The organism is Pseudoalteromonas sp. Angola-30 (assembly GCF_028599215.1).
Taxonomy (GTDB): Bacteria; Pseudomonadota; Gammaproteobacteria; order Enterobacterales; family Alteromonadaceae; genus Pseudoalteromonas; species Pseudoalteromonas atlantica.
Map to the genome: position 1 here is coordinate 172388 of NZ_JAQREI010000003.1, position 57671 is coordinate 230058.

Here is a 57671-nt window from a genome sequence, read left to right on the forward strand (position 1 = left end):
GCGCACGCGGTGCAACAGGCAATGCAGTTGCTAGACGAGGGTGCAACTATCATTGATATTGGCGGGGAGTCTACACGCCCAGGCGCGCCAGATGTTGATTTAGACGATGAACTTAATCGTGTGATACCTGCAATAAAAGCAATTAGAGCTAAAAGTGACTGCGTTATATCGGTAGATACCAGTAAAGCGCAGGTCATGGAGCAGGCGATTTTAGCAGGTGCTGATATAGTTAACGACGTACGTGCATTACAAGAGCCCCACGCCCTTAGCACACTCGCTAAGTATCCCGATGTAGCAATTTGTTTGATGCATATGCAAGGGCAGCCACGGACAATGCAAAGTGAACCCACTTATACTGACTTGCTAGCGCAAATTAACCTCTTTTTTGAGCAGCGCATAAGCGCATGCGAAACAGCGGGTATTAAGGTGGAGCAACTTATCCTCGACCCAGGTTTTGGCTTTGGCAAAACCCTAGAGCATAATTTTGAAATACTTGCTAAATTTAATGCATTTAATAAATTTGAACTACCGCTTTTAGCAGGTCTTTCACGCAAGTCGATGATAGGTAATTTGCTAAACAGAAAAACAGATGAGCGATTAGCGGGCAGCTTAGCCGGTGCGCTAATTGCCGCGCAAAATGGCGCAAAAATTATTCGTGTACACGATGTAAAAGAAACAGCAGATGTGCTTGGTGTACTCCAAGCTTGCGAAAAAGGAGCTTTATAATGAGCGAAAGAAAATATTTTGGTACCGATGGGGTACGTGGTTTAGTGGGCACAGCTCCAATTAACCCTGAGTTTGCAATGAAATTAGGCTGGGCCGCAGGTCGAGTTTTGTCTCTAAGTGGAACAAAAAAAGTAATTATAGGTAAAGATACCCGTATTTCAGGTTACATGCTAGAAACCGCGCTTGAAGCTGGTTTAATTGCCGCAGGGATAGATGTCGTACTGCTTGGGCCAATGCCAACGCCCGCTGTTGCATATTTAGCGCAAACGTTTAGAGCCGAAGCAGGTATTGTAATTAGTGCATCACATAACCCATATTACGATAACGGGATTAAGTTTTTTAATGGCCAAGGCTTAAAATTGGATGACGACGTTGAGCTACAAATTGAAGCGATGCTTGATGAACCAATGACCTGTGTTGCCTCAGATAAACTTGGTAAAGCCTCGCGCTTAGTAAGTGCTGATGGGCGCTATATTGAATTTTGTAAAAGCCAATTTCCACAAGGCTTATCACTTGAAGGTTTAAAAGTTGTACTAGATTGTGCCAATGGCGCAACCTACCATATTGCTCCGTCGGTAATGCGTGAGCTAGGCGCTGAAGTGATTACTCATGCATGTGAGCCTAATGGGGTGAATATAAACCATGAATGTGGTGCTACACACGTTGATACGTTAAAGCGCAAAGTGCTAGAGCACAAAGCTGATGTGGGTATTGCTTACGATGGTGATGGTGATCGCGTAATGATGGTTGATCACAACGGTCGCGTATTTGACGGTGATGACTTAGTTTACATTATTGCCTGTCAAGCGGCTGAAGATCATATGCTAGGTGGTGGTGTTGTTGGCACGGTTATGTCGAACATGGGGCTTGAAAATGCATTAAAAGCAAAAGGAATTGAATTTGCGCGCAGTAAAGTTGGCGACCGTTATGTAATGGAAATGCTGCAGCAAAAAGGGTGGAGAATTGGCGGTGAAAGCTCAGGCCATGTATTAAACCTTGATTTAATCACCACGGGCGATGGTATCATTTCAAGCCTTCAGGTATTGGCTGCAATGGTGGCTCAAAATCGTACATTACAAGATTTAGGGGCTGGTTTTACAAAGTACCCAATGAAAATGATTAATGTACGTTACACACCTGGCACAGACCCTACACAAGCACCAGAAGTACAAGATGCGGTTGTGCAAGTAGAGCAAGCTTTAGGCGAAAAAGGCCGTGTTTTACTTCGTAAATCAGGCACTGAACCGGTAGTACGTGTTATGGTTGAAGCCGAACAAGAAAAAATAGTCATAGACAGTGCGCAAAAAATTGCAGCAGTTGTCGAATCTATGAGCAAATAAACTGATTGAGAACAATAACCTCTTGTAACTTAGGGCGAGAAAAGTTAATATCTCGCCCGCTTTCTAATCTGGAGTGGAAAATGGCAATACGTAAGGCAATGGTCGCAGGCAACTGGAAAATGAATGGCTCTTTAGGGCTTGTCACTCAACTGTCTGATGCCATTAACAGTGTTAAATCAAATGAGATAGACATTGTTTTATTTCCTCCATTTCCATTAGTATCAGCAGTGGTTGACAGTGGTGTTACCACGGGTACCCAAACGCTCAGTGAAAATACCCCAGGCGCCTTTACCGGTGAAGTGGATGCTCAGCTTATTAAAGATTTAGGTGCTAAGTATGTACTCGTAGGTCATTCAGAGCGACGCAGTATTTACAAAGAAAGCAATGCAACCGTAGCCGCAAAATTTGCCCGTGCACAGCAAGTGGGACTAACACCTATCTTGTGTATTGGTGAAAGCGAGAGCGAACAAGAAAACGGTCAAACCGAACACGTGGTTGCTGCACAAATTGATGCAGTAATTGGGAAATTAGGTGTAGCAGCACTGAAAGATTCTGTGATAGCATACGAGCCCGTTTGGGCCATAGGCACAGGTAAGACTGCATCGCCAGAACAGGCACAAGCTGTTCATAAATTTATCCGTGACAAAATTGCTTCATTAGATAGCGATTTAGCACAAGGGCTTACCATCTTATATGGTGGTAGCGTTAACGAAAAAAATAGCGAATTATTATTTGCACAACCAGATATAGACGGCGGCCTTATTGGCGGTGCTAGTCTAAAAGCAGATTCGTTCACTGCAATCTGTAACAGTGCAAAAGGGACCGTATAAGATGTACGAAATTTTATTAGTAGTTTATTTAGTTGTTGCTTTAGCTTTAGTTGGTATGGTTTTAATCCAGCAAGGTAAAGGCGCAGACATGGGTTCTTCATTTGGCGCCGGTGCTTCGGGCACAGTTTTTGGCTCATCAGGTGCAGGTAACTTCATGACCAAAACAACAACAAGCTTAGCAACAGTGTTTTTTGTTTTAAGTATTGTGTTAGGTAACTTAACTGCCGGTCAAATTAAAAAGACCGATGAGTGGGAAAACCTTGGAGCAGCACCTGCAGTCGAAACTGTAGCGCCAGCAGAAGAAGACGTACCTGTTACTCAACAGCAGAGCTCTGACGTACCAAACTAATTTAGCGTAAAGCTAACGTTAAACGACTTATACTCCTCAAGTAAGTCAATAAGTTTAACACCAAAGCGAAAGCTTAAAAATGCGGATGTGGTGGAATTGGTAGACACGCTACCTTGAGGGGGTAGTGCTTTCGGGCGTGGGGGTTCAAGTCCCCCCATCCGCACCAAATTATAAAACCAGTAGCAGCAATGTTACTGGTTTTTTTATGGGAAATTTTCAATTTGCTCACTTATTAATCGTTCAATCCTTTTTGCGTTTATTAGTTGTTTAAAACTCGCTGTATTTGTAAAAAAAACTAGAAATATTACAAATTTAGTTAACACTTATAGGTAATAAGCCGATAATAGATATAGACAACAAAATAAGGTATACACAATGGCTTCAGGCTTCTCTTTTCAAAACCTCAGCATAAGTAAAAAAATACATGCGATTACCAGCATTGCGGTTGTAGCATTTTTAGCAATCGTTTTGATTAATTACTTTGCAATGAATGACAATAGAATCGCACTTGATGAAATGGAAAAGTCTTCATATCAGGTTGTTAAGTTAACATCAGCAAATGTAAGTCTTTTAGAAAAGCTCGATGAGCTTTATACGCAAGCAGTTACATTTGGAGAGCAGGAGTTAGTAGAGAAAGCAGCTGATACATACAATGCACTAAGCAACAACATAAATGCGGTTGAGCAAATAAACGCTTCGTATATTCATAGTGACACGAAAGTTCAGTTAGCAAATTACGAAAAAATATCAGCGAGTATTGCCAATGGCATGGTAAATGGAACAGCTGACTTTAGTAAAATTCAGCAACAAGCACAAAGAAAAACAGCACTGTATAATGATGTGCTTGAAAAGTTTAAAACCGCTCAAGCAAAAGCAGACGATCGCTTTTTTGAGTTAGTTGCAAGTACTAAAGAGCGTTCTGATCATGCACTAACACTTATGTTGGTGGTATCTATTGTTTCGTTAATTTTACTGCTATTTATGGCTATTTGGATTGCTAAACGTATTGCTGCCTCTGCAAGTGATGCCGCTAATAACCTGAGTCTACTCGCAAACGGTAAAGGGTCGCTGAGCACTAATCTGAGCGTAAATTCAGAGGATGAAATTGGTCAAGTATCAATTAACTTCAACTCTTTCATCGCTTTGCTGAAAAAAACAGTACTTGAAGTAATCGCGGTATGTGAGCCACTAATGGAGAACTCAACTCGCTTAGTGCAAGGTATGGAGCAGGCTGAACGCGCAACCACAAAGCAAACAACAGAGGCTGAGGTGGTTAAACAGTCTATGGAAGAGATGAAGCAAAGCGTGGGTGATATTTCTCAATCGGCGGCAAGTGCATCAAATGCAGCGCAAACAGCAGAAAAAGAGGTAGAACAAAGCAGAACTCAAGTTCAAATGTCAGTCACCGCCTCGCGTACGTTAAGTGATGAAATAAATCAAGCCGCCTCAACTATCAATAAGTTAGCTGATGATACAAAAAATGTGTCTCAAATTCTTAATGTGATTACATCTATTGCTGAACAAACTAATTTATTAGCACTAAATGCTGCTATAGAAGCGGCTCGTGCAGGTGAGCATGGTAGAGGCTTTGCCGTGGTTGCGGATGAAGTAAGAGAGCTTGCATCACGTACAGCACATTCAACGAATGAAATTCGTGAGTTACTTAGCACCTTGACTGAGGCTGCAAATGAGTCTGTGACGGCGATGACATCAGCGCGAGATATGGCCACAGATAACGCAACAGCAGCAGAGAAAACTGGCGTTTCGATAGAAAAAATTGCAGAGCAAATGCTAGAAATAAATGGTATGAACTCACAAATCGCCGCTGCAACAGAAGAGCAAACATCGGTTGCTGCGATGGTTGTAGAAAATGTGACGAATATGCATGAATCGTTTGAAGACACCATGGACTCACTCGCGGCGGTGAGGGATGTAGCGAAAAACCTACACTACCTTTCAGATAACCTTTTAGATGCCACTGCGAAGTTTAAAATTGAGTAATATTAACTTGCAATAATACTTAGGCATTTTAGAGGCTAAGCCAAGTGATAGCTGCATTCAAAAAAACGTTATTTAGAGCAACTAAATAACGTTTTTTTGCCTAGCTATCTACACACTTTGTCTGCCTCTCAATTGCTTATTTATTTAAGGGTATTACTATAAAGCCGTAATATTTAGATATAAAAAAACCACCTAATCGGTGGTTTTTTTATATCTAGCTATCGCGCTTAAAACGTAGCAACTACCTTAACTTTATCTGTTGCCTTACTGCTGTCTATGTAACCAATTGAGTCGCCATTACTAGCAACAAAATCAATAACAGCTTGGTCAGAATCAAATTTCTCTGGTGGTGTACCTTTACCGGTAAAAACAAGTTTTGACCAATAGGCATTTAATTGGCTACTTGATTTACCAACTACTTTAGAATTGAATTCATCAGCAACAGCTGTACCATTTTGAGTGGCTGGGTTCACTTTATTACCGTTAGCAAATGATTTTGCTTTTCCTAGGTAAATCTTTTTAATAGTATCGGCATCAAGTGCACTTGCATTGCCAGGGTTTACTATTACCGCAACTTCAGCATAGGCGCTAAACGCACATACCGACAGTACACTGGCTAGGATTAATTTTTTCATATTTCGCTCCAATTAGAATACTAAGTCAACGCCGACAGCTACTACATCAGTTTCAATGTTTGTTATGTCGTTATCTAAGCGACTAAAGTCGATTTTAAATGCGGCTGACGGGTGGAAGTCATAACGGGCGCCGATGGTGTAAACATTACTTTTTGCTTTAGAGCCTTCTAATGCTGAATTTATACCTGCATTTAATTGCGGCACAGCTGTAAGTGAATCATAACGGTTGTTATCGTGTTTATCATCGTTGTTTTCATAGGTAACGTGAACAAGCCACTCATCCATACGATAGCCTAAAGAGGTATAGTATTGAGTTTGCTCAGCTAAAGCGCTGTTATCGACTTCAAACTGAGTATACTCTGCATCAAATAAAATATTGTTGTAGTCAATTGAAAAGCCAAGTGCGAAAAATGCCCCATCGTCTTCATTTACAGCAATGCTATCAGCTTGATCAGTGAAACCCGAGCTGCGAAGAGCTGCCTCTAAGCCATTAAGGGCGATACCAGCATCTGTATCATTTTCAATGTCAATGGTGGTCTCTGCCACAAAATAGGCAACACGTGCGCTAAACCAATCGTAACTAAGTGACCAATTAAGACCAGCGATATCATTAAGCTCAGTTTCACCATTGACCGACACTACTGCGATATTATCTTCAAAGCTACCATATATGACTTGAAGACTTGAGTCCCAATCACCGATTTGTGATGTATATAGTAAGCTCAATCCTTCGTAAGTAGAAAATGGTAAATTGTAAACCGATTGAGGAGGGCGAACCCAGCGGTAAGTGTAACCTACATCTAGAAAGTCAGAGTATTTGTAAAATGGCGCACGCATTTTACCAGCGCTGAGTTGTAACTCATCACTAAACTCATAAGTTAAATACGCCCATTCAAAATCTGCATCAAAGTCATTCTCGCCGCGAGCCACAATTTGCGCTGTTGCGCTGAGCTTTTCCTGAAGATCGGCAGATAGTTGTAATGCAAATACACTCTCATTTTTAAATGAGATATCGTCATCATATCCGTATAAAGTTTGATCACTGTCTAGACTTTTGCCACCCACTATAGATGCAAAGCCATTTATACGAACTTCAGCACTCGTGTAACTAGATGCAAGTGCGGCACATATTGCTACTGCTACAGATAGCTTTTTCATATGTATTTCCTATTTGTTATTTAGATGTTGATTTCATGGGGATTATAGAAGTGATTTTAATTTTTATCTAATAATTTTAGCTAGTTACTAAAAAAGAAGTCAGCATTTAGTTTATATTAAAGTTTACAATTGTTAATTTTTGAGTTTTTTGTAATCAAAGTTGTTGATTTAATTAAAGTTAAAAATTATTTAAATTTATTAAAGTTGTTTATCTAATAATTTATAAAATAGTAATTGCTGTTTAATTGGTTGTTTATATCTTATTTATCTTATGTTTTGCTTGTTTATAAACATTAAACATAGCGTTAAAGCGGACTTTAAGAGAGTGATAATAATAAAGAGGCTACCTTTATCGATTACGAGTCACTTAAATGTTTATACCAAACGGTATGCTTAGCTACAGTGTATTTAGTCTTACCCTTTGTTTTGTAATCAAATAACAACTTTCTAAACCTGAATTTTAGCTTAACATTACCACTGTATTAGCAAGGTAGTTCAAAGGAAGTGACAGTGATGAAGAGGCTAGCATGGTTAGTATTATGTTGCTTTGCATCCTATGCATATAGTAACGATGAAGTAAGTATTACATTGGTGGGGCATATTTCTCCGGTGTGTGAATTTACCTCACAAAATAATAACCTAGAGTTTTCTTCTGATGGCGTTGTTAATACAACATTAGAGATAAACTGTAATTCGCCAATGCGAATATCAATGCAGTCACTTAATGGCGGTTTGAGTCATGAGCAAAGCAGTAGAATAAGTTCATATAATATTAACTGGAAGTTGGAAGGTGCCAACAATAATGTGTCTGTATCGGCACAGGCAACCAAATCGACATATAGTTTTAATATTAATGATATTTTATTTGATAGCATTGCTGAGATTCAGTTAACTCTAGATGAACCCTTGATATATGCAGGAAGCTACCAGGATGTGATCCGCATAGAAATGACACCATCAGTAGTATCGGGTGGCGTGCTTTAAACGCACATTTATTAAACATAACAAACTATATGTCACATGGATAAGGAATATAACAATGAATAAACTAATCGTAATTTCAGCAATCGCAGCACTATCTTCAGGTTCAGCACTAGCAGAAAACTTAAATGTAGGTGGTGCCGTTGAGTCTGTATGTGAAGTAAGCAATATTGCAACAACACACTACTTTCCAGCTCTTGCGTTGGGGAATACAAAAACAGTTAATTTTGACTTGAAATGTAATGATGTGGATGGTGCAACACTTACTTTAACTACTTCTGAGGGACACCTTCAAAACGCTGATCACGAAGACAGAGGTGTAGGATACACTGCTCATTTAACAGCAGGTCCTTATGACTTTACTTTGTCAGCTGAAGATGGAACGAATGATCAGAGTGCTTTTCAAAGCAATGGTGGAAGTAACACATTAGCAACGACAGGCGTAACAGGAATGATTGACCTAGAAGTTACTCAGACTCCTGTATATGCAGGTACGTATGCAGATACTTTAATGCTAACTGTAACAGCAAACTAAAGTTAAATAGAAAAGGCAGTGACTATGCACTGCCTTTATTCAGGAGGGAATTCTATGCATATTTTACTTATCTTTATATTTTGTTTGCTTTCATTTTCAGTCAATGCCTTTCAAGTGAGACCTATGGTAGCCGATCTCAGCTCTCAAGGTGGTCAGTCGCAGCAAACACTTCGAATAATAAACCCATCGGATAAACCCTTAACTATTGATGTTTCTGCTTTTAATATGAGTATAAGTGATAATGGCGTTGAGTCTTTAGAGGTAAACGAAGAAGACTTCTTAATTATTCCTATGACAACGATTATCCCACCGGGAAATAGTCAATCGGTAATCGTTCGATATATTGGGGAGCCCATTATTAACCACTCTAAGTCTTATCGAATCACCGTAGAACAAGTGTCAGTTAACTTGAACGAAAATGCCCAATCTGGTGTTGGTATGTCACTTAGTTTTAGAACGCTATTTAACGTTGTTCCCGATAATGCTAAAGCTAACCTAATAATTAAAGAAAAAAAACAATTAGCAGAAAATCAATGGGGTGTGTCGTTAGAAAACCAAGGGAACAAATATGTACGCCTTTCAAAAGGTCAGTGGAATATTAAATCTAAGGGTAAAGTATTAACTTTAGAAGGAATGGATCTGAGTAGAGCCCTATCAGGTAAAATTTTACTTCCAAATTCAAAAAGCAATATTTCAATTTCAATACCAAAAGAGTTTCAAGCTGCTGATAGTGAGTTAGAGGTTATATTCTAATGTTTTGTGTTCAGTGGCTCTCCCGATCTTTAATGATACTAATATGTAGTATTTCTATATCGGCAGAGGCTCTGGAAGTAACACCTATGGTGATTACATTATCTCCGGAGAAGCCTTCAAAAATACCTTCCAGTCTAATTTTCAATCAACTGCCTAGAGAGATTGCATTTGACATTGAAATATATGAAATCGATTTTTCTACACCGAGTCCTTCTTTAATTAAGCTGGAAGATTCTCCATTATGGGTATTTCCTCCCTCACTATTTTTACAAGAAGGGCAAGGTCAGAGGATTCAATTTAGATGGATTGGACAGAGGCTCCCACAGCAGGATAAGAGTTATCAGGTCAGTTTAATAGAGCAGCCGTTAGCTTCTAATATCGGAAGTGGTACCTCGCAACTAAAAATATTAATGAATGTAAATTTAGTTGTTCACGTAGACAGGGATATATATTTACCTAACTTAAAAATACTGACTTCTAGAATAGAAAGTGGGGAGGTTTTAGCCCAAGTCAAAAATGAAGGAGAGGGGGCTGCGCGGCTCAGTGACTATAAAATTAAAGTAACTACAAATAAATCCGTTGTAACTACTTTTGAAAAACAAGCTTTATTGGAGAAGGGGTACGATGTTTTTTTTGCGCCTTATGCCACACAGACCATAAAAGTTAAGCTACCTGAACATATTGAAAGCCGTGAGGTAGAGTATTTAAGTTTAGATCTGGTGCAATGAAAACTTTAGCAGTGTTCCTCTTTGCTGTATTTTTTTTACCACTTAGCGTGTTAGCAAAAATAAACCCTTCTAGTAGGACAATTGAACTTAATGTGTCAGTTCAATTAAATAAAAGCCCTATAGGTCAAGTCTCCCTTAAAGTTGATAAAAATGATGCCCTTTTTTTAAAGTGGGACGAATTAGAGCCACACCTTCGCGAAATTTTACTTGAAGAAAAAGAGAGGGAGCTATTTAAGGTATTAAAAGGCAATACTTTAGCGGTAACTTCATTAAGGGAGCTAGGTTTTAGTGTTGTGTTTGATATGAGTGATTTTAGTTTGGACGTTGTTGTTCCCGTAGAATTAACCCGCCCGCAAAAATTAAGTGCGCAAATGCAAAGGAAAAGGTTGAAAGCTATTGAACCAGCCAATGCGAGTGGGTTTGTTAACGCATATGCAAGCTACGTTCACCAAGATGATAAGGAGCAACAGCAAGTTCAAGAGCAATACGCATTACGATCCGAAATTGTAGCGAGTTGGCAAGGCTGGGTGGTAGAAAATGAATTCGAATATAATAAAATATCGCAGCCAGCCTCATCAAGTTTTAAGCGGCGAGGAACTCGGCTTATTCATGATTTACCAAATTTAGGTATGCGTCTTTCTCTTGGAGACAATTTTAGCTCTGGTGGCTACTTCCAGAACTCTTCTCGTTTGTTAGGCTTTTCAATAGCACATGATTTTTCTCTATTATCAGACAGGCCCATAAGGCCAACTGCTTCACGTAGCTTTACTCTTCAAAGCCCTTCAAGTGTAGAGGTATATGTCGATGAACGAATTATTCAGCGCCTTAATTTGGTTGCGGGTATTTATTCTTTAGATGACATACCTTTGAGCGAAGGCAGCAATAATATCTCTCTAAAAATTACTGATATAGCTGGCGTTGTGCGCTATGTAAACTTTGATGTTGCAACTGGCTTAGATCTATTTGCACAAGGGCAGCTTGAATATGAAATTCACTTAGGCGTTCCTGCTGAGGCTGGCGATAAACTCGAGTATGAACCAGATTCTCCCTTCCTCAGTGCCTATCTGGATTATGGCCTGACCCCAAGTTGGACTGCAGGGGTTACAGCGCAGGGAGATAAATACGCTCAGCAAATTGGCTTTAAACAAATCTATGCAGCTCAAATAGGCCAACTGGCATTTGAGGGCGCATTTAGCTTCGCGGAACGCCAAGGATACGCTTACCGTACTGTTTATAGTAGCTATAATATGAGCAACTTAGGAAGTGAGCTAACGCTCGGTTATGAATACAGTTCAAAAGACTTTACAGCTTTAGGTTATCGGTCTCAAGATACGTTTAATAACCGCTATAGAGAACACTATGCACAGGCGAGTTATAGTTATTATGTTAACGATAGAACATTAGCCTCTTTTTTTACAAATATTTCCCGAGATCATCAAAGTGTTCAATTTGATAAATCGCTGGGAGTCAATTTCTCAGGCGACTTGGTAAATAGTCAGTGGAGATATACTGCAGGGGCGCAATGGGATGAGTTAAAAGGTGAGCGAGAGTGGGGTATAAATTTATCATTTACCTATAAATTTAATAACCAGCATAGAGTTAAACTATCCCACCAGTCTAGACGTGATAAAACGAGACTAGAATTTACCCAAGACAGTAATCAGCGTTTTGTCGGTGCTTTGAACTTTCGAGCTGGTTTAGAGAGCAACGAATTAAATAAAACTATCTTTGATTTAAACATGCAATATAACGCAAACCGTTTTGCTGCTAACCTTGAACATGCAAGTTTTTATAAAGATTTAAATGCTCGTTCTGCTTATCATCAAAGTCGTGTAAGCCTCTCATCTAGCATAGCTTTTGCAGATGATGCATGGGCATTTGGAAAGCCAATATACGATAGCTTTGCTTTGGTTAACGCCCACAAAAGTTTAGAAAATAAAGTGATTACATTAGGCCGAGTTGAAAATGACTATAGAGCTGATAATAGAGATTTCAAAACTATATTACTTAATGATTTGAGCTCTTATGACAATATCAACATTCCTGTTGATATTGATGATCTAGCCCCTGGCTATGATATGGGCTCTGGCATGCTTAGCTTTTACCCTAAATACAAAACTGGACATAAGGCAATAATTGGGACTGCAGCAAATATTTCTGTTATTGCAACTCTTCGAAGTAAGGACGAGAGCCCCTTAGCCTTAATGGTTGGAAAGGCTATTTGTCAAGATAAAGCATCGGCCAAAGAGTATACATTCTTCACAAATAAGCGGGGCCGCTTTGCAATAACGGGCCTTGCTCCTTGTCAGTATAAAGTGACCTTACAAAATAAAGATAGTACTACATTTTTAATAGAGGTTCGTGATGCAGAGCAACTTCAACGAAAAGGGGTTATTTATGTTCATTAAAATTGTGTATTTAGCAATAAGTATATTTTTACTAACTATGGCATATAGAGTTAATGCTCAGTGTGATGCAAGTATTGGGGAAATTGAATATTTGTTTGATGACCTGTCATTTTATCACGTGAAATCACAAGTCGATGCTGAGAAGACAATTCGAGTAGACACAATAAATACGTCGGATTGTACTTTGTATTTTAGTCTTTCTTCGCAAAACCAAGGATACCTTAAAAGTAACTCTCAATTTATTGACTATCAAATTCGTCTAGAAAATCAGTTGTTAAGTAGGAGCATCAATCAGGTTAAGCTTAACAATAGCAAAGTAGATATCAGGCTAGTGATCCCCGCAGGGACGCCAGTAAAAGCAGGGTATTACACTGATAGGCTTGAGTTGAGACTCTATGATGAAAATAAGCAAACCGTAGATGAAATAGAAATCGAGATTGAAACTAATATTCAACCCCGAACTAGTTTATCTTTATTAGGTTATAACACTTTTTCTAATACTGTTTATTTGGGAGAATTGAAGCCAGCAGAAAAATACACCATGTTACCTAGCTTACAAATAGTGACTAATACGGATGTTCAACTTAATGTAACCTCAGAGAATAAAAGTCGTTTATTACACTCTATTTTTAGTAATAAATATGGTATTAGCTATACATTGCAGTTAGGCTCAGAAGAAATTAACTTAGTAAAAGCTTCAAGTCTAAACTTTTCGTATTCTGGCCAGACTGAGTTTTACATTCCGCTTAGCATTCAATTGGAGGACTTCACACGTCAAGCCGCTGGAGAGTATTCAGATGTTATTCGTTTTCAAATAAGCCCACTTAATTATTAACTTTACTTAAGTTTTTTTGGCACCAAAGCAATGCTTGTTGTTTGTTTTTTACAGATATTTTTTGATAAATTTTATGTAAATGCACTCTGACAGTGGCTTCACTTATAAATAAGCTATCTGCAATAGCACTGGAGTGTAGACCGGAGAAAAGCAAGTTTAATACTTTAATTTCTTTACAAGTAAGGTTACTTGATTGCAGGGTGGTTTGCTGTTCAGTGGCTAACATTTGTCTCATCCAGCTGTCAGTGACATCACGGGGAAACCAGAGCTTACCTTGTTCAATAGCTTCAAGGCCTTGTTGAAAAAGGGAGTCATCTGAACTTTCGTAAAAAAGTCCCTTTAAATTAGGCCATTCTTTTAAAGCTAATACGTCACTATTTTTTGGAACATCAAAAATAACTAAGCTTTTATAACCGTTATCTTGCATAAACTTATTGATAAGTTCATAAGTTGTGATTACATTAAGTGCTTGGTAATTAACTAATAAAATGTTGTAGTTAGCTGCTACACAGAAAAGTGAAGTATAGTCTGGACTATTAAAGCACTTTATATAGCGTATTGGAGTATTTTTAATATCCATAATTTCTGTCCGTAGATGCAATAGTAATACTATATTGCTATTTTTGGTTAATATCAATCATAGTGCATAGTTCGATAAGCTATACGAAGCTTTAATTAATGTGCTTTATGGAATAATGGTTCTCTTATATGTAAACATAAAAGGTGCACAAAATTAGAGTGTGTATAACGTGATTACTTTTTAGCAAAAGGCCCATTTTTTTGTGTAGGTTATCCAACAATAATCAAAAGTTATAATTAATTTGTACCTGTATGTTTATTAAATGAAAATTTTTATACATTTCTTCACAAATATGTAATATAATGCCCCTCCAGAGGAAAGATGCTATTAGGCGTCTTTTTTTATGCCCAAAACTTATTGCCCAAGCCAATAAGTTCGCATAACTAAATTATACGGTATCCTTTGGAGAATATTTTGAAACTACGCAAACTCTCACAGTTAAGCCTCGCAATTGTCGCTGCATTAACTACCTCAGTAAATGCTGAAGAAGCTAAAACAACAGCAAAACAAGACGCGTTTGAAAAAATCGAAGTTACAGCTCGTAAACGTACAGAGAGCTTGTTTGAATCTCCAACCGCTATCACATCAATTGGTGCTAACCTAATTGATAAAGCCAATATGAGTAACCTAGAAGATATTGGTAAATACGTTCCAAACTTAAATATCACTCGCTACGGTGTAGGTAATGCGGCGCATGCCTCTGTGTTTATTCGTGGTATTGGTCTACAAGATCACATAATTACAACCGATCCGGGTGTAGGTGTTTATTTAGATGGTGTTTACTTAGGCCGTCAAATGGGGTCAAACTTATCCTTACCAAATGTAGAGCGTGTTGAAGTTCTACGTGGACCACAAGGTACATTATATGGTCGTAATACCTTAGGTGGCGCAGTAAATGTAATTACTAAGCAACCAGGTGATGAAGGGATTGTTTCAACTACAGCTAAAATTGGTAGCCGCGGACGTATTGCTGGCGATGTATACTTTAATAACTCGCTAACAGATGAAGTAAGTATGTCTGCAAGTGCATCATACAAAACGCGCGATGGTGTGGGTGAAGCTGTCAATTTAGCTAATCCAGAAAAAGAAATTGGTGAAGAAGAAGAGTTTAGCGGTCGCGTAGCCCTTAAATGGCATGCCAATAGCGATTTAGCGTTTACTTTTTCACTTGACGGTGTTGATAACGAGTCGGGTCAATCGCCTTACACTATTGAGTTAACTGAGCCGCTTGATGCAAATGATGTATTTAATGGTGACTTTCCTTTATTAACACAGGATATGATCCCATCTGACCCTGATGATTTAGGCACTACCGTTGCTGGTATTGAATCTACGTCTTACTCAGGGTGGGGTACGTCATTTACTGCTGATTGGGCAATTGATGATACGTACACGGCTAAATTTATTTCAAGTTACCGTACTTCTGAATACGAAGGTGGACTTGATGATGATGCCTCACCTCTTAATTTATCTGAGTTCCCAGAAGAGGGTGGTGCAGACCAATACTCGTTTGAAATTCAACTAAATGCGACTTACGACAATATGGACTTTGTATCAGGCCTTTACTTCTTTAATGAAGATGGCTTTACACGTTCAGGTCCATTTGTCTTTAGCCCATTCAATACACCTAATGGCTTATTAAACGATGGTGTTACACCTTCATTTGGTGGCTATGGCGATTTTGAAATTAACCAAGAAACAAACTCATACGCTGTATATTTTAATACAAGTTACGATTTAACAGATGATTTAAGTATTGGTGGTGGCCTTCGTTACTCAAAAGATGAGAAAGATGCTGATGCGATTTTCCCAACATTTGCTGAACGTAAATACGTAAGTGCAGAGTTTGACGCTGTAACATGGGATGTAAACGCATCATATCAAATCAGCAATAACATGAATGTATATGGTCAAATCCAAAAAGGTTACCAAACCGGTGGTTTCCCTCCACGTCCATTTGGTGGCCCCGATCAGTTTGTATCGTTTGATGAAACTAAAGCAATTAACTACGAAATGGGCTTAAAAGGCCAAGTACATGAAAATGTATCTATGATGTTGGCTGTATTTGTAACAGATTACACTGACCTTGCTTTACCATTTTCTGACCCTACTGCAGGCGGTGGTTTTGTAACGATTGTTGAAAATGCAGGTGAATCTAAAGCGCAAGGTATTGAGCTTGAAACTACCGTTGCCATTACAGATGATTTCACAATTCGCAGCTCTGTAGGTTACTTAGATTCTGAGATTACAGAAGTAGATGCAGGCGTACAAGGTATTGGTAAAGGTGATTCACCGGCATTAACACCACGTTGGACTGTAATGATTGCCCCTTCTTACTTTATGGATTTAGACAGCGGTGCAACCGTTGCATTTAACGCTAACTACTCTTACAGAAGCGAAATGCAAGGCCAGTCGGTTTACAATGAAAGCGAAACTATTGATTCGCGTGAATTAGTTGGTTTTAATATTTCTTACACTAACCCTTATGGGGATATGGAAGTAACCTTATACGGTGAAAACGTATTAAACGAGGTTTACGATGTAGGTCGTTTACAGCAGTCAGGTTTTGTTGGTGTAATGCGCAGTAATGACCGTAGCGAGTTTGGTTTAAAATTCAAAAAAGACTTTGAGCTTTAATAACCCGCAATGAGTTAATTAAAAGGTAAGCTTAGGCTTACCTTTTTTTTTCACCTGTAAAAAGCAAAACTTAGATCAACAGCGAATCTTTTTGTAACAAGCGCTATACAATCGTGTAGTGCAATTGCTATTGATATATTTAGTGTGGTGCGAAGGCTAATCGCTAAGTATTAAAAAGCGCCACAGGCATCAACTAGTCTTATTTTTAGGCAATAAAAAAGCCCTCAGAGAGGGCTTTTAAACAATCAACATAGGTTTAAATAAAAACCTCTGCCATTCTTATTTGTTAGATTCATTGTATTCACGCGTTAGTCTTGCGTGCTCACTTAAATCTGTCAGGCCAAGCTTTTCGTAGCTTTTTTCCATCATCTCAAGCGCAGGCTCTAAATAGCTGCTTTGCGAGTAATGCTCAACAACGTACTTACCACGATTAGCGGCCGCTAGGTAAGCTTCACGTTCGTAGTAGTAATTAGCCACTTTTAGCTCGTAACGCGCCATGCGGTTTAAAAGCCACACTAAGCGACGTTTAGCCTCTGGTGCGTAATCACTCTTTGGAAAGCGTTTTACAAGCGTTGATAAATCGGTAAATGCAACACGTGTACGGTTTGCATCGCGGTCAGCTCTGTCTATGCCAAAATACTCTTGGAAGGCATTTTTATCTGCTTTAATGTTAACCAAGCCACGCATGTAGTACATGTAATCTAAATCTTTGTGGTTTGGGTTTAAACGAATAAAGCGGTCAATGGTCGCTAATGCTTGCTCTGTATTACCTGATTGGTAATGGGCATACACTAAATCCATTTGTACTTGCTTTGAGAAAGGGCCAAATGGGTAGCGTGAATCAATAGCGGTTAACAGCTCAATTGCACGGGCGTATAAACCTGAGTCGAGCGTTTGTTTTGCATCTTCATACAAAGCGTGTGCAGATTTGTTAGGAACGCGTTGGATATCTTCTTGGTCAGGCGCAGAAGAACAGGCCCCTAAAGTAAGTACAGAAGCTGAAAAAACAATGGCGAATGCACGTTTCCCTATTTTATTTATCATTTTATTTGTTACCTTCGATGTCTTCGGCTAGGCCACGGCGGTAAAACCGAGTAAACTATGCGTATTATATTATGCTTTTATTAAAAGCGATTCTAACCCAGTCAGGCACAGCTTGCACTGGTAAATTGGGTAAAGTTACTAATGTCAGAACAAATTTCACTTCAAGCCGAGGTTCCTACCGAGTTAGGTGGTAAACGTCTAGACCAAGTATTAGCGCAATTGTTCCCTGATTATTCACGTTCACGTATAAAAACATGGATATTGGATGATAAAATCACCGTTGACGGTGAAATCTATAACACACCACGAGAAAAACTACTCGGTGGTGAAGTTGTAAATGTTGAAACCAGCATTGAAGCACCACGCGAATACGAAGCACAAGATATCAAATTAAACATTGTTTATGAAGATGATGATATTTTGGTTATCAACAAACCTATGGGCCTAGTCGTTCACCCAGGTGCAGGTAACCCAGATGGCACAGTGCTAAATGCATTGCTGCATCATTTTCCGGATATTATTAACGTACCGCGTGCAGGTATTGTGCACCGTCTAGATAAAGACACCACAGGCTTAATGGTGGTGGCTAAAACTATTCAGGCGCAAACACATTTAGTTAAAGCACTGCAAAAACGCGAAAACTTTACGCGTGAATACGAAGCTTTATGTAATGGTACTATGACCGCAGGTGGCATGGTTGAAAAGCCGATTGGCCGTCATCCAACGCAGCGTACACACATGGCAGTTCACGAAATGGGTAAGCCTGCTATTACACATTACCGTGTTGCTGAAAAATTCCGTGCTCATACACGTTTACGCCTTCGCCTAGAAACCGGCCGTACACACCAAATTCGTGTTCATATGGCGTATATAAACCACCCGTTAATTGGTGATAGAGCCTACGGCGGGCGTCCTCGTCCACCTAAAGGTGCTACGCCGGAGCTGTTTGAAATGTTACGTACATTTAATCGCCAAGCCTTACACGCAGTAAAATTGAGTATTGCGCACCCTATTACGGGCGAGATGATGACCTGGCAAGCGCCTATTCCAGATGACATGGTGGCAATGACTCAGGTGCTTAGAGAAGATACCAAAGCTAACCCTAACATAGAGTATTAATGGCTTTTTTGTCAGCCCCTTGGCCTAATTTAACCTTGGTAGGTACGCTCAGTACCACCCGAGAAGGCGGCGTGTCAAAGCCACCTTTTAATAGCTTAAATTTAGGCCTACATGTTGATGATGATCCAGAGCACGTGCTAAAAAACCGTGCTTTGGTTGAGCAATCCCTGCCAAACCCGCCACTGTGGCTTAATCAAGTGCATAGCGCCGATGTGCTCTGTGTTGATGCAGATTTTAATTTTCAAACATTACACAGTGCTGATGCGTTGTATACTAAAGTTAAAAATCAGCCTCTTGCTATTATGAGTGCAGATTGCCTGCCTATTCTGTTTGCAAGTCATGATGGCCATGAAGTTGCAGCAGTGCATGGTGGTTGGCGCGGCCTTGAAAAAGGGATCATAAAAAATACCCTTGCCTGTTTTAGCTCGCCTAGTAAGCAAATATATGCGTGGCTTGGGCCTGCTATTGGTGCTGAGCAATTTGAAGTTGGCGCCGAGGTTGCTACGCAATTTATTGCAAAATCTCCGTTGTTTAAAGAGGCGTTTAAATTACAAAGCAATAATAAATACTTGTGCGATATTTACCTAATCGCTCGCATTGAGCTTGAGCAATTAGGTGTTATTAATATTAGCGGAGGCGATTATTGTACTGTTTCTCAGCCATCATTGTTTTTCTCTTATCGGCGAGAAGGTAAAACAGGGCGTATGGCAAGTTTGATCTGGCGCAAATAAAACACTATTTCCCCACAATATTCTTCTTAACACCTTGAACAATTCTATTAACATACCCATTTATTAAGCAATTAGTTTATTAAATAGGTAAACCCTCATGCGTTTAGATAGATTCACAAGTAAATTTCAATCTGCGCTTTCAGATGCTCAGTCGCTAGCATTAGGGCGCGATCATCAATTTATTGAACCCGTACATTTAATGTATGCGCTTTTACAGCAAAATGGCTCTAGCGTGCGCGCCTTGCTTGCACAAGCCGGCGTGAGTGCGGATGAGCTTAACACCAAGCTTTCTCAAGAAATAGAAAAGCTGTTTAAAGTCGAAGGAGTCGGGGGCGACGTACAGCTTTCTAATAATATGGCTTCGCTTATTAACTTATGTGATAAGTACGCGCAAAAGCGTAAAGATAAGTATATTTCGAGCGAATTATTTGTATTAGCTGCCTGTGACGACAAAGGCCCTTTAGGTGATATTTTTAGAGCGCTTAATATCACTGCAACTAAAATAGAAAGTGCCATAAAAGCAATTCGCGGTGGTCAAAAGGTCGATGACCCTAACGCCGAAGAAACCCGACAAGCACTTGAAAAATACACCATTGATTTAACCGAGCGCGCAGAGCAAGGTAAGCTCGACCCCGTTATTGGGCGAGATGACGAAATCCGTCGCACGATTCAAGTTTTGCAGCGCCGTACTAAAAATAACCCCGTGCTTATTGGTGAGCCAGGGGTAGGTAAAACGGCCATTGCTGAGGGGTTAGCACAGCGCATTATAAATGGCGAAGTGCCAGAGGGCCTAAAAAGTAAGCGTGTTTTATCGCTAGATTTAGGCGCGCTGGTGGCGGGTGCTAAATACCGCGGTGAATTTGAAGAGCGTTTAAAATCAGTGCTCAACGAGCTCGCTAAAGAAGAAGGCCAAGTGATTTTATTTATTGATGAAATTCACACTATGGTGGGCGCAGGTAAAACCGACGGCGCTATGGATGCTGGCAATATGTTAAAGCCAGCGCTTGCTAGAGGGGAGCTACACTGTGTGGGCGCCACTACGCTAGATGAATACCGCCAATACATAGAAAAAGATGCCGCACTTGAGCGTCGTTTTCAAAAAGTATTGGTTGAAGAGCCCTCAGTTGAAGACACCATTGCCATTTTACGCGGCTTAAAAGAGCGCTACGAGTTACATCACTCGGTGGATATTACCGACCCGGCAATTGTCGCTGCTGCGCATTTATCGCACCGTTATATTAGTGACCGACAATTACCAGATAAAGCCATTGATTTAATTGACGAGGCTGGCTCTTCAATTCGTTTACAAATAGATTCTAAGCCTGAGTCTTTAGATAAGCTTGAGCGCCGTATTATTCAATTAAAACTTGAAGATAACGCTTTAGCTAAAGAAAAAGACGATGCAAGCCAAAAGCGGCGCAGCGAAATGCAGCAGCTCATTACCGACTTAGAAGCGCAATATCGAGAGCTTGATGAAGTATGGAATGCAGAAAAAGCTTCGTTACAAGGCACGCAAGTAATTAAAGCTGAGCTTGAACAAGCGCGCCTTGATCTAGAGGTTGCCCGCCGAGCAAGCGATTTACAGCGTATGTCGGAGCTGCAATACGGAAGAATTCCAGAGCTTGAGCGAAAACTTGATTTAGCCTCGCAAGCTGAAATGCAAGAAATGAGCTTACTAAAAAACCAAGTAGGCGAAGACGAAATTGCAGAAATACTCTCTCGTTGGACCGGGATCCCAGTATCGCGAATGCTGCAAGGTGAGCGAGAAAAACTGTTAAAAATGGAAGAGCAACTTCACAGTAAAGTGATAGGGCAGGACGAAGCAGTTGTTGCGGTCGCGAATGCGATACGCCGCTCTCGTGCGGGGCTTGCCGATCCTAATCGACCAATAGGGTCATTTTTATTTTTAGGACCCACTGGGGTGGGTAAAACAGAGCTTACTAAAGCGCTTGCAGGTTTTATGTTTGATACAGAAGATGCCATGGTGCGTATCGACATGTCAGAGTTTATGGAAAAACACGCTGTAGCACGTTTAGTGGGCGCGCCTCCCGGTTATGTTGGTTACGAAGAAGGCGGTTATTTAACCGAAGCCGTTCGTCGTAAGCCTTATTCTGTAATTTTGCTTGATGAAATAGAAAAAGCGCATCCCGATGTATTTAATATTTTATTGCAGGTACTCGATGATGGCCGCCTTACTGATGGACAAGGGCGCACGGTTGATTTTAAAAATACGGTTATTATTATGACCTCAAATTTAGGCTCAGATATTATTCAAGAGCAAGCGGGTACAAACGACTACGCAACGCTTAAGAGCAAAGTTATGAATGTGCTCGTTAACGAATTTAGGCCAGAATTTATAAACCGTATTGATGAAACCGTCGTATTTCATCCACTTGCCAATGAGCATATTAAAGAAATTGCCGATATTCAGCTTGTTAAATTGCGTGAGCGTTTAACAGAAATGGGCTACCTATTAGAGATCAGTGATGCGGCGCTTGAAAAAATTGCCTCTAGCGGGTTCGATCCTGTTTACGGTGCTCGGCCATTAAAACGAGCTATTCAGCAAACAATTGAAAACCCACTGGCTCAGCAGCTATTAGGGGGAGAGTACAATCCTGGCGATATTGTCGTGATAGATGCAAATGAGCAGGGCCTGATTTTTTCAAAACGCTAATACAGACGCACAATAAGCCGCCAAGCAGGCGGCTTATTGCCTTGCTTTATACTTTAAATGTATAAAGTAGGTTGTTTACTTTTTGAGAGCCGGCAACTAATTCTGCGGCATCTTTAGCAACGTCAAAACTTAAAGCTAAGTTTTCGTTACTCACCTCTTTTATATTATCTACATTATTAGCAATATCATGGCTCACCATCTGCTGCTCCTCTGCAGCCGTCGATATACTGTTTGTAAGTAATGCTATTTCACTAATTTGATTGAATATACTATCGAGCTCTTGGTGTGTTTGATCGGTTGTTTGTACGCAGCCCTCAGCTTGTAGTTTTGTACTTTGCATTACCTTTGACCAATTAACCAATGTATCCTGTATATCTTTAATCGAGCTGTGAATTTGCCCCGTAGCACTTTGCGTACGAGAAGAAAGAGCACGCACTTCATCAGCAACTACGGCAAAACCACGGCCATGCTCGGCTGCTCTTGCGGCTTCTATTGCTGCATTAAGCGCTAGTAAATTGGTTTGCTCAGCAATACCTTCTATCTCATTCATTACTTGGCCTATTTTATCTGCTTCCTGCGCGAGGTTATTAGCCGTATTGGCAGCATGATCTACGTGAGTTGCCAGCTCAGATACCATTTTTTTGTTATCAGCAATATGTTGTTTTATATCCGCGCAGCTGTGCTGAGTAGAATTAACTTTGTCGGCGGTAGTTGTTGTACTATTCGAAATCTCACCAATAGTGGCGCTCATTTGCGCCATAGCAGTGGCGATTTGTGTAAGCTGTGTGCTTTGTGCCTCAATGCCTTTTTCGGTGAGCGTCGATTTATCATCTAGGTTTTCAGCAATGTTATTAAAGGCATAGGTGGCATCTTTTACGCGCCCCAATACAGTTCTGAGCTTAGCAAGTAACATTTGCTCTTTATAGTCACTCACACTTAGCGGTGAGTTATCGCAAAAAACATAGCGCGAGATAGAGTCAGAATGCTGTTTATAGGTGTTTAATTTAGCAGGGGTTGCCACAAGCTCTTGATAATTTAAGGCCAAAATAAGCACGCAAATTAATACGTTGATAACCGCTGCCATGGTTGAAAAGGCAAACCCACTCATTATTAGCCAGCTAAATACAACGGCTAACGTAAGCATTTGGCGCAAGTGTGTGCGTTCTTTAAAATTAAAAGCGGCTTTACCGCTATTTAATTTTTCGTATAGTTTATGGGCTGTTAAAACATGTTTTTTATCTGGTTTTGTACGTACAGATTGATAGCCAACTAACTGATCAGCTTCAAAAATAGGGGTTACAAATGCATCAACCCAGTAATAGCGCCCATCTTTACATCTATTTTTTACTATGGCGCGCCATGAGTGGCCGCTTTTTAGCGTACTCCACATTTCTTTAAATGCTGCTTTGGGCATATCTGGGTGGCGCACAATATTATGATTTTTACCAACGAGCTCTTGGGCACTAAACCCTGCTACATCGCAAAATGCCTTATTTGCATACGTAATGACTCCTCGTAAATCGGTTGTGGATACCAATTGCTGAGCATCACTAAAGTGAACCTCTTCATTTATTAAGCTTTGATTATGACGCATGTTAGTTTTAACAATCCTTTTTAATTAACTTGTCATTGTATTGGGTAAACTAAAGGAGGTGAAGTAAAGGCGCTGCGCTAAATAAAATTGTCATCAAAATTGCGACTTTTTATGATCTATATCAAATACTGCGTTTAAAATGTTAAAGCTTATGAAGAGTAATCTATTAATTCAGGGTCTTTATGTTTGGGGCGTGAGGGTTTTTGGTGGCTGAGTTTACAGCAGTGTGTTTGGTTTTTAGGCAAGGGGTATGAGCAGGACGCGAAAGCTTTGTTCGGTTTTTACTTATTCTTACATGGATGTAAGTCATAAGAATAACGCAGGGCAGTTATCGTGCCAATTAGGTTACAAATATTGCGCTGCGATTGAATCGCCCTTAGTTTGGACAAATTTCAATTCACAAAGGCCAATACGCCCTAGCAAAGCGATTGTATATTAGCGTGAGCAGTGGCAAGATTAGCTTGCTGGTTGATGCTTGTTGTATCAAGCGCATGCTCAACAGGGTAAATAGCTAAAAATTTTGAAAAATTATATTGTTCTTAACAATTTAATCTTGAGTATGGGCAATTAGCCCCCATAACCCTAAGATTAAGCCACGTGGCCGAGGAAGCATTTTTTGACTATACATGATTTATCTAGCGCGCTAAACGCGTTATCAGCAACACCGCATCAGCACGCAATTAAAGGGATCAAACGTGGTATTGAGCGAGAGTCGTTGCGTATTAAAGGTAATGGCGCCATTTCCATTTTAGGACATCCTAAAGGCGTAGGTAGTGCATTAACAAACGGACATATTACTACCGACTTTTCAGAGTCATTACTTGAATTTATTACCCCTGTTAGTGAATCAGCGACAGAAACCTTAGCGCAATTAAAAGACCTACAAAAGTTTACACTTGAGCACATGGGTGATGAGCTTTTATGGCCTATCAGTATGCCATGCTTTATTGAAGATCAAGATGACATCGTACTGGCTCAATTTGGTAGCTCAAATACTGCGCGTATGAAAACCCTATACCGTGAAGGATTAAAAAACCGTTACGGTAGTATGATGCAAGCGATTGCGGGTGTTCATTTTAATATTTCTTTTCCAGAAACACTTTGGCAATCTTTACACACCTTAAAGCAAAGTGAGCAAAGCCTAGAAGCATTTATATCGGATGGTTATTTAGCGCTTATTCGTAATTTTAAACGCGAGCTTTGGTTAATTAGTTATTTGTTTGGTGCATCACCTGCATTATGTAATTCTTTTTTACAAGGGCGCAAAACTGACCTACCGTTTAAAAAACTAGGTAAAGGTACACTTTATTTAGAAGTAGGAACCGCGCTACGCTTGGGTGATTTAGGTTACACCAACAGTGCGCAATCTTCATTACGCGTAATGTATAACTCGCTTGATGAGTACGTTGCGGGGCTTAAAAAAGCAATCAACACGCCTTCTGACTTATACGGCGATATTGATGACTACACCACAGCAACACCTAAGCAGCTTAATAAAAATATTCTGCAAATCGAAAACGAATTTTATTCGCCGATCCGTCCTAAACGTAATGCTAAAAGTGGTGAAAAACCAACGGATGCATTATTAAGAGCAGGCATTGAATATGTTGAAATTAGAGCGCTGGATGTAAACCCGTTTAGTGAAACGGGCATTGATATAGAGCAAATCCATTTTTTAGATGTGTTTTTAACGTATTGTTTGTTAAAAGACTCTCCAGAAATGCAGTGGAAAGAGCAAGCCCGCAGCACTGAGAATTTAGACACAGTGGTTAATCAGGGGCGTCAGTTAGGTGTTATGCTTAACGACAACAACCAACAGCGTACGTTACAAAGTTGGGGGAGAGAAATTTTTGACCAACTAAGTGAAGTCGCTGAGCATATGGATAAGGCGTATGGAGTGACCTATTACAGCGAAACCATCGCACAAATGGCTACTTGGGTTGATAACCCAGCGCTGACTTTTTCAGGGCGTTATGTGCGCGAGCTAGAAAGTGCGGGTATAGATAACGGTTTATTTGCTATTCAATTGGCTAATAAATATAAGCAAAGCCATGCGCAAGCCAACTACAATGTGTTTTCTAAAGAATGGCTAGAGCAACAAGTTGTTCTCTCGGATAAAGCGCGAGAAGAAATAGAGCGCGCCGACACGCTAAGCTTTACTGATTTTTTAGATGAATATTTTAATGCCAAAGCACCCGCTTAAGTTTTTTTAAGCAAAAAAAACGCAGCCCAAGGTGGCTGCGTAAATATTCTTCAGGGATGAAACAATGCTATACTGCTGCATTCATATACTCAGACCCACGCTTTTTTAAAAAGTTCAGTGAGATCTTATAAAAATGAAAAAAAATGCAATTATTTTATCTTTTGCCCTCTCTTTAGCTGGGTGTGCCACTGCGCCGCCAAAGCAACCTAATGATCTTTGTAAAATTTTTGAAGAAAAGTCAGACTGGTACTTTGATGCAAAAGATGCACAAGAAAAATGGGGCTCACCTAAACATGTTCTTATGAGCATGATGTACCAAGAAAGCTCGTTTCGTCATGATGCCGCACCACCCATGGAGTATTTTTTATGGATAATTCCAACTGGGCGTGCCAGTGATGCTTACGGGTACTCACAAGCAAAAACTCCAACTTGGTCTGACTATATTCGTGAAACGGGTAACAGTGGGGCTGATAGAGATGATTTTGACGATGCAATCGACTTTATGGCATGGTTTGTTTATAAAACACATAAAGTAAATGGTATCTCTAAATGGGATGCTTATGCCCAATACTTAAATTATCACGAAGGGTGGGGCGGTTATAAACGCGGTACCTATAAAAAGAAAAAGTGGCTAATGAGTGTGGCTAATAAAGTAAAACACCGCGCAAGTCGTTATGGTGCGCAGCTTAAACGTTGTGAAGAGGAGCTTGATAAAGGCTGGTTTGAGCGACTGCTTTTTGGCTAACTACATACCTTAAAAGCAAAAAAAGGAGCCATGGCTCCTTTTTTTAATGCATTATTTACACTTACAACTTACGTTGATTTGGCTTAATTTTTACCTGTTTGATCATATTCTCTTTTACCTCTAACACCTCAACAGGGTAGCCGGCTATTTTAAGGCTTAAATTAGCATCTGGAATATCTTCTAGGTATTCCACAATTAAACCGCTGAGTGTTTTAGGGCCATCAAGAGGAAACTCCCAGCCCATCTCTTTGTTTAAGTCGCGCACGTTAGCGCCGCCATCAACAAGGTAAGAGCCATCGCTTTGTGTGGTCACTTCTTCACTTGGCGTACGTGTTTGCGTGGTAGTAAAATCGCCAACCACTTCTTCAAGAATATCCTCAAGGGTTACGAGACCTTGTATGTCGCCATATTCATCAACCACTATACCAATACGCTCTTTTGATTGCTGGAACTTTAATAGCTGGGTATTTAGGGACGTCCCCTCAGGAATAAAGTAAATCTCACGTACAGCACGCAATAATGACGGTTTATCAAATTGCTCTTTGGTTAAAAGACGAAGAGCGTCACGCGAATGGATAAAACCTACCGCGTCATCAATATTGTCGCGATAAAGTAATACACGGGTGTGCTGAGCATGAGTTAATTGGCGGCTAATGAGCTTCCAATCGTCGTTAATATCAATCGCCACTATTTCGTTACGAGGGATCATAATATCTTCAACGGTCACTTGCTCTAAGTCTAAAATAGAGGTCAGCATGCTTTGGTGACGAGCTGGCAGTAATGCGCCTGACTCATTCACCACTGTTTTAAGCTCTTCTTTACTCATGCTGTGCTCATCTATTTGTGCTGAGCTGATACCAAATAGACGTAAAATACCGTTGGTCATCCAGTTAACAACAACCACAAATGGGAATAGTATTTTGAGTAACCCTTTTAGAATAATAGAGCTTGGAAAGGCTACTTTTTCAGGGTACAACGCAGCAAGCGTTTTTGGGGTTACTTCTGCAAATATTAGTACCACTAGCGTTAACACACCGGTTGCAATACCAATACCTAAATCACCGTATAAACGAATACCAATAATAGTAGCTACCTGGGCGGCAGCGATATTTACAAGGTTGTTACCAATTAATATTAGGCCTATGAGTCTATCAGGACGGCTAAGTAATTTACTGACTCGTTTAGCTGCGCGATGTTCCTCTTTTGCAAGGTGGCGCAAGCGTATACGATTAATTGACATGATCCCGGTTTCTGAACCCGAGAAATAAGCAGAAAAAAGCACCAATAAACCTAAAATGATAAACAAGGTACTTGTCGATATGTCGTCCAACGATGGATCCTTTTTTTATAAACCAATGCGTATTAAGCTAGAGTGAGCTGACAGAGTCAAGTTAAAACTTATTTAACACCACTTCTTGTATAAAACGGCTGCCAAAATAAGCAAGTGTGAGGATAAATGCAGCGACCATGATGGTAATAACCACAGGTTTTCCACGCCAGCCTTTTTTCATATGCCCAAGCGCCACAGTGACAAAAATAACCCATGCGACAAGCGATAAAATGGTTTTATGGATAAATTCTTTTGCAAACATCCCATCTAAAAACACAAACCCTGTTAATAAGGCAAAGGTAAGTAACACCGTACCTAAGTTTAATAGTTGATAGAGCTGACGTTCTACCACCATTAATGGTGGCAAATGACTATGCACAATTGCTAAATCTTTACGTTTTAAACGTTTATCAATAAAGTAAAACTGCACGCCGTATAAAGTGGCAATAATTAACACGCAATATGCTAACAGTGATAGCGATATATGTGTGATAAGGCCTATTTCAATATTAAAGCTTTGTAATAAAATATGGTGCGGTATAAACAAACTTGCAATGGTGAGTAGGGCTGCAAAGCCATAGACAACCGGTAACAGCAATGTAGCAGGGAACTTTAACGACACCGCAGTCACCGACACCACAATAACCCAGCAGGTCAGCAGTGCAACATTAACAATGCTTAAATCTTGCCCGTCGGAGCGAAACACCGAATTAACCAACAGCAGCATGTGCGCTAGTATAGCCACGGTACTTAAAATAACCGTTACCTTTTGGCTAGGACCTTGTTGATGAAACAGGCGTGTTAACACGTGAGACGTTGCTAACACATAAAACAAACTGGCAATAATAGTTAAACTAATAATCAGCATTGTGCTTGGGCCACTTATAATTAGAGTCAAATAATTCTTGTTGTTATAAGCACATTGTATTTTATAGCAAAGCAATTGCATAGACCTAAAAAAAGAAACTCAATAAGCTGTGCTTCAATACTGTATTGTGCGCCATCATTTACGGTATACTGTTTTTAATTGAAATTTAATACTATTGCTCCCATCTAATAAGTAAAATGCAAATAAGCGTGAGCTTATTGGGTCAATATAAACGTCTTATCGGAACCGTTACATGTTTGAGAACCTCCAAGAACGATTAGGTAAAACCTTAAAAAATATTAGTGGCCGCGGCCGTTTAACAGAAGACAACATTAAAGATACGTTACGTGAAGTACGTATGGCGTTTTTAGAAGCTGACGTTGCGTTGCCTGTTGTTCGCGAGTTTGTAAAGCAAGTTAAAGAACGTGCCGTAGGTGTTGAAGTAACTAAAAGCTTAAGCCCTGGCCAAGTATTTATAAAAATAGTGCGCGAAGAGCTTGAAAAAGCGATGGGTGAAGCCAACGAAGAGCTTAGCCTAAATGCACAGCCGCCAGCCGTTGTTATGATGGCTGGTTTACAAGGTGCGGGTAAAACAACCAGTGTTGGTAAGCTTGCTAAGTTTTTAAAAGAGCGTAAGAAAAAGTCAGTGCTAGTTGTTAGTGCCGATGTATACCGTCCGGCGGCTATTAAACAGCTTGAAACACTTGCCAGCGAAGTTGACGTGGATTTTTTCCCAAGTGATATTTCGCAAAAACCAGTAGATATCGCCACCGCTGCTATTTCTCATGCTAAAAAGAAATTTATAGACGTTGTTTTAGTCGATACCGCCGGCCGTTTGCACGTAGATAACGAAATGATGGGCGAAATTAAAGACCTTCATAAAGCAATCAACCCAATCGAAACATTATTTGTGGTTGATGCAATGACGGGTCAAGATGCGGCGAATACCGCTAAAGCATTTGATGAAGCGCTACCTCTAACCGGTGTTATTTTAACTAAAACAGATGGTGATGCACGCGGTGGTGCTGCTTTATCTATTCGTCATATTACCGGCAAGCCAATTAAATTTATGGGTGTGGGTGAACGTACGGATGCACTAGAGCCGTTCCATCCAGATCGTATCGCATCGCGTATTTTAGGCATGGGGGATGTACTTTCATTAATCGAAGAAGTCGAAATGAAAGTCGATAAGGAAAAAGCAGCTAAGGTCGCCGAAAAAGTATTTAAAGGCAACGGCTTTACCCTTGATGATTTTGCAGAGCAATTAAAGCAAATGAAAAATATGGGTGGCATGATGTCGATGCTAGATAAGCTGCCTGGTATGCAAAACTTACCCGATGCTGTAAAAGGCCAAATGGGCGACAAAACCTTCATTCAAATGGAAGCAATCATCAGCTCTATGACCAAACAAGAGCGTGCGCGCCCTGAGATTATTAAAGGCTCTCGTAAAAAGCGTATAGCCGCAGGCTCTGGTACACAGGTACAAGAGATAAATAAACTGTTAAAACAGTTTACGCAAATGCAAAAAATGATGAAAAAAATGAAAGGTAAAGGCGGCATGCAAAAAATGATGCGCGGCATGAAAGGCATGTTACCACCTGGAATGATGGGTGGCGGTGGCCCTAAATTTTAATATAGCGCTTAAATAGCCGCTATATAATGTATAACAAAAGGGCTAATTGGCCCTTTTTTGTTGAATAAATTATGCGCGTGGTGCATGATAATCTATTAATTGTGGCTCAGATCACAGTTTAACCTACTAAAGTGGCTTTTTGCTTCACTTCTTACTTGCATTGTTGCTAAAAACTCGTACAATTCCCCAGCTCCCCATACTGGGGAGTAAATCTTATTAATGAAAACAGTCAATCTATTTAGAGGACGGTATGGTAACTATTCGTTTGCAACGTGGTGGCGCTAAAAAACGCCCTTTCTATCAAATTGTGGTTGCGGATAGCCGTTTCTCGCGTGACGGTCGCTTCATCGAGAAAATTGGTTTCTTTAACCCAATTGCTTCAGGTCAAGAAGAAAAACTTCGTTTAGATTTACCTCGTGTTGATCACTGGGTAGGTCAGGGCGCAGGTCTTTCTGATCGTGTAGCTAAGTTAGTTAAAGACGCTCGTAAAGCGGCTTAATAGGCGTAAGTGTAACCATGAGTCAAGAGAACACCTCATCAATTATTGTCGTAGGAAAGCTCGGTGCCCCATATGGTATAAAGGGCTGGCTTAAGGTACATTCATTTACTGATGATCCCCAAGGGATCTTCGATTTCAGCCCGTGGTTGATAGGGCAACAAGGTAAATGGCAGACCTTAGAAGTGGTCGACTGGCGTCGCCACAACAAAGGCTTTATCGCTAAAATTGCGCAAGTAAACGACAGAGACGAAGCAATGGCTTATACCCATGCAGAAATATCTGTTGATTCAGCGCAATTACCAGAACTGCCGCAAGGCGAGTTTTATTGGCGAGATCTCATTGGCATGTCGGTTGTAACTGATAAAGGTTACAATTTAGGCACTGTTGATGACCTGATGGAGACAGGATCGAATGACGTACTGGTTGTTAAGGCAAACAGTAAAGATGCATTTGGTCAAGCTGAGCGTTTGATTCCTTTTTTAACTGATTCAGTAATTAAAGAAGTTAAATACGAAGCGAGAGAAATTACCGTAGACTGGGATCCTGGGTTTTAATGACTCAAACTAGTTCATTATGGGTAGGGGTGATAAGCCTTTTTCCAGACATGTTTGATGCTATTACACACCAAGGTGTCACTGGTCGCGCAGTGAAAAATGGCTTAATTGACTTTAACTGCTGGAATCCACGTGACTATGCTTTAGATAAGCACAGAACCGTAGATGACCGTCCTTACGGGGGCGGCCCAGGTATGTTAATGATGGTTGAACCATTAAAACAAGCCATTCTTGACGCTAAAAAAGCGGCAGGTGATGGCGCAAAAGTAATTTATATGTCCCCGCAAGGGCGCAAATTAGATCAGCAAGGGGCTAGCGAACTCGCAAACTCTGAAAAGCTGATTTTGATTGCCGGTCGCTATGAAGGTATAGACGAGAGAATAATAGAGTCATACGTTGACGAAGAATGGTCAATTGGTGATTTTATTTTGAGTGGTGGCGAATTACCTGCCATGACATTAATTGATGCAGTAGCGCGATTAGTGCCAGGCGTGTTAGGTCATAACCAGTCAGCAGAGCAAGACTCATTTTCGGATGGCTTGCTAGATTGTCCTCACTATACACGGCCAGAAACATTGGACGACAAACAGGTGCCTGCTGTACTACTCAGTGGAAACCACCAAGAGATTGCAAAATGGCGGCTTAAGCAGTCATTAGGCAGAACTTGGCTACGACGTCCTGACTTGTTGCATAACCTAGCTCTGACTGAGGAGCAAGCGGTATTACTCGCACAATTTCAGCAAGAGTACCAAAAAGCTTGTGGCTAGAAGACAGTTACACCTAGGAAAGTGAGAAACATAATGGCAAAAGTAAACCAAAATATTATTAAAGCGCTTGAAGAAGAGCAGCTTAAAACAGACGTACCAGCATTCGGCGCTGGTGATACAGTAGTTGTACAGGTACGTGTAAAAGAAGGTAACAAAGAGCGTCTACAGGCCTTTGAAGGTGTTGTAATCGCTAAGCGTAATCGTGGTCTTCACTCAGCATTCACAGTTCGTAAAATTTCGAGCGGTGAAGGTGTTGAGCGTGTATTCCAAACGCACAGCCCTCTTATTGATAGCGTAACAGTTAAGCGTCGCGGTGCGGTTCGTCGTGCTAAGCTTTACTACCTACGTGAGCGTTCTGGTAAATCTGCACGTATTAGAGAAAAACTTAACTAATACGCGCTGTTTATCAACGCAAAGAAAACGGGTTGCAGCCTCACGGTTGCAACCCGTTTTGGTTTTTAAGCATTAAATAACATACTACCTCTTCACAAAAGCATCCCTCTGTATTAAGTAATCTTCACTCTCGTTGTTACATTAGCCTTTTAACCCATACTTGATCCTGTTAGTATTTAACGTATTGATTAGTTTACTTAAATGTAAATATATATTTACGAAATGAGTTGTTTATAGGTGGAATGAGAAACGTGGCTGAATTAAGTGATTTATCACAATTACGAGATGGCATAGATGAATGCGATGCGCAATTAGTTGCTTTACTTGCAAAGCGAAATGCAATAACCCAAAAAATTGGAGCTATTAAGCAGCAAAATGGCGCCCCCCTGCATGCCCCTGAAAGAGAAGCTGCTTTGCTAGCGGCTCGACGTGATGAAGCGATTAAACAAGGAGTCAGCCCTGAACTTGTTGAAGACATATTAAGGCGCATGATGCGCGAAGCCTATCAAAACCAACAAGCTAAACTTGCCTGTGCAGCTCCTGATTTATCACCTATTGTAATTGTAGGTGGGCAAGGGGCAATGGGCCAGTTATTTGCTCAGCAGTTTATTCGTTCAGGTTATGAAGTTAAGATTTTAGATAAAGATCAGCAAAACGATGCTAAAGCCATTTTAGCTGGCGCAAAATTAGTGATGATCAGTGTGCCTATCAATGCACTTGAGGCCGTTGTTGCTAAGCTACCTAAACTTGATGATGACTGTTTGCTTGTTGATATTACCTCAGTTAAGCAATCACCCATTAAGGCATTAAAGGCGGCGCACTCTGGGCCCGTTGTTGGCTTGCACCCTATGTTTGGCCCTGATATTTCTCACTGGGTTAAACAAACTGTTGTTGTGTGTGAAGGCCGAGCGCATGATGCTGCGAAAGGCTTACTACAGCAGTTGCAAGTATGGGGTTGCCAACTTGTTGAGCTAGATGCTAAAAAGCATGATGAAGCAATGCAAATTATACAAGTAATGCGCCACTTAACGACCTTTGTTTATGGGCAGTTTTTAGCAAAGCAAAGCCATACGCTTGAGGAACTAAGAAGCTGCTCGTCTCCTATTTATCAGTTAGAGTTGATGATGGTAGGGCGCTTATTTGCACAATCTCCTGAGCTATACTCAGATATAATGTTGGCCCAGTTTGATAATGTTGAGAGTTTATTAGCGCAATACCAAGAGACCTTTGCACAAACTCTTGAAAAGCTAAAAGCGGGAGATAAAGGCGCACTCATCGATGCATTTGCTGATGCTAAAGCGTATTTTTCAGACTCTACCGCGCACTTTTTAACGCAAAGCCGTAGCCTGCTAAATAAAGCAAATGACGCCAAGGTATTAGATTAAAAGGGTTAAAAATGTGTAGTTACTTAAGCTATACGTTGAAAGCATTTTAAATGAGCGATTAAAAAAGGGCCTACTTAGGCCCTTTTTAGTATTTGCGTGTTAGGTTAGGTATTTACACTCACAGCTTGTAAAGACTCACTTTGATAACAGCCTAAAACGCGCACATATTGAGTATGCTCTTTTAGCTCCTCTAAGGAATGTTGTACTTGGCTATCGGCAAGGTTTGCTTCTAAGTCCACATAAAACACTTCTTCCCACGGGTTACCCGGTACAGGACGAGACTCTAGTTTAACTAAGTTTATTTGATGTTGCTTAAACACCATTAGCGCATCAGCCAATGAACCTGCTTGTTGCTTAGTGGCCATAATAAGGCTGGTTTTAGTCGGTATTTGTTTAGATACCTGCAGAGGTTTGCGCGCCACCACGATAAAGCGGCTGTGGTTTTCACTTTGATTCGCAAGGTTTGATTTAATCACTTCAAGACCAACGTTTTTACCTGCCTGCGCTGAGCCAATGGCCGCACTATTTGGCGTATTTAAAGCTGATTGTAGAGCACTTGAGGTTGAATCACAGGTTTCATGTTGTAAATCACCGAGGCCTTGTAAAAAGCGACTACATTGAGCAAATGGCTGAGGATGGGCATAAATTTTAGTTAATTGGCTTAATTCAGTATCTGGGGTGGCAAGTAAGCAGTGCTCTACACTGTGTGTAACTTCACCTACAATTGATACTTGAGCATGTTGTAATAAATCAAATACTTCGTTAATACTGCCCGAGCTGGTGTTTTCTATAGGCAGCAAACCAAAATCTGCTTGGCCATTTTCTACTTTACCCGTAATTTCATCAAACGAGGTACAGCCAATTTCGACTAACTTACCAGGGCGGCGGCTAAAGTATTTATGACACGCTAGCTGACTGTACGAGCCTTGCCCGCCTAAGTATGTAACGCGATGTGTTTCACTTAATGCATCGGGGTTTAAGTTTTTTTGCAGCATGGCTTGCTGATGCAGCACAGAGTCTTCCAAAATGGTTTGAAAAACGTTATTTACATAATACGCATCTAGACCAAGCGACTTGCCATAACCAATCAGCTTTTCGAGTAAGGCTAGTTCGCGCGCTTCATCACGAATCGGTTTGTTATTCGCAATTTTATACTCAACAACACCATGGCTAATACGGCGGCGCTTAGCTAATAACACCAATAGATCGGAGTCTATTTCGTTAATATCGTGTCTGAGCGCGTTTAAAACATCGTTGGTCATTTTGGTTTCCTCATTCCAAAAATAAGTTGCTTAGTGCAACTAAAACAAAAAAGCCTCCCAAGTGGGAGGCTTTGCTATTCGATTGATTTTATCTCACAAACAGTTCAGCCTCTTTTATATAAAGAAGCTAAAAAAAGAAAAAAAAGTGCAAGATAAGATAATTTTCATGCTGTTAATGTATGAGGTGTTACTAGCAAAGTCAACAAGCAAGCCAGTTTAAATAGACATAATGAATAATTATCAGCTCCTAGCTAACATTTAGATAAAATTTACAAATAGTTTATAAATATGAATAGGGATCTGGTATATTTCAGGTATTAGCTAAAAATAACAACAACTAAAATAGTAAGGTTGGCCTGTGGTGTATAGACGCCCTCCATCGCGTTTTGGACTAAATTCTTTAAGTGTAAAGCTGTCGTTGCTTATATCTGCAATTTGTTTAATTGCCGGTGTGTGCGCTGCCGCGCTGATGCTTAAATCTGAAGAAAAACAATTAGTTTTCGAAGAGCATGAAGTACTTAAAAGCTCCACCGAATTACTTATCAGGCAATTTGACGCACTAATCAAAACAAAATCAGCCGTTGCCAAGCAGGCTAATAATGTTGTGTCAGAGCAGCTATTTAGTGATAGCTCAGCAATCAATTTATCTAACAAAACCCAGTTACAATTTAATAGCGACGGCACTATACGCAGTGCATCGAGCGACGGCCTTTCAGCCGCATTTCTTCCTCAGCAGCATTATTCTCCTTTTTATAAGCGTTTATTTAATAACTCAGAGTCGTTATGGAAAGTCATTTCACCAACCTTAATTCACGACTTTTTTAATTTTTATATGATCACCAAAGACGATTTCATCCGTGTCTCGCCCCCCAATTGGGCGTTAAACGCACCGGCTGAACTCAGAGGCTCTAATGGTGCAACATTTAAGTATGTACAAAGTGATTTAAACCCTAGCAGAGAACCTGTTTGGTCTAAGGTTTATTACGATAAAGTGTGGCATAAATGGGTTATTAGTTTGCTTGTCCCCTTGTATGTTGATAATGACTTTTTAGGGGTGACCGGCAGTGATATAGATTTAAACACGCTGATTTCATTTTTACCTGTGGGCGATAAAGAAAAACATTTACTGGTATTTGATAAAAAAGGCCAACTACTTGCGCACCCGAGTCTTAACCCAGCGCTACAAGCAAGTTATGGCAGCAAAGATAAAACAATAACAACAAACGAATTTGTTAATCCGCAATTGCAAGCCATTATAAATGAAGCAATTACCATGAAATTACCAGAGTATGCTAATTCGTTTGTACAAAACGATGAAGCACACATTATTAATATTCGTAAAATTGATAAACTAGACTGGTACATTGGGGTTTATAAAAAACGCTCATCAACGCTCTCTGCTCTGCAAGATTTAAAACTGAAGTTTTTTGGCTTGTTTGTGCTTTATGCGGTCTTGGTTGCCTTATTGTTACACCAAGCGCTGTATCAATTAGTGCTTCGCAGAATTCACACATTAGTACATGCAGTTACTGGCTTTGGTAAAGGGCAATTACTAACCGAATTCCCGCCAGAAAACAAAGACGAAATAGGCACGCTAAACGGCTCATTTAGAGATATGACCGTAGAAATTCGTAAGCTTATAGATGGGTTAAACCAGCGAATTACAGAAAAAGAAATTGCCGAGAAAGCCGCTAATAGGCTCTCTAAAGCCGTTGCCTTCTCAGGAACCGGTGTGGTGATCACCGATGAAAACTTTGTTATAGAATACGTTAATCCCAAAATGCTGGAGATGACAGGCTACCCAGAGAGCCACTTTAACCGCGCGCCGCTGTTGAATATTATCGCATCTGAGATGGCCATTTTGGTTGAAGATATCAATATCGACCTTCGCAGTAGAAACTACTGGCGTGGTGATACCTTGATTCAGGGCAATGATAAACAGCCTATTTGGGTATCGTTAAGTGTTTCTCCTATTCGCGAAGACGGCGGTGAGATCACCAGTTATGTAGCCTCCGCACAAGATATTTCGTTTGTTAAAGAAAGCCAGCGCAAAATGGAGCAGCTTGCGTACTTTGACACGTTAACGGGCTTAGCAAACCGAACCTTTTTTAGAATGCAGCTGCGTAAATCAATGGCTTTGGCTGAGCGCGGCCATTATGCGTTTGCACTTTTTTACTTTGATTTAGATGAATTTAAGCGCATTAACGATACGTTAGGCCATGATGCAGGCGATCAGTTACTAATTGAAGTTGCTAACCGTCTTAAAGCACGCTTACGCGCCGAAGATACAATTGCCCGCCTAGGGGGCGACGAATTTGCTGTATTACTCAGTGGTATTGAAAGCCAAGAGCATGCCAGTGATGTCGCAAATACTATTCAAAAAACACTTAATGTGCCTATAAAGCTTGGCAATAACGAAGTAATAGTCAGCGCTAGTATTGGTATTACAATGGCCCCTTACGATAGCCTAGAAGAAGATCAGCTTTTAAAACATGCTGATTTAGCAATGTATGAGGCAAAAGCCAAAGGGCGTAATACTTACCACTTTTATAGCCAAGAGCTTAACGCGGCTGCCAATGAAAGGCTGTTCATTGAAAACGAATTACGCCATGCGATTAAAGAAAAACAGTTTGAGGTTTATTATCAGCCGCAAATAAACTCATTAACTCAGCACGTTGTAGGCTATGAAGCGCTACTACGCTGGTTCCACCCAGTAGAAGGGCTTATATCGCCGACCAAGTTTATTCCTATTGCTGAGGCAACAGGGCTCATTGTGGAACTCGGTGAGTGGGTATTACAGCAATCGTGCGAGTTTGCCGTGCGTTTAGCGCAAGATGGACGAGATAACAACGTATCTATTAATTTATCGGCACGTCAGTTTAAAGACGCTAATTTAGTGCCCATGCTCAGCAGTATTATAAAACAAACAGGGGTAAGTGCTAAGCGGTTACACTTGGAGCTTACCGAAAGTATGCTAATGGGCAATGTTGAAGCTGCCATTACGCAATTACACGAACTAAAAGCACTGGGCATTTCAATATCGATTGATGATTTTGGTACTGGCTATTCGTCACTAAGTTACTTAAAACGATTCCCGGTCGACATATTAAAAATTGACCGCTCGTTTGTAAAAGATATCCCTGCTGATTCTAATGACATGGAAATTACCGCGGCTATTATAGCCATGGCGCAAAAGCTTAAATTAGACGTAGTTGCAGAAGGGGTTGAAACGATAGAACAAGTAGAGTTTTTGCAAAATAATAATTGTTATATTGTGCAAGGGTTTTATTACAGCAAACCGATTGCTGAGAGCGAACTGCCAGCGTTATACAAAAAATTAAACGATGCGCCTAACATTGCTAGTAGCAAATAAAAAGTTGCGGGTTTAGCCACCCGCAATTTTTACTTTAAATTTAAGGGTTTCTAAAATCCCTTTTAGTTTTTCGCGATCATCGCCTTGAACTTCAATAATACCTTCTTTTACCGCGCCACCTTGGCCCATTTTACTTTTTATGGTTTTAGCTAGCTTTTTTAGATCGTGTGCTTTTGGATCTATACCCACAACCAACATCACACCTTTACCTTTTCGGCCCTTAGTTTGGCGCTCTATGCGGATAAAGCCATCTTTAAATAGTTTTGCAGTGGGTTCTTGCTCAACCTTTGGCTGGCTAATTCGGCCCATATCGGTTGAATATACTAAGCGGTTATCACTCATAATTTACCTAAATAAACGTTTTTATTGATGTATTAAATAATAACAAATTTGCTGGCGAGTGTTTTTATTTTTGCTAAATACTTTTAACAGGTTATATTTAGGTCAAAGGAAATATTATTGGAGTTTATAATGAGTTTAACAAAGAGTTTATCGGTTGATGAAAGTACTTTAACGATACAAATTAAAGGCAAATTTGACTTTAATTTAGTGCAATCATTTCGCCAAGCCTATGCCCAAATTGAGCCTAAAACAAATAAAGTGATTATCGATTTAAGAGAGACCGACTACATGGATAGCTCTGCTCTTGGTATGTTGCTTAACATGAAAAAAACCATTGAAAGCCAGGTACAAACAATAGAGATCAGTAATTGTCAGCCTCAGCTTAAAAAAATACTGCAAATATCACGTTTTGATAAGAAGTTTGATATTAACTAATGACCCACGTACTTATTGTTGACGATCAGGCGCTTAATCGCATCCTGCTCGAAAAAATGCTGCTCGAAGAAAACTATAAAATATCAATTGCGTTTAACGGCCTAGAAGCACTTGAGGTGTTAGAAAAAGAAGCGATTGATATTGTTCTACTCGATGTACTTATGCCGGTAATGGATGGCTTTGAAGCTGCAAAGTTGATAAAGCAGCGATACAACGACGTTTATCTACCCATTATTTTTATTACTTCACTTGAAGATCAAAGCAGCTTTGAGCGTTGTTTAGAGGTAGGCGGGGATGACTTTATTCAAAAGCCGTTTGAAAAAGTAATTTTAAACGCAAAAATTAAAGCGCACAGTCGTACGCGCGAATTAAGTAAAAAAGCCCATCAACAAAACACCTTACTTGAGTATCATCGCAATCAAATAGAGCGCGAGCACGAAATAATTGAGCACATTTTTAATAACTCGCTCGAAAACCAAGATAAGTTTAAAGACCATTTAGACTTTAGCCTTTCTCCTGCTTCTATGTTTAACGGTGACATGTTTTTAGTCGCGCAAAGCCCAATAGGCAATCTATATTGCATGTTGGGTGATTTTACCGGGCATGGGTTAGCGGCCGCGATTGGAGCATTACCTGCATCACGGGTGTTTTACACTATGGTGCAAAAAGGCATGGCTGTTAACGATATCGCCTCTGAGATCAATATATTACTGCATAACTTACTGCCAGAGCACATGTTTTGCGCGGCGACTATTATTGAGCTCAGTGCCTCGGGCAAAAGTATTTCAGCCTGGCTTGGTGGCTTACCAGATGCGTACTTAATAAATACTGATGGTGAAGTAAAGCAAACGCTTGAGTCGCAACACATGGCACTGGGGATTTTAGACAGCGATGAATTTGAATATGAGCTAATTAATTTAGAAGTTGATAAAAACACCCGCTTGGTGCTTTCAACCGATGGCATAATAGAAACTAACAACGACGCCGATATTTTTTATGGTGAGCAGCGCTTTTTAGCAGCACTTAAAAGCAAGCCGATGATCAGCAGTCAGCGTGTTATAGATAATGTAAATACCTTTGCCAATGGCAGTGAGCAATTAGACGACTTAAGCTTAGTGCTGCTTAATTGTTTGCCGCTAACCCCAGAGCCTGAGGCCAAAGAGGCGTATTCTAATTTGGCATTTAACTTTTCACTTAGCTTGAACGCGCAGCAAATTAAATGCACAGACCCTGTGTATGATGTTGTTAATGTATTAAGCAGTGTTGAGGGGCTTAGGTCGCATCGCTCAAATATATTTTTATTGCTTTCTGAGGCGTATAACAATGCACTTGATCATGGTGTGTTAGGCCTTGATTCAGACATAAAAAAACAAGACGATGGCTTTTTTAAATACTATGAATTAAGAGAGCAAGCACTGAGTAAAATGAAAGAGGCGATGATTATTATTGATATGCGTTATTGCCCAGATACCTTGTGCTTGTACTTTATTATTTGTGACTCGGGTAGGGGGTTCTCAAGTGACTCCTCTACACGTACCGAACTCAACGCAGAGTTTGGCCGTGGCTTATCGTTACTCGAAGAAGTGGCAGAAAAAGTCACGTATAACGCAAGTGGTAACCAAGTCGAAATGTGTTACAAGTTGCTATAGCTCAGAAAAAATTTCCATGTTATTATCTAAAAAATTTTAGATGTATGGATGGCCAAATGATTTCTTCTTACCTTGATATTGCGCAATTAAATATAGACCCACAATTAATTGCCAAAGAGCTAGAGCAGCTAGAACAGTATATTGCTGCAAGCGCGCTGCCGTCTGTACGTTGGGAATATCAAATTCCTGAACTCGGTGAAGGCGGAGCGTGTAGTTTGTTTGGTTATTTACAAGATGAGCCATTTAAACTTACTGATCACGTGAGTGCGACTTCACAAAACGAGCAAAAACTAGCAAACCTACAAAATATAGTTAATTACATAGAGCAGCAAACACAGGTCGATTGGTATGGTATTTATCAAGCGGTTGATACTGCGCAGGGTCCGCAATTATTAAAGCTGGCGTATCAAGGTGCGCCAAGCCGTCCACTGTTTCCTCTTACTGAAGCATTTGCAGCAGGCAGTAATAATGTACAAGTTGCATTGTCTAAGCGCGGGCGTGTAATTAACAACGTAGAAAACTATTTAGCACAAGGTGGCGAGTACTATACGTGCGACCCTAAAGTGAAAGCTGAAACCTGTTTACCCTTATTTAATGAGCAACATGAATGCGTCGGTATTATAGATGCAGAGGCATTTAGTAACGACTTTTTTAATAGCCGTACACTGGCTGTATTAGTTGCGTGCTGCATTAAAATTCCTCACTTTCTAGTGTAAATATCACTAGCCAAGAAGGTAAGCTTTTATGTTAAGCTTACTACAACAGCCAACCCCTAATTAATGATAAGAGATAGCTAATGTTCTCAGAATTAAAACCATTACCAACAGATCCTATTCTTGGCCTTATGGCAGCCTATAAACAAGATACAAACCCTAACAAGATTGATTTAGGTGTAGGTGTCTATAAAGATGAGCAAGGCAACACACCGGTATTAAAAGCGGTAAAAAAAGCTGAAGCATTTCGTTTAGAAAACGAAACAAGCAAATCTTACATTGGTTTAGCGGGTAACTTAGACTACTGTCAAAAAATGGAAAACCTATTACTAGGTGAGCACCAAGCACTTTTAGCAAACCGCGTACGTACTGCACAAGCACCAGGTGGTACAGGTGCACTTCGCGTTGCCGCTGAATTTGTTAAGCGTTGCAATAAAGACGCAACAGTGTGGGTAACTACGCCAACATGGGCAAACCACATTAGCTTGTTTGAAGCTGCGGGCTTAAACGTTAAAGAATACCCGTACTACGATTACGAAAACAAAGATTTATTGTTCGACGACATGATAAACACCCTTAAGCAAGTACCAAAAGGGGATATTGTGCTACTTCATGCTTGTTGTCATAACCCAAGTGGTATGGACTTAAACGAGACACAGTGGAACACAGTTGCTCAGCTTGCAAAAGAAGTTGGCTTTACACCACTTATTGATATTGCTTACCAAGGCTTTGGCTCGTCACTTGAAGAAGATGCACGTGGACTGCGCATTTTAGCTGATGCAGTAGAAGAGCTAATTATTTGTTCATCATGTTCTAAAAACTTTGGTTTATACCGTGAGCGTATTGGTGCGTGTTCAATTATTGCAAAAGACACTGCAACCGCTGATATTTCAAATTCAGTACTATTAAGCGTTGTTCGTAGTATTTACTCAATGCCACCAGCGCACGGTGCTGACATTGTAAACACTATTTTAAGCAGCACAGAGCTTACACAAATGTGGCACAGTGAGCTTGATGAAATGCGTAATCGTATTAATGGTTTACGTAGCTTAATTAAAGAAAGCTTAGCAGCAAAAGAGATAGAGCAAGACTTTTCGTTTATTGAACGTCAACACGGTATGTTTTCTTTCTTAGGCATTAATAAAGAGCAAATTGCGCGCCTACAAAAAGAATACGGTATTTACATTGTTGGTTCTAGCCGCGTAAATGTAGCGGGTATTAGTGATACTAACATTGAGTATTTCGCAAACGCCGTTGCTGACGTTTGTAAATAACGCTTTTACTTAACAGTAATAAAAAACCGCCCAGCCTAAACTTTAGGCTAGGCGGTTTTTTTTAGCTGTTATTTATACCAATTAGCCAGCGTTTACCACCAATACCAATCCGCAATAATACTTAATTATTTTGCGGGGCTAAACGTGTCGCTACCTGCGTTAAAAAGCTCTCATTTAGAACACTTAAATAGCGATTTTTTTGCCGAGCTATCAACACGTTTATCCACCCTCAAAGTAGATCACTTAATTAGGCGAATTGGTATAACTATAATTACAGCACTATTCGCTATCGATTAAGTCTTCTACGCCTACAATCAGCCATGGTGCATCTGAGGTGGTAGCACGCTCAAGGTGCCAAATCTCTAAAATAGGCTCTTCTTTTTTATCGTCTAAGTCGCGGTATTTGCCTTTAAATTGCACACTTACTTGCCACGAATTTGCTGTTGTTTCAGCGCGCACAAGCTCGGCATCAATAAACATCACCTCAGTCGCTACCCGTTCAATCGCTTCGCGCTCAGTTTTAAACTCTTGAGCTAACGATGGGCTTAAATACTCAGCCATCGTGGCGTAATCTGCATTATTCCACGCAGTTTGCATAGTGTGATAGTGGCTACGCGCGCCTTGTAAAAAGCCATTTACGTCAAAATTAGGGGGTAAATTGAAAGGTACTTGCTCAGTGTGTGCGCTTTGCTGGGTAAAACCACTGCTGGTAGGTTGCTCTGGGGCTGCTTGCTTAAAAGCAGAGTGCCCCGTAGCGTGAGTACCGGCTAATTGCGGGGAGTGGCGAGCGCGCATAAACCCCGTAATAAGTTTAAACAAAATAAAGGCAACGCCTGCTAATAAAATAATTTCTAATAGCTGCATGCCCTCAAAGTTATCTCCTAGCATAGCGGCAATTAAACCGCCGGCTAACAATCCGCCTAATACTCCGGCCATAATGCCTTTTTTACTGCTTTTTGTCTTAGCTGCAGGTGCTGTGGTATCGGCTTTTTGCTTTTGTGTGGTTTGTTGTGTTGCTGGGGTTGTACCGCGTTTACTACTACCAAACTTTTTGCGTGCGTGTGCATCAAAACTTGCTGTACACAGTAGTGCAAGTAATGAAAATATAACGATGATGTTCTTCATGTAATTCCCTAAGTTAAACTGAGCGGTGAGTATAATTAACTTTTCAGTAAAAATTAATAATTACATTTAAAATCAATTGTTTTGGATGAAAAATGAGCGCTGAATAGGCACAAAAAAACCGCTCAGTGTTACTCAGCGGTTTTTAGTCGTTAAGCGCTAGTTACAGCCAGCGAATGGCATTGGTAACCCGCTCGTTGTACACATTAATTGGCGCGCCGGAATTAGCCACTAAAATAGTATCGGCTTTGTCGCCTCGATTAATATGACCTGCAAAGCGCGCATCATGAAAATCATCTTCGCCAAACCCAAACGACTTATTCTCAGAAGGAACAATAAAGACCGTCATTGGGCCAAAGTCCGACTCAAAAATTAAGTGCAGACCTTTTTCACCTTTAAAGTCGCAAAACATTGCATAAGTAATTTTACCTGGCAGCTCTTCTATATGAGCGCCTAGCAGTGCAAGCTTATCGTTAACGCTTTGTAGGCTAATAGCATTGGTTTTTTCAAGGGCGGTAATTTCATGGTAAACATGGGTTAAAGCATGTTCGCCTGCTTCATGAGCAATGTGTTGCTCTGTGCTAAAAAAGAATGCGCCAATAGCTACAAAAAAAGACGCGGCTAGGGCTAAGTGAACACGGTCAAACTTAAAACGTGAGCGTGCATCTACAACGTTATCCCCAGTTGCTTGCTCTTCTTGCATTGCTTTTTCTTTTAACGAGGTGTTTAAAAGAATACGCTCAGCAAGGTTGTCAGGCACAGGCACATCTAACGCATCTTGAATTTGTTTATCAAAGTCTTTCATATCGCTTATAAAGTTTTGTCGCTCAGAGCTCTCTTTAGCAAACTCTAAAAGCTCCTTATCTAAATCGTTTGGCTGCGCAATAGTGCGTCGACGAAACTCAAGTTCATCCATTATTTTGATGCCCCTTTAAGTTGTTCATCATCACGGCTTAAAGCCTCTTTAAGTTGGTTTCTGGCACGGTACAAACGAGTCATAACCGTGTTTTTATTTAAATCGAGAATCTCTGCTATTTCTTCACCAGAGCACCCCATAACAACTTGCAGAAGTAAGGGTTCTCTGTATTCATCAGATAGCAGCGCAATTTGGCGTTGGATAACCGTTTGCTCCATTTCATCATCTAACGAATGGCTGGTTTCATCGACAAGTGTATCGTTTTCTACATCGCTGTAGTCAAACTGCTTGCGCTCAAAGCGACGTGCATTTTCTCTACGCAAAATAGTCAGCAGCCAAGGCTTGGCGGCTTTTTGATCCAATAATGAGTCAAGCGAGCGCCAAGCACGTAAAAACGTTTCTTGTACTAGGTCATCTGCAATATGTGGGTCACGGCATAACCAATAAGCAAAGCGATAAAGCTCCTTATTATATACATGGACCAAGGCTTCATAGCGCTTTTGTTTCTCTGCCATATCAACTAAGACCTGATTATTTGATTTTTTCTTTCCAAGCATAAGTACTTTTTTAATTAAAATTTATTATTTAATGCATGAAAAGACCTAAATTTATCAAACTAGTTAATAAAGGTCTTTTAATACAGCTTGTTGCGACTTTGTACGTTGAACTTGGTGCTGCTCAATTATGTTAATAATAGCATTAAGATCGACATCTGCACTGCTATTTGCATAAAGAGCTGACTGTAAACGGTTAACCTGCGTCGCCAGTTCATCATTATTGATGTTGTGTATTAACGTATCTATCGCAGCCACCTTTTTGCCCGTAAGCTTAATCGCTACCTCATTTAGTTCGCTATAAAATGCATTGAGATTATTTGATTTAGCTGCATTTTTAAGCGCGTTTAATGAAAGCGTTTGGGCTTTATTTACAGATACACTGTTATTTTTTTGCTCATTATTAGTAGAACGGCTTAACCAATAAAAAATTGCAGTGATTATCCAAAAAATATACCCAAGCACGGCAACAATAATTAACCAAAGCGGAATAACACTTTGCGGCGCGGCTATTGCTGTATTGGGCTGCTGTGTATTACTTACTTTATTAGCAGGCAAAGTTGGCTCACCTGTATTAAGGTTGTCGTTTGCAATAGCACCTGGGTTTATAGCATTGGCGCTTGGTGTTACCGTTATAGTGCGCTCAGGCAATGTAGCGTAACTAATGCGGTTTATTTTGGTGTTATACCAAGGCAGTGTTATTTCTGGGAGGGTGTAGGTGCCCGCTTTTTGTGGTAATAACGCAAATGACGCTGTTTGCTGAGATACAACCCGTCCGTTTCTTACGGCATTGTTTGTTTCTACATCATCGGGGTAACTGCGAATCCCCGCAATGGTTTTCATATCAATTTCGGGCAGTTGCTCTTTAGTAACCCCTAACGCGGTTAAGGTAATAGTGCGTGTAATAGGCGTGCCAACTTCTACTGTATTTTCATCAGGCTGCCACTGCTCATCAATATTAACTAACTCACTGGGTAGCCATGCGCCTTTATAGTTTGCCGGAATAGGTTTTATCTCAAGTTGCTGATCATCCCCTAAAGCCGACACTTCTAATTGGCGGTAATTTTGCTGTACACGGCCTTGAAACGTAGGGCCAACAATGGTGTATACACCACTTTTTTGCGGTTGTAGTAAGTATTCTCGGGTGATCACTAAATAACGTTTACCATCTACAAGCTCATAGCTTTCGGTTTGTTTACCTAATTGAGTAAGCTGTGCATTTTGCATACTGGGCGTACTTAGGCTGCCATCAAGCAGCTCTTTTGCTAGGTAGAGTTTAATCGTATATACGCCAGCTTCTTGAACAAACAACGAGTCACTTGAGAGCGATGTTTTTAAAAAAATATCGTTATTTTTATCAGCATCGGCAGCGCGTTTTGCCACTTTTAATTTTATTGGCTGCGAGCTTAAACCGGCCACGTTAAAAGCCGGAATGGTGTATTCACCTTCATTACGGGTCATTAACTTAACAGACCAGGTTGTTTGCTTGTTAATGCTGCCATTTATAATGTTGGTGCGCGTACTTAAACTTGTTGGCCCAACTACAAAGTCTTTAAGTAACACCGAGGTGTCGGGTTGCTCGCTTTTTATTGTGTCGTCAACTGAAATGTTAAGCATAAAAAATTCGCCAGCAAGGACTGGGTTTTTATCTACACTTGCCTCTAATTTGGTGGCGGCCCATGATGGCATCGCACTTAATAGCAATAAACAGCAAAATAATCGCATTACCATGATTTTTCTACTCCTGTAGGGCGACGTTGATATTGTCTTTTTTGGGCTTCTAATTGCATTTTATTCCGTAATAAAATTGCCGGATCGTCCGGTACTTTTCTTAATAACTGGTTAAGCTGCTGGGCTTTTTCTTTCTCTTCGTTGGTGAGCTCACGCGTTTGAGCTTGCGCGGCTTGTTGTTGAGCGTTTTGCTTTTGCTCATCTGTTAACGTTTGCTGCTGCGCTGTTTGCGGCTGAGTATTTTCAGCTTGTTCTTCGTTTGTTTGCTCAGGCTGTTTTTGCTCTTGATTAGCTTGTGGCTGAGTTTCTAGTTCTGGCTCATTTTGTTTATCTGATTGTGAACCCGACTCAGCACTTTGTTGGTCTTGCTCAGTGTCAGACTCATCACTTGGCTCACCTTGCTGATCTTGTGATTGCTCGCCTTGACTTTGCTCTGATTGAGAATCGCTATTTTCACCTTGTTGGTTTTGATCTGATTGCTGATTGTTTTGTTGCTCACTTTGATCAGATTGTTGCTGGTTATCTTGCGAATCACCCTCTTGCTGTTGCTGCTGTTGCTCGAGCAACTGCTCAACCAAAGCTTGGTTATCAGCGGCTTCGCTAAAGTTAGGTTGTAGCGTTTGTGCTTGTTTGTAAGCATCTATGGCTTGTTCTAGCTGTCCTGATTTGGCAAGCGCGTTGGCATAGTTATAAAAACCAGTGGCTGATTTATCTTTACTAAAGGCTTCTAGTGCGGCATCAAAATTACCTTGTTGGTACAATGCAGACCCTTTTAAGCTGCTTGAGTCGGCATTGGCGGCCCGTTCAAAATCTTTATCTTTATAAGCATCAAGCGCTTGCTGATCAGTGTTTTTTAAAAAAGAGGGGAGCTCTAATGCACTTGCCTGTTGGGTTGGCAAAACGCTGAGTACTAAAAAGGCGCCTACAAATGCTGCACTTCTAAATAAATAAAGGCCTAAGGGCAGTAAAATAAGTAACCCATATATACCTGCGTCTATGCGCCACAGGGCATGGCTTTGTTTTTCATCTTTTAATAACTCACTGTTGGCACTTGGTGCAAAAGTGGCTATGTCACTGCTGCTTGGTTGGTAAAGGGCAAACTTTCCACCACTGCGGGTCGCTAGGCTTTTTAAGCGGCTTATGTTAATGGTGGGGATGACTATTTGACCGTAGCTGTCTTTTAAAAAACCGCCTTCAGGTAATTTAATAGGAGCGCCTTGCTCTGTGCCTACGCCATAAATATTTAGCCGATAAGAAGAATTACTGGTAAAGCTAGTAATATCGCTTTGCTCTTCTTGGTCTATGCCATCGGTGACTAATATTATATCGCCATCAATATAGCCTGCTTGTGTTAAAAGCTCTTTTGCCATATCAAGGCCAGCTAAAACATTAGAGCCTTTGTCGGGCATAATGTCGGGGCTTAAACTCGGAATTAAATTAGTAAGCGTAGTGGCATCGTTTGTAAGTGGCGAAATAGTAAATGCACTGCCGGCATAGGCAACTAAAGCGGTGTCGCCTTCTTTAAATAGCTCAATCATATCGAGTGCTTTAAAGCGTGATTGCATTAAACGATTTGGTGCTATATCGGTACTGTACATTGAGTACGACATATCCATTACAATCACACGGGCACTTTTACTTTGAAATACAGGGACCTGTTTTTCTTCAAAACTAGGACCTGCACTAAAAATAATAGCTAAACAGCAAAATACAGCGACCAGCCAAAGTGGCTGGCTGGCTTTAGTGTTTGACTCGTTCATAATAAACGGCGCCAAATGAGGGGCAATTAGGTTATCTGCGCTTTGTTTTTTATGCTTAATAAAGGCTATAAAAAACAACGCAAGTGCAGGTATTAAAAGCCACAAAACAGCGGGACGAATAAATGTAAAGTCCATTAGTTAGGCTCCTTTAATGCACGTAAGGTGCTTAACATTACTTTTAAACTAATGAGTAAAATAGCAATAAGTAGTGGGTAGTAAAACAATGAGCTTTGCGGGCGAAATGTTTGCTCATCTGCGCTAATTGGCTCTAATTTATCAAGCTCTGCGTAAATTTGCTGAAGGCCAGCCACATCTTTGGCTCTAAAATATAACCCACCGGTTTGTTCGGCAATGTCTTTTAACAAGCTTTCATCTAAGCTGCCCCCACTCATACCACCCATATTAAATAGGCTAAATCCACGGGGGTTATCTGAGCCAACACCTATGGTATATACTTTTATGCCTTCCTCGCGGGCAAGGAGTAGGGCATCTTTAGGTTTTAAATTACCTGCTGTGTTTTGGCCATCGGTTAATAGCACCACAATACGGTTACTTTTATCTTTGTTGGCAAAACGCTTTACCGATAAACCTAGCGCATCGCCAATAGCAGTGGCACGCCCAACTAAGCCTATTTGAGACTCGCTGAGCATTTTACTTACGGTTTTAACATCGCGAGTCAGTGGCGTTTGTAAAAATGCGGTGTCACCAAATAATATCAGGCCTAACCTGTCGCCTTGGCGCTGCTCTATAAAGTCACTCAATACCGCCTTTACCATAGTGAGGCGGTCAACATATTGGCCGTTGTAAGCCATGTCTTGTTCGGTCATTGAGCCAGATAAATCGACCGCAAGCATTATATCGCGCCCTTCGTTTGGTAATGAAATAGGGTCGTCTAACCATGTCGGGTTGGCTGCAGCAGTGACCAGTAATAGCCAAAGTAGCCATTCAAAAATAGTTAGTTTACGTGCGCTTTTTTCAAGGCTTTGGCTGGCTAAGTTATGTTTGGCAAAGCTTGGAATACGTAACCGGGTATGTGCGTTACTGGCAGCAGGTTTTAATAATAAAAGCAATAAGGGCAGAGGTAGTAATAAAAACAACCAGGGCCAGCTAAATTCAAACATGTACTGGCTCCTTAAGTTTAAATTGCTTTATGCCTTGGCGTAATTTTTCGTTAAGCGCGTCATTGGTGTGCTGCGCATTATACAGGCTTAAAAGCTCATGCTCGGTAAAGCTTAAACCGGTTAAGGTATTAAGTGTGTTACACCAGTTAGCAGTTGATTGCGTTGCTAGGCGTTTATCGTAATACTCTATTACTAAGCGCTTTAAAATAATATGAAGTGTTTGCGCGCTTTGCTCGTTGTGGCTTAAATCGATTGCGTAGCGCTTAGGCTTTTTAAATTTATAATTTTTGTAAAACCAAAAAGCAGCTGCACAGATTGCTATGAACAGCAGGGTAATAATAACCCACCAAGCAGGGGCGAGTGGCCACCAACTAACTTGGCTTGGCGCTATTATATCGTGCAGGCCATCGAGTGGATTGGTTTGCATGGTTATTTTCTCACTAATTGCAGCTCAAGCGGGCTCGCTGCATTGAATGATATTAAGTTAAGACCCGATTTAGTTAAGCGATTTAGACGTGTGCTAAATGCTTGCTCGGCGTTTTTTGCAAAGCGTTCTCTAAAGCTTTTATCCATAAGCGGTAGCGCAAAATCTTGGCCGTTGGCATTAACCGTGACAGTGTTTTTAAACGCGGGGAGCGTATGTTCAAACGGATCACTTATATGACAGCCTATCAGCTCACAGTGGCGGCTTAATATTTCTAATTGTTTAAAGCTTGCATCATCTAAGCCATTAAAGTCAGAGACTAAATACACCAAGCTGCCAGGTTTAGCTAAGTGGTTAAGGCGTTTTAAATTATCGCTAAAGTTATTGGTTGCTTGTTTATCTATATTGTTAAGTGCTTGCTGGTGGCTGTCGCATAGATTATGACACAGCTTTAATACCGCTTTTTCGCGGGCGCTGGGCTTTAGTTCTAAATGCGAGTGTTGATTAAACACGATACCGCCAATTCTATCTCCGCGTTGACACGCCGACCACGCAACTAGCGCGCTAATGTGCGCAGCCTGTACCGACTTAAGCAGCAGCTTTGAGCCAAATAGCATTGAGTTTGAAAAATCAGTAAATACAAAAACAGGGCGCTCTTTTTCTTCTTGAAAAAGCTTTGTATGGGTTTCGCCGGTACGCGCTGTTACTCGCCAATCAATAGAGCGAATGTCATCACCTTGCTGGTAATGACGCACTTCGGCAAACTCCATGCCTCGGCCTTTATGGGGCGCAAGGTATTGCCCAGTTAAACTGTTTTTAATTTTAACCTTAGGTGCCAGCTCTAATAACTGTGCTTTAGCTTTGTAATACAGCAGTTCTTTTAGCGCTAAATTTACACCGTGGCTGTGGCTTTCTTTTAGCCACGCCTTTGAGTCTAATTGTGTTTGCATAACTTAGGGTACGGCTACAAGTTCAACAATGCGGCTTATAACCTGATCTTTAGTAATGCCATCAGCCTGTGCTTCGTAGCTTAAAATAATACGATGGCGCAGTACATTATGTACAACGGCTTGAATGTCATCGGGTGCTACAAAATCGCGGCCATGTAACCAAGCGTGGGCACGGGCACATTTATCAAGTGCAATGGTGGCACGCGGGCTTGCGCCAAACTCAATCCAACGGCCAAGTTGCTCATCAAACTTAGCCCCTTCACGAGTGGCAATAATAAGCTGTACTAAATATTGCTCAAGCGGCTCGGCTAAATACAAGCCTAAAATAGCTTGGCGAGCGGCAAATAAATCGCTTTGGGTAATTTGTTGCATAACCGCTTGTTGTTCATTAAGAGCTTCACCACGGGTTAACCGGAGTATGTCTAGCTCGTGCTCTGCACCTGGGTAATCAATGCTTAAATGTAATAAAAAGCGGTCTAATTGTGCCTCTGGCAGTGGGTAAGTCCCTTCTTGCTCCAGCGGGTTTTGGGTCGCCATTACCATAAATAAATCGCTTAGCGGGTAGGTGTTTTTGCCTACCGTTACTTGGCGCTCTGCCATGGCTTCTAGTAGTGCTGATTGTACTTTTGCTGGGGCACGGTTTATTTCATCGGCTAAAATAAGGTTATGAAATAAAGGGCCTTTCTCAAACACAAACTCGCTGGTTTGTTGGCGGTAAATATCGGTGCCAGTTACATCGGCAGGTAATAAGTCGGGCGTAAACTGTACGCGCTGGAACGAGCCTTCAATACCTTTAGCAAGGGCGTTAACAGCACGGGTTTTTGCAAGCCCTGGGGGGCCTTCTACTAATAGATGGCCATCGGCTAAAATGGCAATAAGGAGTGCTTGAGTAAGCTCTGGCTGGCCAATAATTTGTGTATCTAAGTACGTTTTTAATTGTTTGAATGCGTTAGCTGCCATAATAAATAGACTTCCTCGTCAGCTGGGTTTGTACCTAATTTATTTTAGGTGATTAATACTGACCTAGTTATAAGGTTTATAAGTGAGTAACTCAAGAGTTAGACTGTATTTTTAAAAATAGTTCGTTATTTTTTAACGGTTTTTAGCGTACCACAAAACTTTGTAAAAACGCGTAAAAAAGCCTATTGTGGTAGTCAATATTAAGCACTATGTATATATCTACCTTTAGTGCTTTTGTATAAATTTGTGTTTATCTATTGGCTTTAGCACACGGGTTGTTTAGAATCGAGGAAAACAAACAGGTCAGACCTGTCAGCGGGAGAGCATAAATGTCTGAGCAAAACATACTAAAAACACCAAAAGGCGACCGTATTGCCATCGTTAGCGGCTTACGTACTCCTTTTGCAAAACAAGCAACAGCGTTTCACCATGTACCAGCCCTTGATATGGGTAAGTTGGTGGTTAACGAAATGCTTGAACGATTAAATTTCGACAAGTCAGAAATCGATCAACTTGTATTTGGTCAAGTAGTTCAAATGCCAGAAGCGCCAAATATTGCACGTGAAATTGTTTTAGGTACGGGTATGCCAGTAGGCGTAGACGCGTATTCAGTATCGCGTGCGTGTGCTACCAGCTTTCAGGCCATTGCTAATGTAGCTGAATCTATTATGGCAGGCTCTGTAAATGTAGGTATTGCCGGTGGCGCCGACTCATCTTCAGTATTACCTATTGGCGTAAGTAAAAAATTGGCAGGTAGCTTAGTTGATTTAAACAAAGCACGTACCTTAGGCCAGCGTTTACAAATATTCTCAAAACTGCGTTTAAAAGATTTATTACCAGTACCGCCTGCGGTTGCTGAGTACTCAACAGGCCTTTCAATGGGGCAAACTGCTGAGCAAATGGCTAAAACACATAATATAAGCCGTGAAGATCAAGATGCACTAGCGCATCGCTCGCATTCACTTGCAACCCAAGCATGGGCCGACGGCAAGTTAAAAGATGAAGTAATGACGGCACATTTACCGCCATATAAAAGCTTTATTGAAGAAGATAATAACATTCGTAAAAATTCTACAGTTGAAGGCTACGCTAAGCTTAAACCAGTATTTGACCGCCAACATGGCTCGGTTACCGCTGCAAATGCAACACCATTAACCGATGGTGCAGCCGCCGTACTGATGATGAGCGAAAGCAAAGCAAAAGCACTAGGCTACGAAATTTTAGGTTATGTACGTAGCTTTGCGTTTTCGGCAATTGGTGTAGAAAAAGACATGCTAATGGGCCCAGCGCATTCAACGCCTATCGCACTTGATAGAGCAGGTATTACACTTGCTGATTTAGATTTAATTGAAATGCACGAAGCCTTTGCATCGCAAACACTCGCCAATATGAAAATGTTTGCATCAGATAAGTTTGCGCAAGAGCAACTTGGTCGTAGCAAAGCAATTGGCGAAATTAACATGGATAAGTTTAACGTTAACGGCGGCTCACTGGCATATGGTCACCCATTTGCAGCAACCGGTGCTCGCTTAATTACGCAAAGCTTACACGAGCTTAAACGTCGTGGTGGCGGTTTAGCATTAACAACAGCGTGTGCTGCTGGTGGTTTAGGTGCAGCCTTTGTATTGGAGAGCGCGTAATGACAGATTCAGTATTTAATTTAACGGTAGATGAAAACAAAATTGCCGTAGTAACCATTGATGTGCCGGGTGAGAAAATGAATACCCTGCGCGACTCATTCGCAGATGACTTAAAAGCTTTACTTGAAGCGGCTAAGCAAGAGTCAGTAAAGGGGATGGTATTTATTAGTGGTAAAAGCGATAACTTTATCGCGGGCGCTGATGTAAAAATGCTTGATAGCGTGCAAAAGCGTGAAGATGCGTTAGCAATTAGTGAACTTTGTCATCAAGCCTTTTTTGATATGACAAAACTACCTTATACAACAGTAAGTGCAATACATGGTGCTGCGCTTGGTGGTGGTTTAGAGTTTGCTTTAGCGTGTGATTACCGCGTAGGCACAGATAGCGATATGACTAAAGTAGGCCTGCCAGAAGTACAACTTGGTTTATTACCAGGTGGCGGCGGTACGCAGCGTTTAACTAAAATTGTAGGCATTCAAAAAGCACTTGAATGGATGCTAACAGGCAAGCAGATTCGCCCTAAGCAGGCTAAAAAAGCAGGCGTATTAGATGATGTAGTACCACAAAGCGTATTACTAAAAGTCGCTAAAGAATTTGCCGCTAAGAAAAAGCCTGCAGATAAAGAGCCAAAGCTTGATAAAGTAAGCAAATTATTAGAGTCAAACCCGTTTGGCCGTAACTTTATCTTTAAAAAAGCCAAAGAAAACGTCCTTAAAAAAACCGGAGGACATTACCCTGCGCCGCTTGCAATTATTAAGGCTGTGCGTGCAAGTGTAGAGCTTGATAAATTAAAAGCATACAAAACAGAAGCTGAAAGCTTTGCAACACTTGTAATGAGTGATGAATCTAAAGCGCTTCGCGGTATTTTCTTTGCAACCACTGAAATGAAAAAAGAGTGGCGCAACGACGATGCGCCAGCAATTAGTAAAACAGCTGTTTTAGGTGGCGGCCTAATGGGTGCCGGTATTGCGCATGTAAGCGCAGTAAAAGCCAAAGTACCTGTACGTATTAAAGATGTAGCAGAGCAGGGCATTAGTAATGCCATGAACTACACCTACAAAATTTTAGATAAGCGCCTTAAACGCCGCATTATGTCTAAAGCTGATATGCAGTTAACAATGAACCGTATTACCGGTACTACCGACTACAGTGGCTTTAAACACATTGATTTAGTAGTAGAAGCTGTTTTTGAAGATTTAGCCTTAAAGCAAGGTATGGTTGCCGATATAGAGCAGCAATGCCAAAGCAATACTATTTTTGCAAGTAACACGTCATCACTGCCTATTTCACAAATTGCAGCACAGGCACAGCGCCCTGAAAACGTGATAGGCCTGCATTACTTCTCGCCAGTTGAAAAAATGCCACTCGTGGAGATTATTCCGCACGAAGGGACTTCACAAGAGACTATTGCGCGCGTAGTTAACTTTGCACGTAAGCAAGGTAAAACGCCCATTGTGGTAAAAGACATGGCAGGTTTTTACGTAAACCGTATTTTAGCGCCTTATGTAAATGAAGCAGCTAATTTAATGCTTGCCGGTGAGCCAATTGAAAAAATTGATGCAGCCCTTGTAGAGTTTGGTTTCCCAGTTGGGCCGCTTGCTTTACTTGATGAAGTAGGGATTGATATAGGATCTAAAATAGCCCCAATTCTTGAAAAAGAATTAGGCGAGCGTTTTAAAGCGCCAGATGCATTTTCTCGTATGATTGATTCAAAACGCCTAGGCCGTAAAACGGGTCGTGGTTTTTATGAGTACGATAAAAAGAGCAAAAAAGTTGACGAGTCAGTGTATGAGCTATTAGGTGTAACCCCTGCACCGCGTTTAAATAAAAGCGAAATTGCTAAGCGTTGTGTATCACAAATGCTTAACGAAGCCGTGCGTTGTTTAGACGATGGCATTATTGCAAGCCCACGTGATGGCGACATTGGCGCTATATTTGGTATTGGCTTCCCACCGTTTTTAGGTGGACCGTTTAGCTATATGGATAAATTGGGCGCCAGCAAGGTTAGCTCTGACATGTCTACATTAGCTAATAGCAATGCAAATTTTGCCCCATGCGACACGTTAGTAAGTATGGCTGAATCAGGCGCTAAGTTTTATCAAACGCAGCCTGTTGCAGATGAGCCAAGCCCAGCATCTGTTGCTGAACAAGCAATAGAAGCAGAGCCTGCTGATGAGCAACCTCAAGAAGAGAGCGTTGACTCACCAAAACAAGACTCGTAAACAGCTTGATTAAAAAAAACCGCATTATATGCGGTTTTTTTATATCTGCTATTTGTAAATATAGAATACTAGGACGCAATAATACCAACCCGCAATAATACTTAATCATTCTGCGGGGCTAAACGTGTCGTTACCTGTGTTAAAAACGTGTATTTATAAAACCTAAATTGCCAGTTTTTATTTAGTTATCGACAGGTTTTTACCCTCAAATAAGTCTTATAATTAAGTGGCTTGCTATAAAGTATGTTAGCTTATTTTGCAGCTAAGCAGATAAGAGGTAAACCATTATGCAGTTGTTTACAGCACGATTGGCAATGCGCCCGCTTCAAAGCAGTGATTGGCCATTATTTTTGCAGTTACATCAAAATCCTACCGTGATCCGTTATTGCTACGATATGCCCAGCGAAGCGTTTGTACGCAGCCGCTTTGAACAACGTTTAAAAAGCTGGGATAGCACTTCTACTCATCCACTTTGCCTTGTGGTATTTGATAAGTATTCAAATGAGCCCATGGGTGTAACGGGGTTTACATACGAACTTGAGCAAGCTGAGCTAGGCTATTTGTTTTTACCCGCGTATTTTAATCAAGGCTTTGCCAGTGAGTCATTGCGTGCCGTGATTGAGTGGGCATGGCAACAATGCGGTATTACACAGTTTAAAGCCGTGGTTACAAAGGGGAATATAGGGTCTGAAAAGGTATTACAAAAGTGTGGATTAACGTTAACTGGCATTAATACGCAAGCGCACACTATTAATAATACACGTTATGACGATTTGATATACACATTAAAATTGTAGCAAATAGGGCTAGCAAGCTAGCCCGTGATGGTGGTTTCTATAGATGTGCTTCAATTGCTTTACGGTCTTTTTCTGGCATATTCTCAACGACTAATTTGAACGAATTATCGATCATTCTTTCAATTTCGCCTTGTGGAATAGAGCCATCTAATATCACCGTATTCCAAAGCCGCTTGTTCATATGATAGCCAGGGATCACCGCAGGAAAAATATCACGCAATTTAAGTGCTTCATCGGGATCGCACTTTAAATTAAGCCACCAAATAGGATCTCCATCATCATTAACGTCTCCATCATTACCTAAGGCAAGGGTGGCAAACATTTTATGATTTACTTTATAAACATCAACCTCTTGAGCAAATGGCTTTGTCACTTGCACCAAGGGCTTCTT

At 40.7% G+C, this 57671-nt stretch carries 50 protein-coding genes and 1 tRNA gene (2 of these 51 running past the window's edge); 32 read left to right on the forward strand and 19 right to left on the reverse strand.

Features of this window, described 5'->3' with window-relative positions; translation table 11 throughout:
• From folP to PSH54_RS06130, 6 genes are all read left to right on the forward strand, one after another.
• On the forward strand, positions 1-726 hold the 3' portion of the coding sequence (gene folP / locus PSH54_RS06105) for a dihydropteroate synthase (protein ID WP_273605712.1). 120 nt of this gene lie to the left of the window's left edge; only the last 726 of its 846 coding nucleotides appear in the window; its start codon lies off the left edge, out of view; the stop codon is at positions 724-726.
• Positions 726-2066 carry a phosphoglucosamine mutase gene (gene glmM / locus PSH54_RS06110; protein WP_273605713.1) on the forward strand — a complete coding sequence of 447 codons (1341 nt, stop codon included), beginning with the start codon at positions 726-728 and terminating at the stop codon, positions 2064-2066. Before folP ends, glmM begins: the two co-directional genes overlap by 1 nt.
• Positions 2067-2146: 80 nt before the next feature.
• A complete protein-coding gene (gene tpiA, locus PSH54_RS06115; protein ID WP_273605714.1) occupies positions 2147-2896 on the forward strand; it encodes a triose-phosphate isomerase in 750 nt (249 codons plus the stop codon).
• A gap of 1 nt (position 2897) precedes the next feature.
• The gene (gene secG, locus PSH54_RS06120) at positions 2898-3245 is read left to right on the forward strand and encodes a preprotein translocase subunit SecG (protein WP_273605715.1); all 348 of its coding nucleotides are present in this window, start codon (positions 2898-2900) and stop codon (positions 3243-3245) included.
• A gap of 81 nt (positions 3246-3326) precedes the next feature.
• Positions 3327-3411: transfer RNA gene (locus PSH54_RS06125), tRNA-Leu, on the forward strand.
• A gap of 209 nt (positions 3412-3620) precedes the next feature.
• The gene (locus tag PSH54_RS06130) at positions 3621-5246 is read left to right on the forward strand and encodes a methyl-accepting chemotaxis protein (protein WP_024031841.1); all 1626 of its coding nucleotides are present in this window, start codon (positions 3621-3623) and stop codon (positions 5244-5246) included.
• Positions 5247-5473: 227 nt separating this feature from the next.
• Here the strand turns inward: PSH54_RS06130 and PSH54_RS06135 are convergent, their stop codons facing one another.
• Positions 5474-5881 carry a phosphate ABC transporter substrate-binding protein gene (locus tag PSH54_RS06135; RefSeq protein WP_024031842.1) on the reverse strand — a complete coding sequence of 136 codons (408 nt, stop codon included), beginning with the start codon at positions 5879-5881 and terminating at the stop codon, positions 5474-5476.
• A 12-nt stretch (positions 5882-5893) separates the two neighbouring features.
• Positions 5894-7039, reverse strand: a complete 1146-nt coding sequence (locus tag PSH54_RS06140) for a porin (RefSeq protein WP_273605716.1) — start codon at positions 7037-7039, stop codon at positions 5894-5896.
• A 513-nt stretch (positions 7040-7552) separates the two neighbouring features.
• Here PSH54_RS06140 and PSH54_RS06145 point away from each other — a divergent pair.
• The 6 genes from PSH54_RS06145 to PSH54_RS06170 all read left to right on the forward strand — a co-directional run bounded on the left by PSH54_RS06145 (position 7553) and on the right by PSH54_RS06170 (position 13279).
• Entirely contained in the window at positions 7553-8023 is a 471-nt protein-coding gene (locus PSH54_RS06145; protein WP_273605796.1) for a hypothetical protein, read from the forward strand.
• A gap of 55 nt (positions 8024-8078) precedes the next feature.
• Complete coding sequence (locus PSH54_RS06150) at positions 8079-8555, forward strand: hypothetical protein (RefSeq protein ID WP_024031845.1); 477 nt, start codon at positions 8079-8081, stop codon at positions 8553-8555.
• 54 nt (positions 8556-8609) lie between these two features.
• Positions 8610-9308 carry a molecular chaperone gene (locus PSH54_RS06155; protein ID WP_273605717.1) on the forward strand — a complete coding sequence of 233 codons (699 nt, stop codon included), beginning with the start codon at positions 8610-8612 and terminating at the stop codon, positions 9306-9308.
• 86 nt (positions 9309-9394) lie between these two features.
• Positions 9395-10036, forward strand: a complete 642-nt coding sequence (locus PSH54_RS06160; RefSeq protein WP_273605718.1) for a hypothetical protein — start codon at positions 9395-9397, stop codon at positions 10034-10036.
• Complete coding sequence (locus PSH54_RS06165; RefSeq protein ID WP_273605719.1) at positions 10033-12444, forward strand: fimbria/pilus outer membrane usher protein; 2412 nt, start codon at positions 10033-10035, stop codon at positions 12442-12444. Before PSH54_RS06160 ends, PSH54_RS06165 begins: the two co-directional genes overlap by 4 nt.
• Positions 12434-13279: a hypothetical protein gene (locus tag PSH54_RS06170; RefSeq protein ID WP_064386813.1), complete on the forward strand. Its 846-nt coding sequence runs from the start codon at positions 12434-12436 to the stop codon at positions 13277-13279. Before PSH54_RS06165 ends, PSH54_RS06170 begins: the two co-directional genes overlap by 11 nt.
• Here PSH54_RS06170 and PSH54_RS06175 read toward each other — a convergent pair.
• Positions 13269-13859: a LuxR C-terminal-related transcriptional regulator gene (locus PSH54_RS06175; protein ID WP_273605720.1), complete on the reverse strand. Its 591-nt coding sequence runs from the start codon at positions 13857-13859 to the stop codon at positions 13269-13271. The two genes, PSH54_RS06170 and PSH54_RS06175, sit on opposite strands and share 11 nt — an antisense overlap.
• 414 nt (positions 13860-14273) lie before the next feature.
• Between PSH54_RS06175 and PSH54_RS06180 the strand changes: the two genes are divergently transcribed.
• Positions 14274-16496: a TonB-dependent receptor gene (locus PSH54_RS06180; protein WP_273605721.1), complete on the forward strand. Its 2223-nt coding sequence runs from the start codon at positions 14274-14276 to the stop codon at positions 16494-16496.
• Positions 16497-16775: 279 nt separating this feature from the next.
• On the opposite strand, the gene PSH54_RS06185 is transcribed toward PSH54_RS06180, so the two are convergent.
• Positions 16776-17540 carry an outer membrane protein assembly factor BamD gene (locus PSH54_RS06185; protein WP_024031852.1) on the reverse strand — a complete coding sequence of 255 codons (765 nt, stop codon included), beginning with the start codon at positions 17538-17540 and terminating at the stop codon, positions 16776-16778.
• 141 nt (positions 17541-17681) lie between these two features.
• On the opposite strand from PSH54_RS06185, the gene rluD reads away from it, so the two are divergent.
• The 3 genes from rluD (at position 17682) to clpB (ending at position 22064) form a co-directional block, all read left to right on the forward strand.
• Positions 17682-18659 carry a 23S rRNA pseudouridine(1911/1915/1917) synthase RluD gene (rluD, locus tag PSH54_RS06190; RefSeq protein WP_004587336.1) on the forward strand — a complete coding sequence of 326 codons (978 nt, stop codon included), beginning with the start codon at positions 17682-17684 and terminating at the stop codon, positions 18657-18659.
• On the forward strand, positions 18659-19390 hold the full coding sequence (pgeF, locus tag PSH54_RS06195) for a peptidoglycan editing factor PgeF (RefSeq protein ID WP_273605722.1): 732 nt from the start codon (positions 18659-18661) through the stop codon (positions 19388-19390). Before rluD ends, pgeF begins: the two co-directional genes overlap by 1 nt.
• 97 nt (positions 19391-19487) lie before the next feature.
• Positions 19488-22064: an ATP-dependent chaperone ClpB gene (clpB, locus tag PSH54_RS06200; protein WP_004587334.1), complete on the forward strand. Its 2577-nt coding sequence runs from the start codon at positions 19488-19490 to the stop codon at positions 22062-22064.
• A gap of 46 nt (positions 22065-22110) precedes the next feature.
• Here the strand turns inward: clpB and PSH54_RS06205 are convergent, their stop codons facing one another.
• A complete protein-coding gene (locus PSH54_RS06205) occupies positions 22111-23658 on the reverse strand; it encodes a methyl-accepting chemotaxis protein (protein ID WP_273605723.1) in 1548 nt (515 codons plus the stop codon).
• A 616-nt stretch (positions 23659-24274) separates the two neighbouring features.
• On the opposite strand from PSH54_RS06205, the gene gshA reads away from it, so the two are divergent.
• Positions 24275-25861 (forward strand): glutamate--cysteine ligase, encoded by a 1587-nt coding sequence (gene gshA / locus PSH54_RS06210; protein ID WP_273605724.1) that lies wholly within the window; start codon positions 24275-24277, stop codon positions 25859-25861.
• A 133-nt stretch (positions 25862-25994) separates the two neighbouring features.
• The gene (locus tag PSH54_RS06215; protein ID WP_024031857.1) at positions 25995-26606 is read left to right on the forward strand and encodes a transglycosylase SLT domain-containing protein; all 612 of its coding nucleotides are present in this window, start codon (positions 25995-25997) and stop codon (positions 26604-26606) included.
• Positions 26607-26667: 61 nt separating this feature from the next.
• On the opposite strand, the gene PSH54_RS06220 is transcribed toward PSH54_RS06215, so the two are convergent.
• Together PSH54_RS06220 and PSH54_RS06225 are read right to left on the reverse strand one after the other, a co-directional pair.
• Entirely contained in the window at positions 26668-27936 is a 1269-nt protein-coding gene (locus PSH54_RS06220; RefSeq protein WP_004587330.1) for an HlyC/CorC family transporter, read from the reverse strand.
• A gap of 61 nt (positions 27937-27997) precedes the next feature.
• Positions 27998-28804: a cytochrome C assembly family protein gene (locus PSH54_RS06225; protein WP_024031858.1), complete on the reverse strand. Its 807-nt coding sequence runs from the start codon at positions 28802-28804 to the stop codon at positions 27998-28000.
• A 253-nt stretch (positions 28805-29057) separates the two neighbouring features.
• Between PSH54_RS06225 and ffh the strand changes: the two genes are divergently transcribed.
• From ffh to tyrA, 6 genes are all read left to right on the forward strand, one after another.
• Positions 29058-30437 carry a signal recognition particle protein gene (gene ffh / locus PSH54_RS06230; RefSeq protein ID WP_024031859.1) on the forward strand — a complete coding sequence of 460 codons (1380 nt, stop codon included), beginning with the start codon at positions 29058-29060 and terminating at the stop codon, positions 30435-30437.
• Between the two features lie 250 nt (positions 30438-30687).
• A complete protein-coding gene (gene rpsP / locus PSH54_RS06235; RefSeq protein ID WP_004587327.1) occupies positions 30688-30936 on the forward strand; it encodes a 30S ribosomal protein S16 in 249 nt (82 codons plus the stop codon).
• A gap of 17 nt (positions 30937-30953) precedes the next feature.
• Positions 30954-31490: a ribosome maturation factor RimM gene (rimM, locus tag PSH54_RS06240; RefSeq protein ID WP_004587326.1), complete on the forward strand. Its 537-nt coding sequence runs from the start codon at positions 30954-30956 to the stop codon at positions 31488-31490.
• The gene (gene trmD / locus PSH54_RS06245; RefSeq protein WP_004587325.1) at positions 31490-32257 is read left to right on the forward strand and encodes a tRNA (guanosine(37)-N1)-methyltransferase TrmD; all 768 of its coding nucleotides are present in this window, start codon (positions 31490-31492) and stop codon (positions 32255-32257) included. The genes rimM and trmD overlap by 1 nt, the downstream gene beginning before the upstream one ends.
• A gap of 33 nt (positions 32258-32290) precedes the next feature.
• Entirely contained in the window at positions 32291-32650 is a 360-nt protein-coding gene (gene rplS, locus PSH54_RS06250; protein WP_004587324.1) for a 50S ribosomal protein L19, read from the forward strand.
• Between the two features lie 251 nt (positions 32651-32901).
• Positions 32902-34035, forward strand: coding sequence for a bifunctional chorismate mutase/prephenate dehydrogenase (gene tyrA, locus PSH54_RS06255; protein ID WP_029773468.1), 1134 nt, complete (start codon positions 32902-32904; stop codon positions 34033-34035).
• A gap of 104 nt (positions 34036-34139) precedes the next feature.
• On the opposite strand, the gene PSH54_RS06260 is transcribed toward tyrA, so the two are convergent.
• Positions 34140-35297: a chorismate mutase gene (locus PSH54_RS06260; protein ID WP_273605725.1), complete on the reverse strand. Its 1158-nt coding sequence runs from the start codon at positions 35295-35297 to the stop codon at positions 34140-34142.
• 358 nt (positions 35298-35655) lie between these two features.
• On the opposite strand from PSH54_RS06260, the gene PSH54_RS06265 reads away from it, so the two are divergent.
• Positions 35656-38670: a bifunctional diguanylate cyclase/phosphodiesterase gene (locus tag PSH54_RS06265; protein WP_273605726.1), complete on the forward strand. Its 3015-nt coding sequence runs from the start codon at positions 35656-35658 to the stop codon at positions 38668-38670.
• 12 nt (positions 38671-38682) lie between these two features.
• Here PSH54_RS06265 and PSH54_RS06270 read toward each other — a convergent pair whose 3' ends face one another.
• A complete protein-coding gene (locus PSH54_RS06270; RefSeq protein WP_024031864.1) occupies positions 38683-39012 on the reverse strand; it encodes a translation initiation factor in 330 nt (109 codons plus the stop codon).
• A gap of 129 nt (positions 39013-39141) precedes the next feature.
• Between PSH54_RS06270 and PSH54_RS06275 the strand changes: the two genes are divergently transcribed.
• From PSH54_RS06275 to PSH54_RS06290, 4 genes are all read left to right on the forward strand, one after another.
• Positions 39142-39447, forward strand: coding sequence for an STAS domain-containing protein (locus PSH54_RS06275; protein WP_004587319.1), 306 nt, complete (start codon positions 39142-39144; stop codon positions 39445-39447).
• Complete coding sequence (locus PSH54_RS06280; protein ID WP_138577486.1) at positions 39447-41096, forward strand: fused response regulator/phosphatase; 1650 nt, start codon at positions 39447-39449, stop codon at positions 41094-41096. Before PSH54_RS06275 ends, PSH54_RS06280 begins: the two co-directional genes overlap by 1 nt.
• Before the next feature lie 56 nt (positions 41097-41152).
• On the forward strand, positions 41153-41812 hold the full coding sequence (locus PSH54_RS06285; protein WP_273605727.1) for a GAF domain-containing protein: 660 nt from the start codon (positions 41153-41155) through the stop codon (positions 41810-41812).
• A gap of 80 nt (positions 41813-41892) precedes the next feature.
• Complete coding sequence (locus PSH54_RS06290; protein ID WP_004587316.1) at positions 41893-43083, forward strand: amino acid aminotransferase; 1191 nt, start codon at positions 41893-41895, stop codon at positions 43081-43083.
• A 279-nt stretch (positions 43084-43362) separates the two neighbouring features.
• Here the strand turns inward: PSH54_RS06290 and PSH54_RS06295 are convergent, their stop codons facing one another.
• The 9 genes from PSH54_RS06295 to PSH54_RS06335 all read right to left on the reverse strand — a co-directional run bounded on the left by PSH54_RS06295 (position 43363) and on the right by PSH54_RS06335 (position 52621).
• The gene (locus tag PSH54_RS06295; protein ID WP_273605728.1) at positions 43363-44208 is read right to left on the reverse strand and encodes a Tim44 domain-containing protein; all 846 of its coding nucleotides are present in this window, start codon (positions 44206-44208) and stop codon (positions 43363-43365) included.
• Between the two features lie 160 nt (positions 44209-44368).
• Entirely contained in the window at positions 44369-45121 is a 753-nt protein-coding gene (locus PSH54_RS06300) for a DUF3379 family protein (protein ID WP_054982184.1), read from the reverse strand.
• Complete coding sequence (locus PSH54_RS06305) at positions 45121-45678, reverse strand: sigma-70 family RNA polymerase sigma factor (RefSeq protein WP_039972214.1); 558 nt, start codon at positions 45676-45678, stop codon at positions 45121-45123. Before PSH54_RS06305 ends, PSH54_RS06300 begins: the two co-directional genes overlap by 1 nt.
• 63 nt (positions 45679-45741) lie before the next feature.
• Positions 45742-47406, reverse strand: coding sequence for a BatD family protein (locus tag PSH54_RS06310; RefSeq protein WP_273605729.1), 1665 nt, complete (start codon positions 47404-47406; stop codon positions 45742-45744).
• On the reverse strand, positions 47400-49301 hold the full coding sequence (locus PSH54_RS06315; RefSeq protein ID WP_273605730.1) for a vWA domain-containing protein: 1902 nt from the start codon (positions 49299-49301) through the stop codon (positions 47400-47402). The genes PSH54_RS06310 and PSH54_RS06315 overlap by 7 nt, the downstream gene beginning before the upstream one ends.
• Positions 49301-50287, reverse strand: a complete 987-nt coding sequence (locus tag PSH54_RS06320; RefSeq protein WP_273605731.1) for a vWA domain-containing protein — start codon at positions 50285-50287, stop codon at positions 49301-49303. The genes PSH54_RS06315 and PSH54_RS06320 overlap by 1 nt, the downstream gene beginning before the upstream one ends.
• Entirely contained in the window at positions 50280-50714 is a 435-nt protein-coding gene (locus PSH54_RS06325; protein ID WP_273605732.1) for a DUF4381 domain-containing protein, read from the reverse strand. Before PSH54_RS06325 ends, PSH54_RS06320 begins: the two co-directional genes overlap by 8 nt.
• Before the next feature lie 2 nt (positions 50715-50716).
• Positions 50717-51661: a DUF58 domain-containing protein gene (locus tag PSH54_RS06330; RefSeq protein ID WP_064386802.1), complete on the reverse strand. Its 945-nt coding sequence runs from the start codon at positions 51659-51661 to the stop codon at positions 50717-50719.
• A gap of 3 nt (positions 51662-51664) precedes the next feature.
• Entirely contained in the window at positions 51665-52621 is a 957-nt protein-coding gene (locus tag PSH54_RS06335; protein WP_004587307.1) for an AAA family ATPase, read from the reverse strand.
• Between the two features lie 329 nt (positions 52622-52950).
• Here PSH54_RS06335 and fadI point away from each other — a divergent pair, with 329 nt between their 5' ends.
• From fadI to PSH54_RS06350, 3 genes are all read left to right on the forward strand, one after another.
• Positions 52951-54261, forward strand: a complete 1311-nt coding sequence (gene fadI, locus PSH54_RS06340; RefSeq protein WP_024031879.1) for an acetyl-CoA C-acyltransferase FadI — start codon at positions 52951-52953, stop codon at positions 54259-54261.
• On the forward strand, positions 54261-56483 hold the full coding sequence (fadJ, locus tag PSH54_RS06345; RefSeq protein WP_273605733.1) for a fatty acid oxidation complex subunit alpha FadJ: 2223 nt from the start codon (positions 54261-54263) through the stop codon (positions 56481-56483). Before fadI ends, fadJ begins: the two co-directional genes overlap by 1 nt.
• Before the next feature lie 287 nt (positions 56484-56770).
• Positions 56771-57280 (forward strand): GNAT family N-acetyltransferase, encoded by a 510-nt coding sequence (locus PSH54_RS06350; RefSeq protein ID WP_064386801.1) that lies wholly within the window; start codon positions 56771-56773, stop codon positions 57278-57280.
• A gap of 37 nt (positions 57281-57317) precedes the next feature.
• Here the strand turns inward: PSH54_RS06350 and PSH54_RS06355 are convergent, their stop codons facing one another.
• Positions 57318-57671, reverse strand: partial view of an MmcQ/YjbR family DNA-binding protein gene (locus PSH54_RS06355; RefSeq protein ID WP_004587303.1) — the 3' portion only. 33 nt of this gene lie beyond the right edge of the window; 354 of the gene's 387 nt are visible here — the last part of the coding sequence; its start codon lies beyond the right edge, outside the window — the gene reads right to left on this strand; its stop codon occupies positions 57318-57320.

Bases quoted from the DNA above. Each gene is read 5' to 3' on its own strand.
- PSH54_RS06150 (WP_024031845.1), top strand. From the start codon at position 8,079: ATGAATAAACTAATCGTAATTTCAGCAATCGCAGCACTATCTTCAGGT.
- PSH54_RS06175 (WP_273605720.1), bottom strand. From the start codon at position 13,859: ATGGATATTAAAAATACTCCAATACGCTATATAAAGTGCTTTAATAGT.
- PSH54_RS06280 (WP_138577486.1), top strand. From the start codon at position 39,447: ATGACCCACGTACTTATTGTTGACGATCAGGCGCTTAATCGCATCCTG.
- PSH54_RS06225 (WP_024031858.1), bottom strand. From the start codon at position 28,804: ATGCTGATTATTAGTTTAACTATTATTGCCAGTTTGTTTTATGTGTTA.
- PSH54_RS06300 (WP_054982184.1), bottom strand. From the start codon at position 45,121: ATGGATGAACTTGAGTTTCGTCGACGCACTATTGCGCAGCCAAACGAT.
- PSH54_RS06295 (WP_273605728.1), bottom strand. From the start codon at position 44,208: ATGAAGAACATCATCGTTATATTTTCATTACTTGCACTACTGTGTACA.
- PSH54_RS06260 (WP_273605725.1), bottom strand. From the start codon at position 35,297: ATGACCAACGATGTTTTAAACGCGCTCAGACACGATATTAACGAAATA.
- PSH54_RS06315 (WP_273605730.1), bottom strand. From the start codon at position 49,301: ATGGACTTTACATTTATTCGTCCCGCTGTTTTGTGGCTTTTAATACCT.
- PSH54_RS06160 (WP_273605718.1), top strand. From the start codon at position 9,395: ATGGTGATTACATTATCTCCGGAGAAGCCTTCAAAAATACCTTCCAGT.
- fadJ (WP_273605733.1), top strand. From the start codon at position 54,261: ATGACAGATTCAGTATTTAATTTAACGGTAGATGAAAACAAAATTGCC.
- PSH54_RS06215 (WP_024031857.1), top strand. From the start codon at position 25,995: ATGAAAAAAAATGCAATTATTTTATCTTTTGCCCTCTCTTTAGCTGGG.
- PSH54_RS06320 (WP_273605731.1), bottom strand. From the start codon at position 50,287: ATGTTTGAATTTAGCTGGCCCTGGTTGTTTTTATTACTACCTCTGCCC.
- PSH54_RS06130 (WP_024031841.1), top strand. From the start codon at position 3,621: ATGGCTTCAGGCTTCTCTTTTCAAAACCTCAGCATAAGTAAAAAAATA.
- PSH54_RS06205 (WP_273605723.1), bottom strand. From the start codon at position 23,658: ATGCGTCATAATCAAAGCTTAATAAATGAAGAGGTTCACTTTAGTGAT.
- pgeF (WP_273605722.1), top strand. From the start codon at position 18,659: ATGGCTTTTTTGTCAGCCCCTTGGCCTAATTTAACCTTGGTAGGTACG.
- PSH54_RS06325 (WP_273605732.1), bottom strand. From the start codon at position 50,714: ATGCAAACCAATCCACTCGATGGCCTGCACGATATAATAGCGCCAAGC.
- PSH54_RS06285 (WP_273605727.1), top strand. From the start codon at position 41,153: ATGATTTCTTCTTACCTTGATATTGCGCAATTAAATATAGACCCACAA.
- PSH54_RS06290 (WP_004587316.1), top strand. From the start codon at position 41,893: ATGTTCTCAGAATTAAAACCATTACCAACAGATCCTATTCTTGGCCTT.
- PSH54_RS06350 (WP_064386801.1), top strand. From the start codon at position 56,771: ATGCAGTTGTTTACAGCACGATTGGCAATGCGCCCGCTTCAAAGCAGT.
- tpiA (WP_273605714.1), top strand. From the start codon at position 2,147: ATGGCAATACGTAAGGCAATGGTCGCAGGCAACTGGAAAATGAATGGC.
- rluD (WP_004587336.1), top strand. From the start codon at position 17,682: ATGTCAGAACAAATTTCACTTCAAGCCGAGGTTCCTACCGAGTTAGGT.
- PSH54_RS06310 (WP_273605729.1), bottom strand. From the start codon at position 47,406: ATGGTAATGCGATTATTTTGCTGTTTATTGCTATTAAGTGCGATGCCA.
- clpB (WP_004587334.1), top strand. From the start codon at position 19,488: ATGCGTTTAGATAGATTCACAAGTAAATTTCAATCTGCGCTTTCAGAT.
- PSH54_RS06170 (WP_064386813.1), top strand. From the start codon at position 12,434: ATGTTCATTAAAATTGTGTATTTAGCAATAAGTATATTTTTACTAACT.
- trmD (WP_004587325.1), top strand. From the start codon at position 31,490: ATGACTCAAACTAGTTCATTATGGGTAGGGGTGATAAGCCTTTTTCCA.
- rplS (WP_004587324.1), top strand. From the start codon at position 32,291: ATGGCAAAAGTAAACCAAAATATTATTAAAGCGCTTGAAGAAGAGCAG.
- PSH54_RS06145 (WP_273605796.1), top strand. From the start codon at position 7,553: ATGAAGAGGCTAGCATGGTTAGTATTATGTTGCTTTGCATCCTATGCA.
- ffh (WP_024031859.1), top strand. From the start codon at position 29,058: ATGTTTGAGAACCTCCAAGAACGATTAGGTAAAACCTTAAAAAATATT.
- PSH54_RS06275 (WP_004587319.1), top strand. From the start codon at position 39,142: ATGAGTTTAACAAAGAGTTTATCGGTTGATGAAAGTACTTTAACGATA.
- PSH54_RS06335 (WP_004587307.1), bottom strand. From the start codon at position 52,621: ATGGCAGCTAACGCATTCAAACAATTAAAAACGTACTTAGATACACAA.
- glmM (WP_273605713.1), top strand. From the start codon at position 726: ATGAGCGAAAGAAAATATTTTGGTACCGATGGGGTACGTGGTTTAGTG.
- rpsP (WP_004587327.1), top strand. From the start codon at position 30,688: ATGGTAACTATTCGTTTGCAACGTGGTGGCGCTAAAAAACGCCCTTTC.
- PSH54_RS06165 (WP_273605719.1), top strand. From the start codon at position 10,033: ATGAAAACTTTAGCAGTGTTCCTCTTTGCTGTATTTTTTTTACCACTT.
- fadI (WP_024031879.1), top strand. From the start codon at position 52,951: ATGTCTGAGCAAAACATACTAAAAACACCAAAAGGCGACCGTATTGCC.
- rimM (WP_004587326.1), top strand. From the start codon at position 30,954: ATGAGTCAAGAGAACACCTCATCAATTATTGTCGTAGGAAAGCTCGGT.
- PSH54_RS06155 (WP_273605717.1), top strand. From the start codon at position 8,610: ATGCATATTTTACTTATCTTTATATTTTGTTTGCTTTCATTTTCAGTC.
- PSH54_RS06305 (WP_039972214.1), bottom strand. From the start codon at position 45,678: ATGCTTGGAAAGAAAAAATCAAATAATCAGGTCTTAGTTGATATGGCA.
- PSH54_RS06270 (WP_024031864.1), bottom strand. From the start codon at position 39,012: ATGAGTGATAACCGCTTAGTATATTCAACCGATATGGGCCGAATTAGC.
- PSH54_RS06330 (WP_064386802.1), bottom strand. From the start codon at position 51,661: ATGCAAACACAATTAGACTCAAAGGCGTGGCTAAAAGAAAGCCACAGC.
- secG (WP_273605715.1), top strand. From the start codon at position 2,898: ATGTACGAAATTTTATTAGTAGTTTATTTAGTTGTTGCTTTAGCTTTA.
- PSH54_RS06135 (WP_024031842.1), bottom strand. From the start codon at position 5,881: ATGAAAAAATTAATCCTAGCCAGTGTACTGTCGGTATGTGCGTTTAGC.
- PSH54_RS06185 (WP_024031852.1), bottom strand. From the start codon at position 17,540: ATGATAAATAAAATAGGGAAACGTGCATTCGCCATTGTTTTTTCAGCT.
- PSH54_RS06140 (WP_273605716.1), bottom strand. From the start codon at position 7,039: ATGAAAAAGCTATCTGTAGCAGTAGCAATATGTGCCGCACTTGCATCT.